We start from the raw sequence: 57,671 nt of genomic DNA on the forward strand, positions 1-57,671 counted from the left end.
CGCGGGGACCGCACTCCCCGGATCGGCGAATCGAGTGAGACGATCCAGGCATCGCCATCGGCCGCCGCGCAGTTGCCGGAGCTTCACACGGTAGCGACCGGCCATCACGAGGCCGGGCTGGTTGCGGATTCGTCGGCGGGCGCGTCCTGGACCAAGACGAAGCGGAAGCTCGGAATGCAGGTGCCCTCGGACACCGCGCCGCCGGGGTAGATCAGCGTGTACCGGCCTCCATGATTCATGATGGTGTGGGGCTGGTAGTCGTGTGGTTGCCAGGTGCGCCGGCCGTCGTCGCCGGTCACGTACGACCCGTGCTCGAAGTCCGCGACGACGGTGGCGGTCTCGGGCACGTGGCATCCCCGATCCCATAGCTCCCGACTGATCTCCCGCCGCACCCTCATTCCGGCGCGCAGTTCCGCGGCCGTGATGGGCCGTTCTCCTTGCCGGGCGAACATCAGCACCCGCTTGTAGTAGGTGCCGCCGACGTAGTCGTGCTGTCCCATCAGCTCTTCCCTCTCGTGGTGATCTTGCGGAGGCGAATGCCGTCGTATTGGTCCGAGCCGTGGCCGCGCCACCGTTGGCCGTGGAGGTCGCGGACCTCGACGTACCGCATTCGCCACCGGCCGTTCGCCGACCACCGCCAGCTACCGGTCCACAGCGCGGTGACGGCGCCGAGGATCTCGCCGGGCCAGGTGGTGAAGCTGCCCAGCGGTGGCGGGCCGGAGGCGTTCAAGGACAGGTAGCCGGCGATGGTGTCGCGGACGAGTAGGTCGACGACCTGGTCGTCGTAGGCGCACCGGTAGCAGGACGTCCAGCCGGCGGCGGTGCGGGCGATGCCGTTGGTGAAGGCGTGGTCGGTGAGGGTCGCGGGGTGCCCGCAGTCCAGCGGAACGGTTACAGCAGATCCGAAGTGGCGAGCGCGGGCCGGGCGGCCCGTTCCGCGAGGGGGGTTGTTGAGGGTCATGGTCGCCTTCTGGTGACGTGGGCGAGCAGCCGTAGGAGGAGCTGGTGGTGGTGCCGCCTGCTAGAGGAGGCCCAGGTCGTCCGAGGTGTCGAAGGCATCGGGGAGGCGGCAGTCGTGGTCTTGGGCGGCGGTCTCATCGCTCGTCGACCTCGCGCGGCAGCAGCGCCGCGGCCTTCCGGGCGGATATGGATCAACCCGCCCGGCTCGTTGGGGCCCACGGTGATGATCTCGATCAGGGACTGGGCGAATGAGGCATGCAAGCGCAGGAGCGCGAACAGAGCGCCTGGCTCGGTGTCCTCGGTGAGTTGCTGACCGGTCTCGTCCTGGCGTCGGTCGACGACCCGCAGGTACTGGTGTTCGAGGAACTGTCCGGTCGCGCGCAGGGAATCCCGCGTGGTGAAGCTCATGAGGACCGGGTATGCGTAGCTCGGCGTCGAGCTCAAGACGTGCCTCCAAGGAACGGTGAAGAAGAGGCCCCCGCCGTGTCGGCGAGGCCCTGGAGGTGCTCGGGGGATCGGAGTTAGGCGAGGCCAGCGAGGCGGGCCGCGATATTGAAGGTCTCAACGGCCTTGCGGGAGACGAGGGCGTGCTGGTTGTCCTCGCTGAGGGCGTTGAGGACCGCGACAACGATCCCGGCCTCGTCGGCGCGGAACTTCTTGCCGTCGATCGTGTTCTCCCGGCCGCCGTCGGCGATGCGTCGCCACCGGGCGATCCGGCCCTCCGGGGTGGCGGGCGGGTCGAAGTGGAACTGGGCTTCGATCGCCTCCTGCTCGGCCTGGTTGATCTCGCGGATCGTGTACGCCGAGCTCGGCCAGCCGGTGTCGAACGTGCTCGTGGGCAAGCCCGGATAGGCGGATGCGGCGCGGCGCAGCTCGGCGTCCTCGTCCTGGGTGATGAGCCGCGGCTGGTGATCTGCGCACAAGCCGTACCTGAGGTCAGACGGGCTGAAAGCCGATGTGGGGCGGTCGGCGCGGGGTTCGATGACCCAGGTGGTGATGTTGTCGCACCAGGAGCGGTAGCAGGACCCGAACGTGCTGGTCTGAATGCCGACGATGATCGTCGGCTCAGGAGAGGTGATGGTGAAGGAGATCTTCGGCGGTCCCTTCGGCTCAGGGTGCGGCGGAGCAGTCTGCTGGTCGGGCTGGACGCCGTCGTGGCGGGGCCCGAGCCTCCAATGGCCCAGCTGGGCGTAACGGACGAAGTCTTCGACGATCTCCAAGACGTCCTCGCTGTCCGGGCTGAGTTCGGGACGCTCCGGGTCATAGGGCAGGACCCACTCCAGGAACGCCATGCCGGACGAGCCCTCGTCATTCCACGCCTTGAGGTTGTTGTCGCCCTCTGCCAGGGTCACCCGCCAGTAGCGGCCGTCGGGAAGCACCCAATTCCACTGGGTGAGAACGTCAGAGGGGGAGTATTGCTCGACGTGAATTCCGTCGACAATCATGAGGAAAAGAGTCCTTCAGAAGGGTGAGGGGTCAGGCGGAGAGCGTGTCGGAGTCGCGGGCGTTGATCTTTTCGGTGATCCACCATCGGACGGAATCGGGGTCCATCCACCGGTAGTGGGAACCGTCGGCGCGCAACTCCTCGAAATATTCGGCGAAGGTTGCGCAGCCGATGACGTGAGCGACCCGGATGAGGGAAGTGGCGAAGTCGGGGGAGCGGCCGAGTTGCTGGTCGAGTCGCTCCAGACCGCGGTTAATGCGGCGCAGCGTCTTCACCATCGGCTCGGCTCGGCCAAGTTCCACCTGATACGGACGGAAAGAGATCGTGTCACCATAGGCGCTGCCCTCTAGCGGCTCCACGATGTAGGAACTGATGTGCAGGTCGGCATAGTCGGCGTACGGCTCGTTGAACCCGAACAAGGGGCTCAGGAGTCGGACACGATCCTCCGGATCGCGATAGACGACCGTGCCAACCAGCTGGGTGGTTCCGCCATGCGGGTTCTGCGTGGCGACCTGCATGACGAGCTCGGGGTCGGTCCTGGGCTCTCTCATCGCTGACCAGCCACCTTGCGGGCCGCGACGTGATCGACCTTGAAGCTGTAGCCCGACGGGTGGGGGAGGAACTCGCCGAGCGGCGCTGCGGCCAGGGTCTTGCTGAACCGCTGCACGTCAGCTTGTCCGGCGGCATGGTTGTCGTGCAGACAGTGCGCCGCGGCCACGCATACGGCTCGCAGCGTGCGGGACACGACTTTCCGTTTCTTGATCCGCCCGTCGGGCAGGGGCCGGGGCAGCTCAAAATTCGGCATTATTCCTCCAGTGCGAAAACGGCATCAGCCAGTTCATGGGCGAGGTGCGCCGCTTCCCGGTCCGAGGCCCGCAAAGCGACCATGGCCGCAGCGGAATCCGGGCTGTGATGATCGTTAAGCGCTTCCCGCTCGCTTTTCCAGACCCGGTAGCGTTCGTGCAGTTCCTCCAGTGCTGTGTACGCACCGCACGCGCATCCCACCCAGAGATTCGATCGAGTCACATTGGCATGCGTATCTGCTCATTTGCTCCTCATGATGACGCGTTTGCTGGTGGGGCTAAGAAGTGACCATCGGTAGTTGCTTTTCCGTGATTACTCCTTGAAGATCTGAGATTGATTCGTTCTCGGAAGCTGTGCGGTGGGCGAGAAAGGAAGGTGCCCTATGGGAAGCGCCGGGTATGCGGAGAAGGTCGGCGAGGGTGCGTTAGCCGGTGGCCGACGTGAGGCGGATGTGATGCTGGGCGGCGATCACGTCGTGGACCGCCGTCCAGGCCGCGTCGATGGCATCGCGCTCGGTGCAGGGGGTGTCGTCCATCCAGCGGCGCAGCGCCTTGGCCGCGTAGAGCTCGCCGAACAGGCCCTGCGAAGCCATCGATGCCTCGGCCGCCGTCAGCCGTTCGGAGACGGCCATCGGCGCGTGGACGTCGGTCCAGTCGCGGATCATGAGGAGGGTGGCCCACCGGAATCCCGGGACGGGAATCGGGGCCGCGGTCACATCCTCAAGGTGGGGATTGGCGACGAGCGAGGCGAACCGCTTGTCGTAGTGCGGTCCGCACAGGAACCGGGTCCAGTGGTATGACCGGCCATCGATGTCACCACCGGGCGTGGTCCCGGTGACCCTCCAGGTGGCGCGGTGGTCGCAATGGCCCCAGGGGTCGGGGCGTTGGGGCTGTCGCATCCACTCCTGGCAGGCTTCGACCGGATACGGCTGCGGCGCCAAGCGGACCGCCGAGCGGGACACGGTGAAAGTCACGGTCACGGCTTAACTTCTCCAAGGGCGAGGGGAGCTGGATGCCGGTGCAGCGGCTGAACTCGGAGGTCAGGCCGCGAACAACTGGGTCTGGTCGACCAGCTCAGACCAGGCACCGGCGAATGCTTTGCGGCGCTTGTCGCTGATTCCGGCCGGTCCCAGCGCATAGAGCTGCTGGACAGTCGGGTAGAGCTCGGTCGAAGGAACCCTGAGGTGCGCCCAGGCGACACCGGACGGGTCGTGCACCAGCGAGATCTTTTCGCTCCTCGCGATGCCCTTGAGTCGGCCGAGGAGCTGGTCGCGGCCACCCTCGAACAGGGTCTGGACGCTGCGGTAGGCGTGCCCCTTCTTGGTGGGGATGGCCTTGTTCGGGTTGGCGGGATCCTTCTTGGCGAAATAAATGCGCCTGACGTCGTAGACCGCCCAAGGGCTGGTGCGGATGCGGTGCTCGCTGAGCGCGAGGGCCTCGGTGAGCTGATGGTCGATCGCGAACTGCAGCGCGCTCTCCTTGGCGAAGAGCCGGCCGCGGGGATTGAGGGCCAGGGACCGTCGCTCCATCTCCAAAGCGAGCGCGGCGCCTTCGGGCTGCTGCCGCCACCTGCTCGCCAGATGTTCGCCATCAGACCGCGCGAACGGGCAGTAAACGCAGCATGATCGGGGCCAGATGACGCCGAAGACCTCGTGCAGATAGCCGATCGTGTCCTGCCTCGTCCACGCCCACTCGGCCAGCGGAAAACGAGCCGAGCGATGATCGGTCAGATAACTGGAATCGCGGAGAATCCTCCGGCCTTCCTCGGATGAGAAACCGAGTACATGGACATGCGCTTCATCACCGAGGTGATCTTTTTTCCACCAGTCCTGCGGCTCACCCTTCGCTTTCTGAGTGCAGTCACGCTTTCCATGAGCGAACTGCGGGACACTGCCGATATCAAGCTGATAGTCCGTCAGCGTCCATGGCCCGGACATATGCATCCGCTTTGGATTCGTCGAGTCATTGAGAACCACATACCGATGGTGCGCTTCCTGCCCGCCTCGCGCCAATTGCACATAGCGCACCGAATGCTCACGCATCAGCGGAAGGACGAACTGCTCCATGTGGTCGGCGGTGGATTGAAATTCGGCGCCGACCTGCGCGGTCAAGACCACCAGATCTTCAAGGTCGAAGAAACGGGTCTCGGGCTCAAGAAGCCAACGGGTCAAAATCCCGACAGAATCAACGCCCATTCCCAGAGAAAGGACAACCTTTCCCACGAAAGAACTCCCAGTCCTATGTCGCAGTGCACGTGGTAAAGCAAAGGCCGCAGCCCAGAGCAAACCTGGCTGCGGCCTTCGACCGGTGGGGATCAGAGCGGAGGGGCCGCCGGCTGTCCGGCACCGGCAGGGGTCGGCGTCGGCCACGGCTCGACCGGTGTACTTGGAACGTTCCAGGGAGTGGCCGTCTCATCCATCGCAGGGACCGGCGACGGGGCTGAAGGGGTCCTCTGAATGCGGTTGATCACAGCGGATCCCTTGCGCAGAGTCGGGCCGATCGCGCTGACATCGACCTCGAAGACCGTTCGCTTCTCGCCGGACTTGGTCTCATAGGAACGCTGCTTGAGGCGCCCCTTCACGATGACCTCGTCACCCCTTCTGAGCGTTTCCGCTACGTGCTCGCCATAAGGCCCCCACGTGGAGCAGGTCAGGAAGAGCCTCGCCCCGTCCGTCCACTGACCGTCCCGGCCGACGTACCGAGACGTGGAGGCGACACGGACCTTTGAGACCGCCTTGCCTGTCGTAATGAAATTCAGGTCCGGGTCGTCGACGAGATTGCCAACAAGTGTCACTTCGGTTTCATTCATGAAAGAGGCTCCTTCTTCGGGGCTGGATGATTTACGTGAATATCGAATGATTGAGCGAAGGGGGCCGGGATGGCTGCGCACCGGCCTTCCGGTGGAAAATGGATATGGAGTAATGAAAAACGTCTCGACCGCAGGTATGGACGGGATATAGAGCGGCGCAGGCAGCAGCAGCGTGAGCGAAAGACACGTGGTGAAGACGGAGGCCCGGCTGTGCTTCTCTTTGATCCGGCGGGGCGAGTAAACGGTGAGATCTAGACGGCAGCCAGGTGCAGTGCCTTGAGTGCCTTGGACTCCATGTCGTGGGCGGCGTCGCCGTCCTGGACGACCTGAGCGGCGCTGGTGACCGCGTGCATCACGCCGCCGGCCGACATGGCGGCGCCCATCATGAAGTGGTCGAGGATGAGCTCGCGCTGCTCTTCGGTGAACCGGAGGTTCTGGGAGACGGTGGTGATCGTCTCCTCCGGCCGGGTGACGGGCACGCCCGCCTTGGCCTCCATCGAGGTGATGACCTCCTGGACGAACTCCGGACGCAGGAACTCCCGGACGGCGTCGCGGGTCTTGCTGGTGATCAGGTCCAGGGTGCGGGCGAGGGTCTGCTCGCTCCAGTTGACCAGGCCCTCATCGATCCGGCCGCCCAGGTGCACGGTCCGCTGCCGGTGGCTGGTGATCGTCTGCCCGTTGGCGCAGACCTTGAAGATGATCCTCGGTTCGATCACCGCCGCGCCGGCGCCGGTCTCTGAGTTGCGGATGACGAATCCGCCCCAGACGATCGGGTCGTCCACGCCGCGCATTCCGGTGAACGGGCTGCGGTAGTCGTAGGTCAGCGCGGGAGACTCGACCTGGACCGCGGGGGAGAAGATCCGGATGTACATGCGCTGCTCGGTCAGATCGCAGCCCTGGATCTCCACGGGCACGCCCGCGTCCTTGATCCCCTGCATCGCGGCGGTCAGCACGTCCAGGTGGTCGATCCGCTTGTAGGTGTCGGACAGCAGCGCCCGTGCGACTCCTGGTCGGCCGGCCTCGCCGGTGAAGGCCCGCACCAGGTAGTTGGTGTCCTGGGCGCGGTCGAGCCAGCCGTTGACGTTGGTGTCCCACAGATCGACGGCGTCCCTGCGGCACTTGCGCAGATAGGCGGTGGCAATGCCGAGCTTGGCCGAGACATCGGAGTCGCACGCCTTGGTCGGCAGGTAACGGCCGTTGGGATCGGTGACGCCGTTTCCGGAGATCAGCGGCTCGGCCCCGGAGATGAGCAGGTGTCCGTCTTGAGCGCGCAGGGAACGCGGCGACATGACCACGTCGACCTTGCGTGCCTGTTGAGCGGTCAGCAGAGCGTGCAGGCGATGAAGATCAGTGTCTCGGCTGGTCAACTCCAGCGGAGACGGTGAGGCGGTGATGGGCATGGCCGGTCCCTCTCGATCCGGGGGAGAACGGAGGGCCCGCCCTCCCGGCGGAGAAGAGAGGGCGCGACGGCCGCCCGCGGCCTGCCACCCGGTGGCCCGGCCCGCCAAGATGTTTTCGCGTCAGCGAAAAGATCTCTGGTCGGGCCGGAGCGAGCGAAGCGAGAGCCGGGTTGCGGGTCCGCCAGGACGGCGCGATACCCGACTCCGCCGCGGGAGGGCGCGGCCCGACCCGGACGGCGCGCGCCGACCACGCTTGGCATGTGCCCGCAGCCCCTGGCGGCTCCCCGATGTGCCCGTTTGTGGCCATTACGTCCTTTGGGGACCTCTGGCGTGACCGGGCATGCCGCAACCAGCAGCTGGAGGGGATGGAGGGCCGATGACCGAGGTGCCGGAGACCGCGCCCAGCATGCTGGCCGGTTCTGGGGCAGCTGAGGATTGCTCTACCCATGATCACTTTCGGTGAGGAAACTTCACTGAAAAGGGTCTTTACTTATTCGGTCAGATGACAAATGATCTCCATCAAGGTTGCTTGTCGGACGACATGTAGCGCCGTTCAAGGCGTCGTGCGCCACCTGTTCGTGCTGATGAAAAGGGGTTTGTGGGGTGTAGTGCTGGTCTTTGACTTGGACTTCCTCGACGCTTGGCAGGCGGTAGGCCTGGCAAGCGTGTCATGCAGCAAACGTTTCCCTTTTCCTTCGATGGAGGTAGGGATCGCCGCAGGTCACAGCCTTGTCAATGCCTGTGAAGGCGGCTCCAGTGTCCTACTCGGTCCTTCCGCGTCTGACCACTGACGTACCCGCTGCATCCCACACTCTGCAACGTCAGATTCATTCATTACCGCGCCACTCCTTCTCTTCGCCATGCCTTCAAAAGAAGGGATAACGCTTTATAGGTCGTCAAGGCTAGGCGTGGAGAGGCCATTTCGTCATGCCTTCTTTTTTGAGAGGACAATGTTCGTGGGAAGACGTTCTGTGACATGGGCCGCCGTTTCGGCGCTCCTGCTCACCGGCCTGGTATCGCCGGGCACGGCCGAAGCGCAGGCACGCCCGTCGAGTGAGCCGTACCAGTTCCAGCGCCTGTACCCGGAGATCGGATCGCCCAAGGCCAACACCCCGGAACTGGGGCCGTCCAAGCGGCAGGGTGCCCGGTTGGTGTCGCCGAGCACGGTCGGCAATCCCGACCGGACTCGCATCCCGACCTACGCGCCGCTGAAGACCACCGGTCCGTCGGCGCGGGCGGCTGTCGCTGCGTCGGTGCCGGTGGGTATCGGTCCGGTGCGAAATGGCACGTTCCTGTCGTTCAATCTGGCCGACTACCTGCAGTTGAAGGTCAATGTCGGTTCGGGGAACGCGATGGTGCGCACCGCCGACCTGTCGCTGCCGGGCATCGGCGGCAACCTGGCGGTCGGCGCGGCCTACAACAGCCTGCTGCACGCCGCCGACGCGCCCACCGGGATCATCTCGGCGGGATGGCGGACCCGCTTGGGCCAGGATGTGCGGCTGTACAAGAACAGCGACGACTCCCTCACCTTCACCGGCCCCGACGGCACTTCCGGGGTGTTCACCAAATCCGGATCCGGCTACAGCACGCCCAAGGAGTTCAAGGGCGACCTGGTCACCCAGTCCGGCGGCGGCTGGAAGTACACCGACCACGGCTCAGCACGCAAGCACTTCTTCGACGGCTCGGGCCTGCCGTCCAAGGTCGAGGACCGCAACGGCAACGTCACCGACTTCACCTACACCTCCGGTAACATCTCCAAGATCACCTACAAGCCCAAGGGCGAGACGACCGGACGGTCGATCTCGGTGGTGTTCTACAACGGCCGTCTGGCCCGGTACGAGCAGAACGGCACCGACGGCGCCAAGCGCACCGTGGTCTACAGCTACGACACCTCCAACCGGCTCAGCCAGATCCAGTGGGCCGCCGGTGAAGTCGCCAGGTTCGACTACGACGGCTCGGGCAACCTGAACTCGGTCACCAACGGCAAGGGCGCGGTCACCCAGATCGCCTACGACTCGGGCCACCGCGCCCTGTCGGTGACCCAGGTCGGCTCCAGCGCCAGCCAGGTCACCCGCCTGGCCTACCCGTCCGACACCCAGACCAAGGTCGCCGATCCCAACACCGACCAGTCCAAGGCGGTCGCCGACGTCCCGCACACCACCTACACCCTCAACGCCAACCACCGCGTCACCAAGACCGTCGACCCCGCGGGCAAGACCCGGGCCAAGTCCTACACCCCTTTCAGTGACGTCGAGACCTACCAGAACGCCAACCAGGGCATGACCAGCAACGCCTTCGGTGCCAACGGTGGTGAGTCGCTGACCAAGTCCACCTCGCCCAGTGGGGCGTCGTCGTCGGCGACCTATGGGAACTCGCCCACCAGCCAGAACCCCACCGCCGCCTACCAGGCATCGGCCGGTAGCGACACCCAGGGCAACTCCTCGGCTTACACCTACGACGGAGTGGGCAACCTGTCGTCGGCCAAGGACGCGCTGGCGGCCGAGGCCAAGGTGACCTACAACAGCGACGGCACCGTCAAGGACTCCACCGACCCGGGCAACGGGTCCAACTCCGCCACCTACGGCTACGACGACAACCACCAGCCCGCCTCGGTCACCCCGCCGACCGGCAACACGCTGAAGAAGAAGACCTTCACCTACGACGCCTACGGCCAACTCGCCACCGCCACCGACGGCAACGGCAAGAAGACCAGCTACACCTACGACGGCAACGGCCGCGTGCTGACCATCGCCTACTCCGACGGCACCCCGCAGGTGACCTTCACCTACGACAAGGCCGGCAACGTGCTGACCCGCACCGGAGCCACCGGCACCACCACCTGGGCCTACACCCAGCGCAACCTGATGGCCGGACGCCACTCCGCCTCCGGCGGAGGCGAGATCACCTGGCAGTACGACGCGGCCGGGAACCTGGTCAACCAGCTCAACGATTCGGGGACGCTGCACTACGTGCACTCCACCCGCAATCTGCTGGCCAGCATGACCGACTACTTCGGCACCAAGTGGGAGTTCGACTACGACGACGACGGCAACCGCACCCACACCTACTTCAACAAGACCTCCGACACCGCCTGGGCGATGCACACCAAGAACACCTACGACGACTCGGGTCGCCTCACCCGCATCGTCACCTCCCGTGCGAGCGACGACTCCAAGGCCGTCTCCGATGTGTCCTACTGCTACTCCAAGCGCGGCGGCGCCACCTCCTGCGACACCGCCAAGGCCAGCGACACCGGCCTGCGCCAATGGAGCAAGAACAACCTCACCGGCACCATCAGCGACTACACCTACGACAAGGGCAACCGCCTGACCAAGGCCACCAACGTCACCGGCAAGACCTACGACTACGACTACGACGCGCGCGGCAACCGCACCACCGTCAAAACCGACGGCACCCAGACACAGTCCCTGACCTTCAACTCCGCCAACCAGGCCACCACCACCGGCGAGAACCACGACGCCGCCGGCAACCTGACCGCCACCACCGGCGCGGGCGGACTGAAGGGCACCTACAACGCCGCGAGCCAGACCACCCAGTTCACCAAGGGCACCACCACCATCGGCTTCACCTACGCCGGTCCCGACCAGAGCGAGATGGTGACCGCCAAGGGTCTGTCGGTGGTCTACGGGCGCTCGGGCAGCACCAGCGCCGGCATCGTGTCCTACACCAACATCAGCACCACCGTGTGGATGATCCACGACAGCACCGGCACCCCGATCGGCTACGCCTACAGCGGTAAGTCCTTCGCCTACGGCACCGACGGCCTGGGCTCGGTCACCTCCATTCTCAACACGGCCGGAAACCAGGCCGCCGCCTACACCTACGGCCCCTACGGCGAGACCACCGCCGACAACGGCCCGCAGTCCGCGGTCAACCTCATCCGCTACACCGGCGGCCTCCACGACCCCAACACCGGCCTGCTCAAACTCGGTCGCCGCTTCTACGACACCGGCCGCGCCCGCTTCACCCAGCAGGACTCCATCAACATCATCGGCGACCCCGGCAACGGCAACCGCTACGCCTACGCCGGCGACAACCCCAGCAACAACACCGACCCCACCGGAGCGCTGTTCACCCAGATGTGGGACGTCTACAGCTCCTACCAGGACGGTCAGACTCTCGGCGGTGCTGTCGGTGACCTCATGGACGGTGATACCTCGGTCTCTCAGGACACTCAGGCATCCGTCGCCGGAATGGCCACCAGCGTCGGCGTGGCCGGGGGCTGCATGACGTTGGCCATCGCCGCGACCGGCGGCCTCGGGGCGGTCGGCGTTACCGGCTGCGAAGTCGTCGGCGAATTGGCCGGGTCGAAGGTTGAGGACGCCATGAGCTGACTCAGTGCTGAAACCGTGACTCTGCTTCCACCGTTCCAAGCGTGAGTCGGGTCGGGTGGCGGCACGTGCCGCCACCCGACCACGACATGCAAAGCCAATGATCGGGTGTGAACGGAACAAGTCAGGGAATCCCCTGGGTGCCGTACCGTATCCCCTCTAAGAAGGTAGGCATCATGGCCGTTGGTGCTGGAGAAGTGCTCGCTGTGGTACTGATTGTTCTCTTCGTACTCGCCAATGTTGGACTCATTGTATTCTTCCTGCGTAAAGGAAGACGTCGAAGCGGCGGATGAACAACGGATTGATGACTCTGGCAATCACCTCTACGCGCTACGGAGAGCTGATGACGATTCATAAGTTCATTTATGGTATTGCCGCTACTCTTTTCGTTGTCGGCTTCATCCTCATCAGGTATTCGCGCACCAGCGATGTGGACATGCCGGCATGGGTCTGGGTGGTCTGGATTTGTCTCTTCATTCCCCTCCTGGCACTGGATCTACGGACCAGACGTTCACGACGAACGCGAGGTGAGTAGCGGTGTGGCAGGCGCCGTCGGTATCGGCGTCGGCCTCTACGTCGGCGCATGGTTCAGCGACCAAAAGGATGAATACATGGACTACTGCGGATATGAATAGATGAACGCAAGACTCATCGCGCTCATCTCGGTCACAGTGCTGGTCTTCACCGTGACGCTCTCCCAGAGTCGAAACCACATTGGATGAACACCCGGCGTGATCGTCGGCCTCCTTGTCGGAGGACTGGCGGGCGGAGTCCTGTACCTGCTCTGGGGAAAAGCGATCCGCAAGAAATAACCCTACAGCGGCTGGGAAGACGAACACTGCAGAGAAGAACTGTGCTCCACGGAGTGTGGCCATCAGGGTAAAGGCTCGCACCTCCAACGCTGTGCGCCCTCTCAGACTCCTGGGAGGGCGCACAACGGTGGCGGCCACCGAGGGCTTCGACCGCCGCCGCACTCCCACCGCGATTAGGGCCCCACCTTGAGCAGACGCCCACCGCCGTGCGTTCACCCAGCGGCGTCATGGTCCGCCGCCTGGAGCGGCTGCCCCCGCTTCCGCCCGCTCCGCTGGCTCCTGACTACCCCGTCCATCCCGGCGCGGCCCGGACAGTGAGCGCGCCGGATGCTGGGCCGACCATCAGGCATGACGGGAGGCGAGCACCAGCAGGACGGCGAGACGTTGAGGACTGGACGCTGACCGTCGTGGCCGCAGACTTGGAGAAGGCAGGATGGACCATCCGCCACACCATCCCTGTGCGGGGCCAGGAGGCCGAGAGGGTTGATGACCAGTGAGCAGTGAGATCACCGCCAAGGGCATGCCGGATCTCCGGCTCCGGATGCTCGCCGACCTTGACCACCCCCGTGGCTATGTAGGTGATCCCCGACAGCGTTTGTTGGTCAGCTGTGAGAGCGGTGGCTGACCGGTCGATGCTGTGTTGGTGAGTTTTGACAGCGCTCGCTCGGTTGCAGTGCGACTATCGAGGTGCTACCGAGCGTGAGGGAGCGCTGGTGCCCGAGAAGTCGAAGGTCGAGCTGTATGCGACGATCCGACGCAGGGCCCGAGAGGGCTTGTCCAAGCGGGCGCTGCAGCGCGAGTTCGGGGTTAGGTTCCGCACCGTGCAGGCCGCGCTGGAGTCGACGTTCCCCAAGCCGCGCAAGCCCCGCAGCAATGCCAGGGCCGCCAGCGCGTCGGAGCCGTCCAGGCAGTACGTCGCGCTGGGGTGCGGCCCGGTGTACAGGGGGCCAGCCGGAATACGCCGGGAAGGGATCATCGCGCAGGTCAGAATGGTGGAGCGGAGCCCGGGGTTTCGGCTGTGGACAGCCGCGTCGAGCACGGGCCGCAACATAGCGTCCGTGCGGCTCAGTCGATGAGCTGCGCAGACGCCACCGGGAACACTGGACAGAGCCACGCTTCTGTTCGCTCAGGGCCGCCCCGCGGTGCGTTTCTGGCGTACTCCGGCCGTCCCCCTACAGCGCGCACTCCCTGCGCGCCGGGGGGCGCCACCGTCGCCTACGCCGCCGACTGCCTGGACAAACTCGGCGACCGGCTGGACGGCGCCCAGCGCGCCCTGATCCGCGACGTCGCCACCCAACTGCCCGGCCTGGCCGCCGAACTTCCACTGGTCTACCGGCACGGCGACTACTTGCCGCGCAACTGGTTGTGGGACGCCGACGCCCAGACCCTCGCGGTGATCGACTTCGAGATGGCCGACCACGGCCTGGCCGTCCAGGACATGGTGTGGCTCCAGGGCGCGGTGTGGCCGACCCGCCCCGACCTGCGAGCCGCCTTGTTGTGCTGTGGGTCAGGTGGCGGGCAGGTAGAGGGTGCGGTGGTCGCGGCGGGCCCTGCGGGCGGCGGGGATGCGGTGTGGCTGGGGAAACGCGTGGTGGCGGTGGCCCAGGTGAGGAAGGCGCACTCGTCGAGTTCGTCGCGTTGGAGGGTGATCTGTGATGGGTCGGTGATGGTGCCGCCGTCGAATAGGAAGTTCATCATGGGGCGGAACCGGTCGCCGGTGGGAGGGGCCCAGTCCACTACCAGCAGGGTGCGGAGGGTGAGGTTCAAGCCGATCTCTTCGGCTGCTTCGCGGGCGGCGCACTGGTGCGGTGGTTCGCCGTCTTCGGCGATGCCGCCGGGGAAGGCCCAGTAGGGGCGGTAGTTGGGTTTGACCAGGAGGATCTGGTCGTGGGGGTTGGTGACCAGCACGCTGGCCGAGACGTGCACGGCCGGCATTTGGGCGTACCACTGTGCGGGCGGCACGAAGTGGTCGGAGGTCACGGGTGCACATTACTGGGTTTGGTGGCCGGTCGGGGGAGGTCGTGGTGGCGTTGCAGGAACGCGGCGACATGGGGGCGGTGTGGTGGGGGCGCAGCGCATCGGCGAGCAGCGCCAAGCGGCCGGTGACCCGCCGGGACCGCAGAACGACGGCCAGGATGATGGCCTGGTCGCCCAGATGGACGGCGTGGTCGAGGTTTCCGGCGCGGGCGTGGGCGGTGGCCAGCAGGGCGGTGTGCAGGGCGCGGGTGCGGTTGTTGGCGGCGGGGGTGTGCAGTGCCTGGTCGCCGTGGGTGAGCGCCAGGTCCGGGCGGTCCAGGTCCAGCAAGGAGCGCATGCCGGTCCCGGCCAGATGGGCGCCGGTGAAGTAGGACGCCCACGGAGGGCAGGCGGCGCCGGTGCTGTCGGCGCGTTCCAGGGCGGTGCGGGCGCGGCCGTAGCAGGAGTTGAAGGCGTTGAGGTCCCCGATCATGGCGCGGGCGTTGGCCTCGGTGGCCAACAGCCGGGCGGCGACCAGGGGGTGGGGTCGGCGGCCTGCGGTGTCGATGGCGGCGCGCGCGAGCCGGACGGCCTCACCCGGCAGTTCCAGGTAGATCGCCTGGGTGGCGAGGTTGGCCAGGATGTGGGCGCCCAGGGAGCGGTCCCCGGCGGCTTTGGCCAGCCGCAGCGCCTGGATCCAGGCGCGTTGCGCCGCTCCTTGCTGGCCGGTGTCGCAGGCGGCGAACGCCACCTGCGCGGTCAGGTCGGCAGCGGTGTGGAACAGGTCGCGTCCGACGTCGGTGGTGTAGGTTCCGCGGAGCAATGGCGCTACCTCGGTGGACAGGAACAGCGCCAGGTAGGTGCGGCTGTAGCCGCCCCCGTAGCGGCGGTCCAGGGCACCGAACTCCTTGCCGCGGGCGCGGATCGCCTCGACGTGGGCGCTTTCGACGCGTGCTCCGCCCCGCTGGTCCAGGGTGGCGTCGTCGGGGTCGAACGCATAGCGCCATCCCGCCTCGGCGACTGCGGTGCGCACGAATGGTTCCCGCCGGTGGCCGTCGGGGCGCTGCAGGCTCTTCCACAGGCGGGTCGCCGTCCTGATCGCCGTCGGTACGGACGCGGGGAACAGCAGTGCGCTGTCGCTGGGAGCGAGCTGGTCAAAGCCCAGTTCGTCCAGGTGCACCGGGCGGTGGAACCGGGCGCTGAAGATGTCGGCGAGCAGTTCTGGTGTGGGCTGCTCGGGGCAGCGGCCGCGCAGCCACCAGTAGACGCTGGAGCTGTCGTAGCGCAGGTTCATGCCGTCGCCCGGCCTGGTTCACCAGGCGGGCCAGCGCGGCGTGGCGGCGACCGAACTCGGCCTCGCTGATCAGGGCTTCGAGGCTGGTGTTGGTGACCGGATGGGGCACGCTCACCGTCCTTCATGCGCGGTCGGTTTTTCGGGCGGGGCCTGTGCCTTCACCGTAGCCGCGCCGGTCCGGGCGCGCTGAGAACGCGCAAGATCGCGCAAGGCCGCAGCGCTGCGCGCAATCACGCACACGGGTGCGCACCTTCCCCGGCGGCGTGGGCTCGCACAGTGTGAGGGCGACGGCCATGCCCCAGGCCAAGGACGCCAGCGCTCCAGGAATCGGGTACTGAGCGCCGTCAACGGTCGCCGCTTGTCGCCTGCTGTAGGAGGCTTTGGATGCTCGGTTCCCTCTTTCTCCGCCGCCAGGGCCGACAGGCCCCCGGTCCCCCGGCCGGGTCGCCGGGACAGACCGCCGAGCGGCACCAGAGCCCTTCTGAGCCTTCCGTCCCCGGCGGCGCGCGCCCCGTCCAGGCGCTGGAGGCGTTGCGGCTGGCGCTGGGACGGCACTCGTCGCGCCGCGCTTGCCCGCGATCAGCTCGCGCTCGTCGTCCAGCACCGTCCAGTGCTCGACAAGCTCACCCATTCCCACCGGAACCCGACCCATGAAGCCGAATACTCACCGAACACACCAGCCACCGACAGGGAAATCACGCAATCAAGTCTCGTTTGCGGCTGGTGAAACGATCGTTACCGGCACCCGGACTTCCCCCGGCCGTGACCCGCCCGCGACGGCCCGCTGCGCTGCACCTGGTGGAGAACATCGCCGGACGGTTCATCACCGAGTTGCAAGGCGGTTACCTCGCCGACCAGCCCGCTGCGGTCGGCCTGGTGTTCAGGGGCGGCTCAGTTCAGGGTTCGCGCAGCGCCCCAGTCGTTGGTGTCGGTCAACTCGGTGAGGAGTTCGGCGAGGCTGTGGGGGTAGACGACCTCATCGGTGTGGTGCAGCTCAGCCGTTGTCCACCAGCGATAGCCAACGATGTTGTCGGGTTGGGTGGCATCGCCGGTGTCGAAGGACATGCTTGTCAGGCGGACCCGGTAGTAGTGCTCGACTTGGCGCACCGGCTGGTCGGCCACCAGGTGGCCGCTGCTGCGTGTGGCGATCAGCTCGCCGATCTGGAACGCACCGGGCCTGAGACCGAGTTCCTCGGCGAGTTCGCGGCGTAGGGCGGTGTGGTGGTCTTCGCCTTCTTCCAGGGATCCGCCGGGGGTGGCCCAGAAGCCGTCTGCCTCGTCGATGTGGACCAGCAGGATGCGGTCGTGGTGGTCCAGGAGCAGGGCGCGGGCGGCATGGCGCAAGGGCAAGGGTCTCACTGATGCAGTGTGTCAGCCGAATGGCGGTCAGGTGCGTTCGACGAGGTAGTCGCCGATACACAGGGCGTCCAGGTCGGTGGCTTGGAAGGTGGCCAGGGCGTGAGCGGGGGTCTCCACGATGGGTTCACGGTCGTTGAAGGAGGTGTTGAGGACGACGGGGACGCCGGTGAGCCGACGGAAGTGGTTGATCAGGGCGGCGAAGTGCGGGGAGTGGGCGGGGTCGACGGTTTGGACGCGGGCGGTGCCGTCGATGTGGACGACGCCGGTGATGCGGTTGGTCTTGTCGGCGCGTACGGGCGGGGCCAGCAGCATGAACGGGGAGGGGACCGGTAGGTCGAACCAGCGGGCGGCGTGATCGGCCAGGACGGCGGGGGCGAAGGGCCGGAATGGCTCGCGGTGCTTGATGCGGGTGTTGAGGGCGTCGGCGCCGGTGCGGGTGCGGGGGTCGGCCAGGATGCTGCGCTGGCCCAGCGCGCGGGGGCCGAGTTCGCTGCCGCCCTGGAACCAGCCGATCAGGCGGCCGTCGGCGATGAGTTGGGCGGCGGTGGCGGCGATGTCGTTCTCGCGGCGCCAGCGGAACGGGGAGCGGCGGCGCTCGACCAGGCCGGAGCGGGGGTCGCGGCGCAGGGCTTGTGTGATCTGGGTGTCGGTGTAGGTGCGGCCGAAGCTGTCGATGGTCAGGGGGCGGCGGGGCAGTTCGCCGGTGAGCTGGTGCCAGCCGTACAGCGCGCATCCCAGGGCTTGGCCGCGGTCGGAGGCGGGCGGTGGGGCGAATCGGCCGGCCGCTGCGCCCAGTGGTACGACGTGCTGAACTTCGTGGAGGTCGCCGCCATGGAGGAGCACGTGCCGTCGCAGCAGGAGTTCGAGGATGATCCTCGCCTGCGAAGACCAGGCGGGCCGGACGGACCCGTACCGGCAGATCGCGGCCATGCTGCATCTGATAGCCGTTCGTTCTTCGAGTTGACGGCCCGATCAAAACCGGGCCTGTCTTCTTCGCCAGGCGGTTCCGCCTGGCGAAGAAGTCGCAAGGTGTCAGAGGTGGCCGAAGAGGGGCACTGGTGCGACGGGGACGCTGGTGATGACTAGCGCGGGGGATAGAGCCGTCTTGGCCAGCGTTCATTACGGTCAGTCATGCTCGCGGCCGGATGCGTGATACGCCCGGTCGCCCTCACCCCGGAGGTTGCCATGCGTACCCATCACGCCGTCATCGCCGCCGCCATGTTGTCTGCGCTCTCCGGCGCGCTGGTCGCGGCGCCGGCCGAAGCCGGTACCCGCGTCACCGCTGCGTCCCCGGTAGCCAGCGCGCTGCGCTACCCTCAGCCGCCTTGCGTGGCCTATCTGCCGCCCAATACGTCCTACAGGGCTTACACCGCCAATTACCTGACGGACGGCATCGGCCGCCCCTTGCAGGTTGTCGCGCCGAACTTGCTCAGGCGCAACGCCAGCCGCTCGGCGTGCGAGCAGACCGTCGGCGCGATGGGCCCGGCCGGATACCAGGGCGGACATATGCTGGCCGCTACCCTGCGCGGGGTCAGCGAGAGGTACAACCTGACGCCCATGCAGGGCAATCAAATCAATTTGGGCATCATGAAGAAGATCGAGAACGGAGCCAAACGCTGCTTGCGCATCGCGGCGGTGAAGAATTACACGGTCAGATTGACCTACCCCGCGGGCGCCAGCGTAGTGCCCGAGCGGATCGCGGTGTCGATGACGCCCAAGGCTAAGGCCCCAGCGGTCCCCTTCACGATCAGTTTCCCGAACCGAGTCCTGGCGCCCCAGGCCTACAGCGCCCTCCGCAACAAGATCGCCAACAGGTTCACCGCCAGCGGCTGCTGACACCAGCCTGGCCGCGTCCCCGGAGCCCGCGTTCCAGCGGCCCGTCCCCGAAGCCCGGGGACGGGCCGCTGGAACGCCGACGGGGTCGTCAGGCCGACGAGCTTCCGTCACCTCCCCGAACGAGGGTGATCGACGGTGGCGTGCCAGGTGCTGGTGTGCGGTGCCGGTCCAGCAGCCGCGCGCACGCCTGCACCAGTGCGTCCGGGGCCGGGTCGGCGGGGTCGACCTCGGTGACCAGCAGCACGTCGTCGGGCAGGGCCGGCAGTTCGGCGAGGGTCATGCCCGGTCCGGTGCCCACAGTGGTCGGCGGGCATGGGCGGTGAGGCCCGACTGTGACCGGACGGCAATCACCACGATGCCACCGGCTCTCCAGGCGCCCGGGGGAGCCGGCCCGGTGGGGACGTTGTGTTTGAGCTGTAAGTTCACGCCGGGTCCGGTCCCGGCCATCGGCCGTTGCTACCGGCGGGTCACCGATACATCTGGTGGCTCATCAATCACAAGGAGGCCACGGGTGAAGAAGGTTCTGGTGACAGGGGCGGCGGCGGTCATGGCGGCTGCGGGTGTGGGCTTGGTCGCCGCACCCGCCGAGGCGGCCAGCGCCATCCAGATCTACCGGGTGTACTTCGACTCGCCGGGCAAGGACACTCGCTCCAACGCCTCGCTGAACGGCGAGTGGGTGCAGCTGTACAACACCTCCCGGACGTCCCGGCAACTGAAGGGCTACAAGCTGCGGGACAAGACCGGCTACACCTACACCTTCGGCAGCTTCGTGCTGAAGGGCCGCGCCACGGTGAAGGTCCGCACCGGCAAGGGCCGCAACACCACGGCCAACCGGTACTGGGGCCGCGGCTCGTATGTGTGGAACAACACCGGCGACACCGCCACCTTGAAGTACCCCAACGGCCGGGCCGCCGACTCCTGCTCCTGGGGCAGCAGGGGCGACTCCAAGTACTGCTGACCTGGTGTAGCGGCACACCGCCGCGGACAGGGCCCGCGACGCCTTCCCAGAAGGCGTCGCGGGCCCTGTCCGCTCCCGGTTGCTGTGCAATGCGGGGTAAGGCAGGAGCTGGACGCGGGCCAGAGCAGGGTGGGCCGGTGATGGTCCGCAAGGGATGCACGCGGCGCAGTCGATGAGCAGGCCGGGACCGACAGCGGCCGCAGGATGGTCTGGCCGTCGACTTCCCGGTCGCCGGGATGCAGGGGCACGACGGGCGCGAGTACGGCGGGCGCCGGAGGCGCCAACGGGATTTCGTCACGAATTTCGTCACGGGCTCGTGCGTCTTCCGGCGAGGCCTCCAGCCCGGGCGGGCAGGGCTCGGGCGGAGGGGGCTCGGCGGTCGTCCCGGCGAGCACCTGGGCCGCCACCGGCGCCGGGTTCGGTGGCGCGGTGACCGTCGCCGGCACCGGCTCGACGGCCGCGGACGCGGCGTCCTGCGACTCGGCGGGTTCGGGCTCGGCGGGTTCGGCGGCCGCGGCACGGTTTTCGTCACTTGCCCGTGGGGCGGCGGGGCGGTCGGGGGTGGCGGGAAGGCGGGCGAGCTGGCCCAGGACATGCAGCTGGTGCTGGGCCCACAGGTACAGCTCCTGGACATGGTCGGGCGGCGGGTCGCCGGTGTGGCCGTCGTCGATGGCCAGCGCCATCTGCGCGGCGGTCGCGGCCAGCTGCGCGGCGAAGTCGCGCGCCTCGCTCCAGGCCGCGGTGCGGCCGCCGGGCTGGGCGCGCAGATGGGCCTGGACCCGGACCTCGGTGACCGACGCCGGAGCCTGCTCACCCCGCGGCGGCACCGGTGTCAACGCCCCCGGCATCTCCACTATGTCCCAGACCGGCGAGACCGGCGAGGCCGTTCGGGGCAGCGGCGCGTCCGCCGACACCGGGAGCGGGGCCGGGGCGGGAGGCGGAGGTGTTGCCGGGCCGCCGGGGTTCTTGCGGGCCCGGTAGGCCTTGGCCTGGCAGGCCCGTGAGCAGTAGGCGCGCGGCCGGCCCCGCTGCTTGGCGGCGAACTCGGTTCCGCAGACCACGCAGACGGACACGATGGCCCTCCCCTTGTTTTCGTCACGCGCTGGTTGTGATGAAAAGGACGCTATCCCGGCCGCGTGACGAAAGCCAACGGTTCCGTGACGAAAAACCGGGCGGGGGTCGCGGCCCGCGCACCGCTCCGGCTGCCGGGCGCCGGCGGCCTGGTGCGGCCGGGCGGCGGTCGGCTGCAGCCGGTGGGGATCGGGGTGGATGATGCCGATTATGGCGCGGCGAGGACGATCCCCCTCCGGTGGCCCGGAGCCCGACGGCCCCCTGCAGGAGACGGCGCCGGCCGAGGTGCTGTCGGCCGGGGAGCGGTCGGTGGGGGTGGGCGGGCAGGCCGAGGTGAGCGGGCAGGTCGCCACCGGCGACCACGCCGTCCAGGCCCAGCAAAACGCCCACTACGCCGGCCCCCGTACGTTCGTTCAGACCGGCCCGGGCAGCACCGTCAACCTCACCCCCGCTCCCGCAGCGCCGGGCCAAGGGGTTGTACAGGAGGCGGGGCCGGTGCCGGTGCACCTGCCGCCGCAGGCGGGCGAGCTGTTCGTCGGCCGTCAAGACGAACTGGAACGGTTGGACACTACGTTCGGTGTCGGCGACGGCGCGCGCGCCTCCGACCCGCAGGCCGGTGAAGGTGAGGGCCCGATGGCGGCGGTGGTGCACCAGCGGCCGGTCGCGGGCCGGGTGGGGGCGGTGCACGGGCTGGGCGGGATCGGCAAGTCGGCACTGGCCGCGCACTGGGCCGCCACCCGGCACCGGCCCGGCGAGGTGGTGTGGTGGGTCACCGCCGACAGCCCGACCGCCATCCAGGAAGGGGTGGCGGGGCTGGGGGCGGCGCTGCTGGGCACCGGCGCGGCCAGCCAGCCGCTGGAGGTGTTGTTCGAGCACGCGGTCGGCTGGCTGTGCAGCCAGCAGGGCTGGCTGCTGGTGCTGGACAACGTCGAGCGGCCCGGCGACGTGGAACCGGTCCTTGGGCGGCTGCGCGCCGCAGTCGGCGGGCGGGTGCTGATCACCACCCGGCTGCGCACCGGCTGGTCCCGCATCACCCATCAGATCATCGCTCTGAATGTGCTCCCGCTGCCGCAGGTCGTCCAACTGCTGGAGCGCACCGTCACCACCGAACGCCCCGGCCTCAACCTGGACGGCGCCGAGGAGCTGTGCCGCGAGCTGGGATGCCTGCCGCTGGCCGTGGAACAGGCCGCCGGGTTCCTGACCGAGAACGGCACCGGCCCCCGCGCCTACTTGCAGCGGCTCGCCGCCTACCCCGCTGCCACCTACGCCCGCACCGCTCCTGGGTGCGACGACACCGATCGCACCGTGGCCCGGGTGTGGCACTCCACCTTGGACCACCTGACCGCCGACACGCCCTTGGCCGGCACCGTGCTACGAGTGCTGGCCTGGTGGGCACCCGAAGCCATCCCCCGCACCCTGCTGAACGGCCTGGCCGAACTCGACCAACATGTGATCGAGCAGGGCGGGGCGGTGGCGGTACAGGACGCGGTGGCGCGGCTGGCCGCCTACAACATGATCACCCTGTCGCGCGACGGCCAAGCAATCAGCGTGCACCGACTAGTCCAGGCTGTTGCCCGCACCCCCGCCCCCGACAGCGTCAACGACATCCACCGCTGCCCCGCCGACATCACCGTCGCCCGCCACCACGCTACCGCCCTCCTCAACCACACCCGTCCGAAAAATCCTGAAGATCCGGGCGGGTGGCCTACTTGGCGGGCGCTGCTTCCCCACATCGACGCTCTGACCGACCATGCACCCGTCGGCACCGACGACGCCGCCACCGCCCGGTTGTGCGCCCAGACAGGTTTGTTCCTCCGCAACCAAGGATTTCTGCTCCGCAGCATTAGCTACCTGGAACGTGCCCGAACCACCTTCGAGCGGGTGCTGGACAAGCATCACCCCGACACGCTGTCCTCCCGCAACAAGCTAGCTGTTCTCTACCGCGCTGCCGGTGACCTGGAGCGGGCCATTCAGCTGTCTGAGCAGACGCTGGCCGACCGGCAACGGGTGCTGGGCGACCACCACCCCGATACCTTGACCTCCCGCAACAACCTGGCTCGCGCCTACCACCACGCCGGGGCCAGAGAGCAGGCGATCACGTTGTTGGAGCAGAACCTGACCAGTTGCCGGCGGGTGCTGAGCGAGGATCACCCCGACACCCTGCGATCCCGCGCCAACCTGGAGGCAGCGTTGCGTGCGCGTGACGGTGAGGGTTCGTCTGCTGGTTCGTAAGGTTGGTGTTCGCTGGATGGCCTGGTGGTCTACTCAAATACGCGTTCTATGACGGTCGTGGTATTGGGGGCGCTGGCGCGGAAGTAATGGGCAATGGCGCCGACGGCCAGGACGGCTCGGATGATGCCGGAGATGGTGAGCGGTCCGCGCTGCCAGGTCCACAGCGCCTGGGGCTGGCGGCCGCGCCCCTGCAACCACGTCGTCAACGGCTCGCGCGCGGCCGCGGGGGATTTGGCGGGTGCTGATGTACAGCAGCGCCGTCTCGATCGCCGCATCGCGGGGCCGCTCGACGCGTCCTGGGTGGCGGGGTGGGGTCTTGGCGGTGCGGCTTCCTGCTGGTCGGGTACCTGTTGCATGATGGGAATGGCCCCGCCCGAGGGCGGGGCCGGGCGATGGTTCGCTACTTGGTCGTTCTGAGTTTTGGTTGCTAGGCCGGGGTCTCAGGCGATCAGGTAGCGGAACCCTTCGACGAACAGCGTGCCGATCGAGCCGCCGGCGGCGGCGGCGATGATCGCGCCGGGCAGCGTAGACACGTTCGTCCAGCCACGCCAGTTCATCTTGGGCTTCTCCATGCTTGTCACCTCCTCTCGTCGGCAGTGGTGACTTGGGCGGGGAGCAGGAAGATGTCCGCGGTTCCGACAGGCTCCTGCCGGAGGCCGTTGAGGATGGTCTCGGCCTGCGGGACGGGGACGGACGGCTTCGGCGTGGAGGCCTCGCTGCTGCTCGCCTTGGCCGTGTGCTGGGAACCCTGGCTCTTGGGGGCGGGGTCCTTGGGGTGGTGCTTGCGGACGTTCAGGTCGAACGGGGGGCAGAACCCGTAGAGGGTGCGTTCGCCGTACCCGGTGCGGGTCTCGCCGGTCTCATAGGTCTGAGTGCCGGTCATGTTGATGAGCCCGGTGTCGGTCAGCTCCTTGACGCCCCGCTCCAGGGTCGATTTGGAGATGCCGTAGTAGCTGGCGAATGCGGTGGTCTGGGGCAGGGCGAACTGCGCCTTGCGCAGGCTCATGCCGATCAACATCACCGCCTTGCCGACGATGGTGAGCCTGTGGTGGTAGCCGTCTTCCCAGTACTGGAACGGCAGCTGGAAGTAGATCTCGTCCAGCGCGCTGTACCCGGCGGCGGTAGGCCGGGTGTACGGGCGCTTGGTCCCGTCCTCCCGCAGCTTGGTGACCCGCGTCAGACGTCCGTCCTGCGACCGCGTGATGAGGTTCAGCCGCTCCAGCTTCTGCCACAGACGCGAGACCGGAGCGCTGGCCGATCCGTCGGTCGCGAAGGACACGCCGGTGGCGCGCGCCCAGGTCTCAGACCGCTCGGTCACGCCGAAGTCGCCGCCGGTGGTGACGGCATGGACCAGCAGCAGCAGGTCCAGCGCCGACTCGTTGCGCATCAGGCCGGTCAGCGGCCCGGGCTTCGAAGTCGACCGCGGCCCGTCCTCCACCGCGTCCTGCACGAGCGAACGCCGCAGCGGCACCGTGCGGTTGCGTCGCTGCGAACGATCCAAAAGCCACTTGATAGTGTCGTCCTGCGTCATCGGCCGCTGGCTTCGGCCAACCGCGCTGGGGGGCATCTCTGGCGTCACGGACATCAGTGTGCTGCCTCGCCGAGCTTGCCGCCCGCGCCCTGCGGCCGCAGCCTGTGCATCCCCGGCGGATGCTTAGGACAACTTCGGACGACTAAGGACCCCCGTCGGACGCCCGATGCCGCGCCCTGAACGGTGTCTATGCAGCTAGCGTCCACCCTGACGTTTTTGATCATTGCGGCCTCAGATTCTGATCATTGACGCCTGATATCGCGATCATTGCTTTTGTGGGGCGGTGACCTCTCGCGGTTGCTGCTGTGCCCGCCCGCGTGGCACCGGCTTGGAGCCCGCGCGGGCCCGTTCCGGCCGGACCGTCGGCTCCGGCGGCGGCCCGCGCTCGCTGATCGTGCGGCCGGTGAGCTCTGGTCACCTCGGTGGGCTGCGGCTAGGTCTGCCGGAAGTAGGCGTCGGCCTTCTCTCTGATCCGGGCCAGGCGCTTGGAGACCGGGCTGTGGTTGGCGTAGCCCAGCAGCTCGGCGATCTCGGTCAGTTTGGTGACGCCGCTGTGCAGCAGGACCACCACCTGCCGTTCGCGTGGGTCCAGCAGGGCCAGGAAGTCGCCGTACACCAGGCCGTCCAAGACCTCGGTCTCGGGACCTTGCACCGGGATGGTGTCAGTCAGCTCGACGAACCGCACCGCGACCTTGGAGCGCTTGCTGTACAGCTTGCGTTCGAAGTCCTCGCGCGCGAACGACCAGTGCTCGGAGAAGTCGTCCTGCACGCGGTGCTCCCGCACCGCCTCCAAGATGCCGCGCAGCCGGCCGTCGGCGTCGGCGTGCTCCACGGTCGCCCGCACCACCTCGGCCGCTTCGGCCTGGCCCTGCCACAGCTCGCTGCCCACCCGCGGGCTGACCGCCACCGCGCCCTCCAGGACCGAGCCGTCCTCCAACGGGACCGGCTCCTGGCCCACGGCCTCGTCCACGCGCGGGAACCCGCCGAGGATGTCCTGGATGGCGGCGGTCACCGGCGGGACCCAGTAGTCCAGGTTGTGGGCCAGCAGCCGGATCGGGTCGCTGCCGGAGAACGCCCGCAACGGCGAACCGGAGACCAGGTACCGCCACACCGTGGCCGCCCACGCCCGTGACAACCGGTGCTCGAAGTCCGTCGGCAGAAACCGGTCGACCGGCGCGGTGTGCGCCACGTAGGGCCATTGGCCGCAGCGCAGCGGCGGCAGCCCGTAGCGCTGGACCGTCGAGTGGGACAGCAGGTGGAACAGCGGGGAGTACTCGTAGTAGCGGCTGTCGGTCCGGGGCACGAACACCACGTTCACATCGCCGCGATCGGCGATCTGGCCGATGACCGGTGGCAGGTCGTCCTCGGCGAAGAACCGGCGCCGCAGCTGCGCCGCCTCCCACAGCAGATTCCACTGCGCAACGGTCACACTTAGCTGCACCTCTGCCTCATCCCGATACCGAGATAGCGGCAACGTGACGTACTCCGGCGCGGCAGGCGCCTGCGGACGGATCACGCGGCGATACAGCATGCCCGCCGACAGGTTGGTGGCGCGCGGGTAGAGCTCGGCTGTGACGGTGTCGGGGTCGGCGTAGAAATCCTTGCGCTGGAGGACTTCGATCTCCGCGTCGGTGAGCTCGCGTTCGTCGGTCATCGGCCCGGAACCTTGGACGGTGGTGTCTGCCATATCTACATCACGGCACAAGAGGCCGCTGTCGTTCCGCCACGCCAGAATTCACCCACATCACTCGACGGACCAGGTAATGGTGCAGGAACGCCACAGGCATCCCGCCCCAGACGAGGATCACGCCGAGGAGCCAGCCAGGGGCTCCTGCCGCCGGTCAACGGCAGCAGCCCCTCGGGCCACCTGAAGCGGCGAGGTACTACTTCTTGGAGTCGACCTTCAGGTGGAGCGTGTTCACCAGCACAAACGCCACGATCGTCGTCACTATGACCGCTCTCGGCCGGCAGGCTCACCACCGCAGCTTCCTGATCGTCACCCGCCGAACGCCGCTGAAGCTTCAACTACGTCCCGGCCCGCAGCGGGGTCGGCGGCTCGGCTGGTGGTCTGGTCGTGGTCGCGCAGCATCCGCATCACGGTGGCCGGTGAGGGGTGGCGGCCCTTCTTTTTGCCGGTGGTGATGACCAGGCGGGCGGCGATGTCGCGCAGGCTCATGCCCTGGTCACGCAGGTGCAGGGCCATGCCGAGCATGGCGGGGTCGGCGACGGTGGCGCCGCCGATGGTCTTGCCGCGGGCGCGGGCCGATTCCTGACCTTCCAGGGTGCGGTCGCGGATGTACTCGCGCTCCATCCCCGACAGCGCGGCCAGCACGGTGAACACCACCCCGCCCGGGTCGTGCGATCCCTGCAGTTCGCCGGTGAGGAACTCCAGGGCGATGCCGTCGGCGCGCAACTGCTCGGCCAGCGCGGCCAGCTCGATGCCGCGGCCCAGCCGCTTGTGCTCGTGCACCACCAGCATCACCGCCACCCCGGCCGCGCGCATCTCCCGCGCCAGCGCGATCGCCTTGTCCAGTTCGGGGCGGACGGTGGCGCGGGTGGAGATCTTCTCGGCGAACACCCGCCCCACCCCGGCGGCGGCCAATGAGTCGAGCTGGGTGTCCAGGGACTGGCGGAGCGTGGAGGCGCGCGCGTACCCGATCCGCACCCGCCCGGCCGGCTCGGCCCCGGTAGCGGCCGGGCGCGGCAGCTCGGTCCACACCGACCCGGGCTTGCGCACCGCCGGGGTCGGCACGTGCAGCCTTTTCGCCAGCGCGGGCACCAGGCGGAAGCGCGCGGTGTGGTAGTTGACCGCGACCACGCCCTTGGCGGTGCGGCACGGCGACCCGGCCGGTGCCGCGCACGTCGACATCGGGCAGTCCTGGGCCTCCACGGCCCGGAAGTCGTCCTTGCTCACCCCACCACTGTTTCATAGGTGTGTTTCACGAGTCCAGATGTTTGAAACGACCTATGAAACAGTTTCTGGTGGAGAACGCCCTAGATCGCGGCCGGAGGCCGGACTGTTTCATAGGTGGTCACCTATGAAACAATCCGCCCATGTGGGCGGCGAGCGGCACCACAAGGGCGATGCGCCGGATCCGAACCACCAGGACGCCGTAATCTAGATGTCCGCGTGACTCATTCGCCCTTTTCGGCCGCCTTGCGCCAGTACGCCAAGTTGGTGCGGGTGGTCAGGATGCGGGGGTGGTCGGGACCCAGCACGCGCAGCTGATCGGTCAGCAGTTCTTCGAAGGCGGCCGCAGCACCTGTGAGATCCCCGGCCTGGCCCCGACATGCGGCCAGGTTGTTGCGGGTGGTCAGGGTGTCAGGATGGTCGGGACCTAGCACGCGTAACTGGTCGGTCAGCAGTTCTTCGAAGGCGGCTGCGGTCCCGGCGGGATTCCCGGCCCAGCCCCGCCACACGGCCAGGTTATTGCGGGTGTTCAAGGTCTGGGGATGGTCGGGGCCCAACACGCGCAGCCGATCGACCAGGAGTTCTTCGAAGGCGGCTGCGGCGCCAGCGGGATCCCCGGCCTCGCCCCGCCACATGGCCAGGTTGCTGCGGGTGTTCAGGGTGTTGGGGTGGTTAGGGCCCAGCACACGCAGGACCTCGGCAAGGAGTTCTTCAAAGGCGGCCGTGGCCCCCGCGGCGTCCCCAGCTTCGCCCCGCCACATGGCCAGGTTGTTGCGGATGTTCAGGGTGTCAGGATGGTCGGGACCTAGCACGCGCAGGGTCTCGGTCAAGTGTTCTTCGAAGGCGGCTGCGGCTCCCGCGGCGTCCCCAGCCTGGCCCCGCCACATGGCCAGGTTGCTGCGGGTGTTCAGGGTGTTGGGGTGGTTAGGGCCCAGCACACGCAGGACCTCGGCAAGGAGTTCTTCGAAGGCGGCTGCGGCTCCCGCGGCGTTCCCGGCCTCGCCCCGCCACGAGGCCAGGTTGTTGCGGGTGGTCAGAGTATCGGGGTGGTCGGGACCCAGCACCCGTAGCTGGTCGGTCAGCAGTTCTTGGAATGCGGCTGCGGCACCGGCGGGATCCCCGGCACGGCCCCGACACGAAGCCAGGTTGTTGCGGGTGGCCAGGGTCTGGGGGTGGTCGGGGCCAAGTTGTTGCTGGCAGGTGGCGTGCAGGCTGGTGTAGGCGGTGATGGCCGCAATGGGCTGCCCGCTCTCGCCCAAGCTGGTGGCGGCGCGGAACAGCACGAGGTGGGCGCGGTCCTCGGCGGTGAACAGAGTGGTGCCGGCGGTCTGCTGCAGGGCGGTGGTGTTGGCGCGCAGGATCTGGCCGAGTTCGTCGCGTTCGATCGGGGGCCAGGTCTCCAGCAGGGCGTCGGCGGCGCTCTGGCCGAGCTCGGCGAACAGGGCTGAGCCGTGGTCGGGCTTGGATTGGAGGTTCTCGCGGGTGGCGCGCTGGATGAGCTGGTGGATGCGGACCTGGCGGTGGGCGGCGTCACGGTCATAGTTGATCAAGCTGTAGCGGTGCAGCAGCCGCAGCCCCTGGTCGATGACCTGATCGGCTAGGTCATCTGATTCGAGCAGATAGGAGGCGATGTAGTCGCGAGCAGTGGTGCTGGTGAACACCGCGGTGGGGATGCCGTTGGGGTCCAGGACGCTGGCCAGCTGGATCAGTGGCCGGACCAGCCCTTGTGGGCGGTCTTGGTCAGCGCGGTCGATGGAGATCTCCCACACCGCCGAGACGATCCGCTGGTCCTCGGCCAGGTCGCCCGCTTCGGGGACGGTGTCGGCCAGCAGCTTGCCGGCCAGCAACCGGCGGTAGTGGGCGCAGTCGATGTCCTGCTGGACCATGTAGGCCGCAGCTTGGGCCAGCGCCAACGGCAGATGCCCCAACTCTCTGATCAACGCGGCACGCTGGTCGGGGTCGGCGGCTAGATCGCCCAGCCGGTCCCGCAGATAGGCATCGGCCTCCTGGTCGGTGAACAGGTCGACCTCCACAACGCGGGGGCGCAGACCGGGCGGGGCCAGGTCGCGACGGCGAGTGGTCACCACGGTGGTGCCCGCAGGGAAGGCCGGTGGCCACAGCCCCCGCAGGTCGCCGTGGGCCTGGACATCGTCCAGCACCAGCAGCCAGCGCTGATCGGTGGTGGCGGCCCAGTCCAAGAACGCCCGGGCGGCGTGGTCGGCGTCGTCGCGGTCGGCCAGGCCCAGGCGGACGGCGGCGTTGGCGTAGGCGTCCACCACCCCGGCCCGGCTGGCCGCGATCACCCACACCACCACCTGCACGCCCCGGTCGCGGGCGGTGCGGGCGTAGGCGGCGGCCAGCTGGGTCTTGCCGATCCCACCCGTCCCGGTCAGCACCTGGCACACCACCACCGTCCCCGAGCCTTGCGCCTGCCGGTCCAACCGGTCGGCAACCGCGCGGCGCTGGAAACTGTCGGCCTCGGGAGGGATCTGCCCCACCTGCACCAGCGGCGCAGGCTGCCACGCGGGGGCGGGCGGGTGCGGCACGGGCGGGCGGCCGCCGACGTCAAGTTCGGCGCGCGCCTTGGTCCAGGTGTCGCGCCACCAGACCGGCGGCGGGATGAGGGTGCCGGGATTCTTCTGCTGGGCCAGGGGCCGCAGGCACTCCTCCACCAGCCAGTGCACGGTGTCCAGGCTGGCCGGAACCCGCCGGCCGCGACGCCACTCGCTGAAGGAGCTCTTGTTAAACCGCACCGCCGGGCGGCGCCGGGCCGCCCGGACCTGTATGGCCTCCCCGGTCGGCGCCCCCGCCGCCTGGTGCAGCTCCCGCAGCCGCTGGGCGAAGACCTCGACCGCACTCACCGGATCTGTCACCGCACCCTCCCCACCATGGACTCCCCGAAGTGACGCCCGGGTCTGGGCTGCCAGCGGCCGTGAACCGGAGGCGATCGGATCTGATCGCCAACCCTTCACAAAACCCGACCAAGCCAGGTCACCACGGTCCTACACCCGACGGGCCCGCGCCAGAAAACCCTTCAAACAGGCGCAATCAAGTCACCGCCCCAGCTCTCAGAGGGCCCGGGACCACCCGACGAAGGAGATCGCCCATGCCCGCCCCGTCACTTCGCACCCGGCTCAGCCGCATCGCACTGACCGCGTTCGTGCGCGGCACCGCCACCGCCGCCGGCGCCGCCCTGGTCAGCCTGACCACCTGGTGGATCACTCACCACTAACCCCCCCACGACCCAGGTGGCCCACCCCGCCAGGCGTGGGCCACCTTCCACCTCCACAGCGACGGCAACCGCAACCCTGATCTATCGTCCTCCCACCACCCCGACCGTCCAGCGTCCCGACCAGCTCCACGCGCCAAGCACCAGCGCGCCTTCAACAAACGGTCAGCCCGAGCAGACGACGCCCCCACGTTGTTGAAGGAGTTGTTGAAGGCATCCACCAGACATGCAGCGACCAAGGACGTTGACCTGCAAGAAACGATGGTTTTTTGACGAGTCATCGCATCAGGCAGGCGGTGATCATCCCTGTGTTCTGGCCACGCCGTTGCCGGGCCCCGGCGTCCCGGGGCCCGGCTGGCAGGTTCAGTTGCGCGGCTTGCGGGACGACAGCCAGCCGGTGATGGCTGCCGCAGCCAGCGTTGAGAACACCGGCAGGATCAGCTGTGCCTGCTCACGAGGAACCCAGAAGGCGACGGTGATAACGACGCCGACCACGAGGACCCCGACAAGGAACGCGGTCCCAAGGCGCTTCACGCGCTTCGAGAGGGGATGATGGCGGTGGGGGGACGGTCTTCCAAACAAGGATGATCCCTCTCTGTTGTCGGCGCCGGCCTCCCGCATGGGCGACCAAACCGTCAGGAGGCCGGCGCTGCACGATCCGCCTCGAAGCACCTCCGAGGCGGGCTTGACAACAGCCTCTCCCAACCCCCAGACCACTTGTCGAGCAGGGAATTCCTCGGGGCACCACAGGTCATGGTGTGACCTGCGTGGTTGTGGTCAGCCGGTCTGTGTTTTCCCGTGTTGATGCGTGCCCAGAGTGGTTCTCGCTAGTATCGGCGTGCTTACCAGGACAGATGTGAGGGATTCTTAGCCGGATGCCCAAGCTGTTGCGAATACCGGACACCACCGCCCTGCCTGCGGGGCCAACCCGTGACTTCGTCGAGCTTCTGTTCGACTATCACCAGATAGCGCGTCATCCCACGTTGGAAGCTATCTGCGAGCAGATCAACGAGATCCCCGAGGAGGAGCGGCTGGGAACCGCGAGCCGGGAGACGGTTCGTCGGATGTTCCACGGACATGTGCCCCGCCACTGGCAGACCGTCGAGGTGGTCTTCGACGCCCTCTGCCAGCTCGCAGGCGTCGACCCGGACCGGAAGGTGAGGTACTGGGACCATCGGGATGACGAGCGCGTAGAGGCCGACCGGCGCAGCCAGATGCAGGAAGTTTGGAGCGCGGCCCTCTACGGCCGCCCAGTCGACAAGCCTCTGTTCCGTGGCATCAACTTCGACTACGAGGAACCCGAACCGGAACCGGTGGGCAGTAGCAGCCGTTTTCCTGCCATCGACCCTTGGGCCACAGGCGGCAACAGCCGCGGGGGCAGTTACAACGACGACCCACCGTTCTGAACGGCCTCACCGCAGCCTTCGTAGGACCGCCCGCAACAGCCTGGCAGCAGAGCTGCGCAGCTTACGGGGGGAACAGCGTCTCGGCACGGGTTCTGCAACATCCCCGCTTGCGCCAACAGAGCGTTGTTGAACGCAAGACTCCGTGACGCAAAACCGATCGTTAACGGGCGCTCGCCTAGGTGAGCGATGCGTGGCCCCCAGGCGCTGCGACGGCGCCGAAACCCAGCGGGGCACGCTCGGGCGGACGCGTGTAGGTGGCTGCTACCGGTCGTCTCTAGGAGCGGGGGCGGACTGGTTGACGACCACGATGCGCGGACGGCGGAACGCTCCACGGAACGCCGCGACCGACAGCAAGCTCCAGGCGACCACCGCCACCCCGGCCGCGGTCGCGCGGGAGGCCTGCGGGACGGTGCCGGCCCACACCATCGCCACCGTCAGCGCGCCGGTCAACGTCCAGCCCACCCGCGCGCCCCACGACCCCAGCATCGACCACACCAGCAGCACCACCTGCGCTGCCAGCCACGCCCCGGCCAGCGCGTCGGCCGACATCGCCAGCCCAGCCGAGTGCCCGGTCAGGTAGTGCTCGACGGGCCGGTAGATGGTCTGCGGAACGCCCACGGTCACCAGGCCCTCCACCGCGCCCTTGCCGAGTTCGGCCACGCCGCCCAGCAGAGCCACCACCAGCGCGACGACAAACGTGACCGCCGACAGCACCACCGACAGCGTCACGACCGCGACCACCGAGATCTCCCACCAGGCCCGGCCGCCGTCCGCGTACAACTCGACCAGCCCTGCGAACCCGTCCTCGCCGTACACCTGGCGGTGCTGGCGCACCGACTCGCGCACCTGCCCGCCCCACGGCCCCTCGCGCGTCCGCCCACGCCCACCGGCGGTCACGGTCACGGTCCTGACGTGCACGATCCTCGGCGGCTTCCGCCTCGAACCGGCGCCGCCGCTCGGCGCCCTCTGACGTCTCCGGCCGCTCCTGCGCGCTGCCAGCCTCTTCGCTGCCGTCAGCGTCTTCGGCGTCGTGGTCGCGGTGGGCGAACAGGTGGCGGGGGCGTAGTGGGGTGACCGGCTCGTCGGCCGGGGGTTCGTCTCGCTCGTCCATGCCCGCACCGTAAACGCCGACCATGACAGATCCCCAGCCGCAATGCGCCCCTCAACCCCTTGATGACCAGCACAGATAACCCGCTCCACCGCCGGTTGAGGCGCCTTAGAAAAAGCCCTGGCCGCTGGTGGCCGCCCTGTCCTCCCAGCGCGTCCCGAGATCATGGGATTCCGGGACGGCCGGACGGCGCAGCGGGGGCGCTCCAGGGCAGGGCCAGGCCGTCGTCGTCGCGGCGCGGCACCACGTGCAGGTGCAGGTGGGACACGGTCTGCGTCGCGGCCGCGCCCCGGGAGGTGATGACGTTCACCGCCGGGTACTCGGCGGCCAGGACGGCGGCCCGCGCCATCACCGCCGCCGAGACCGCCGGGTCAGCGGCGACGTCGGGCACGTGAACGCGCGGCAGCACCAACACGTGCCCGGCCGTCACCGGCCCCAGCGGCACGATCGCCAGCACCTGGCCCCAGTCGGCGACGATCGCCGCCGGGGCCTCCCCGGCGGCGATCGCGCAGAACACGCAGAACATCGACGACTACTCAGTCGTCGGCGCCGTCCCCGCCGCCCGTCCGGCCGGCGTAGGCGGCCAGCAGGGCGTGCCCGTGCTCGCGCATCCACCGCTCGTGGCCGACGTCGGGGGCGGGCCAGACCCGCCGCCAACGCGGCGCGCCGTCGGCGATGACGACCTGGTCCAAGTACTCGACCGGTTCGCCAGCGCCGTCGGGCATGCCATGTTCCAGGACCACCAAGGGTCCGTAGGCGGCGGTCAGCACCGTGTAGATGTCCTCGACTGAGTTGGCGATGCTGGCGCCCTGGCCGACGTCGGTGACGATGACCAGCCGGGAGCCCGGTGGCCGGTCCTGCGAGGCGTCCCACACCCGCAGGTGCGCCATCCCGCCACCGGCCAGCGCCGGGGACCGGTAGCGCCAGGCCGGGTCGTCGGTCACGAGCGGCCCGGGGGGGCGGTAGCGCCGGAAACACCACGTCCGTCATCGAGTCTTCCTCTCTTGGCCGACGCGCTCGGCGTCGGCGCGCTTCTCGGCGACGATCGCCGCCGGGGAGGCCTCGGCGGCGATCACGCAGAACACGCAGGTCATCGGCCGCTACTACTTCTTCTTGGAGAAGTCGCGGCTGATGCCCTTCGTGTTGGTGCCGGTGACGATGGTGACACCGTCACCTCCACGCGTTTCGGTGAAACGCCTGCAGAACGCGAACGCCTATGGCGAACGTCCATCGCCGCGCTGCTGCGCGCGCAGCTCGGCCAGCCAGCCTGGCACGATCCCCTAGCGCTCCCGCCACGCCGCCAGCCGGCACCGCGGCGAGCAGTACTGCGCGTCCGAGCGCTTGCGCGCCCCCACCAGCCACGACCTGTCGGACACTGCGCCACCGGCCGCAGCACCCGCATCTCAACACCGGTCAACCCCCACGCCGCCCCGGCCTCCACCAGCCGCGCCAACGCCGCGTCGTACTCCGCCCGGGCCCGCCACCTCTTCCCGAACATGCCTATAAGGCGCACTCGTCGAGTTCGTCGAGTTCGTCGCGCTGGAGGGTGATCTCGATGCGCGATCAGGCGTGGGGGAAGATCGTTTTCTGTAGTTCGCTCGCTGCGGTCGTGGATCGTGTGCCGATGAGGTCGGCGATGTCACTGACCTGGGAGAGGAGCAGTGGCACGCGGAGACGGGCGGGGATCGCGGTGATCGCGTCTGCGGCGACTTTCGCCGCCTCATGTGGATGGTTCTGGCCGGTCAGGTAGCGGGCGCGGTCCAGGAAGATCAGTGGCCGGTCCATCACGTCGGTGGTGGGGTAGCCGGCCAGTGCCTTGTCCTGCTCTCTCCAGGCGTCGCGGTGTCCGGTCCGGGACAGCACTTGCGAGCTGTACATCGTCATCTCGCGTTCGGGGAACCCCCACCAAGGTTCGTTGGCTTGCTCGGAGGCGACGTTGCCGAAGATGACGCGGGCTTTGTCGAGTTCGGTGTGGGCCGCGTGGACGTTGCCGGTCTGAGCGTGCGCTCGCGCGGCCAGGCCGGCGAGCTGCGCGGCCGCTGGGGTGGGCGAATCTTCGCCAAGGGCATGGCGTGCTCGAAGGGCGATGTGGATCACGCGCTGTGGTGTTCGGCTGTAGAAGGCGTCCATCGCCTCGGCCATCGCGACCCAGTACTGCTGGGCGGTGTTGCCGGACAGATCGGCGTAGCGGCTGGCGGTGTACAGCCATTCGCGGGCTTGGCGGTCTTGAGCGAGGTCGGTGTGCAGCGCGCCGGTGAGGCCGCACAGCCGGGAGGCGATCAGGTGGAGGTCGCGCTGGTGGGGGTACCGCTTGGTGAGGGAGGCGATCTCGGCCAGGTCAGGGTCCAGGCGGGCCAGGAGCGCGCCGGGTGGGGTCGTGCCGTAGGCGTGGGCGTGCGTTCCGGTCAGGTCCCACCAGTGTTCAAGGTCGGCGGCCGGGAGTTGGCGGCGCAGGTCGGCGGTCATCAGGGCGCGGGTGTCGGTGAGACTGACGGCCAGGGGCGTCGCCGCGGCTAGGGACAGGAACCTGCGACGATCCACATCTTCCTCCAGGTCGTGAGGAGCGGGAAGTGCCTCTCCCACCAGGGTAACGATGGGTTCGTCTTCCGCCAGTCCGAGTCTTTCGAGCGTCGTGCGGAACCACAGGGCCAGGTAGCGGCGGTAGTAGGCGTCGGGTCGGCCTCGGCCGTTCTCCCAGTTCGACAGCTGGGAGGGGCTCGGGCTCGGGGCACAGGGCCGGTCCTCGTCGGCGGCCAGTCCTTGGATGCCGGTGATGACCTGGGCTTGAGTGTGGCCTGCGGCGAGCCGCCATGCCATCAGCAAGGTGGGGGTCTGGGCCTTGTCGAACACGGTCTGGGTGAGCTGCCAGGGAGTCCAGCCGGCGTCCGCGGCGGTCGCCCGCAGCTCCGCAGCGATCGTGTCTCGCCGGCGCGGTTCCACGGACGCAACGTAACACCGCGGCGGCGATCGGCGGCGGTCGGCAAGGCCCCGGCCGGGTTGTGAATGACTCGCAACCCGGTTGCGAGTCATCGGCGATTCACCGGGTCTGGTGCGGCGGGTTTGTCTGGAGGCCACCAGCGTCCAGGAACGGAGAAACCTGATGGTCGACCGCATGCCCTGGCCGCCCCCGGCGAATGCCTGGTGGGCCCAGGAAGCCCGGCGACTGCATGAGGCGGAACGCGTCGTGGGTGAGGTGGCGTTGCTCAGCAGGCGCCGCCGCGGGGTGACGCTCGAAGATGCCTACCGGGTCCAGCAGTACGGCGTCGCGCTGCGCATGCAGCAGGACGCGCAGGTCGTGGGCCACAAGGTCGGTTTGACCTCGCAGGCCATGCAGCGGCAGGTGGGCATCAGCGAGCCGGACTCGGGGGTTCTGCTGGACACCATGGCCGTGGTCAACGGCGGGACCGTCGCCCTGGACCGGCTGCGCGCGCCCCGTGTCGAGGCGGAGATCGCCTTCATCATCGGCGACCAGGACACCAACGGCGCTCAGGGCGGCGCTCGGGACGGCGGCCGGGGTGGGAGCGTTCCGGGTGTGGCCGGGGTGTGCCTGGCGCTGGAGGTGATCGACAGCAGGTTCGAGCTCGACCAGATCACGCTGGCCGACAGTGTCGCCGACAACGCCGGGTGCGCGCGGTTCGTGCTCGGCGACGTCCGCCCGGCCGCGGGCCTGGACCTGCGAGGTGAGGAGATCACGCTGACGGTGGCCGGGCGGGCGGTTGAGCGCGGCCGCGGTGAGGCGATCTTGGGGGATCCGTTCCGTTCGCTCGTCTGGCTGACGCGCCGCTTGGCGGATCTGGGGTTGCCGCTGCGGCCGGGGCAGGTTGTGCTCGCTGGCGCGGTCCACGCCAGCGTCCCGCTCCGGCGCGGCCAGACCGTGGCGGCTTGGTCGGCTCACCTGGGGCGGGTGGCGCTCGATGCCGCGTGACGGCGGTGTTCTGCGCGCCGGTCCCTGGCCGGGCTCTCGGACGGCTCCGGCGAGCCGCCGGGTGCGCGCGGCGGTCATCGGTGCCGGGCAGTTGGGGATCGACCTGGCCCGGCGGATCTGCGGTTCCCCGTGGCTGGACTGCGCGCTGGTGGTCGGTGGCCCCAGCAGCGACCGCGGGCTGCGGCTGGCCGCCGCCTTGGGGTGTGCGGTGTCGGCTGCGGGTCTGGAGGCGGTGACCGCGGCGGATGTCGATGTGGTCTTCGACGTCTCGAACGCCTCAGCGCGCCACTGGGCCGACCTGGTGGCCACCGGAGTGGTGCTGCTGGACCTGACCCCTGGCAGCAGCGGGACCATGGTCGCCCCGACGGTGAACGCGGCCTCGGCCGACTCCTGCTGGCATCTGAACCTGGTGTCGTGCGGAGGGCAGGCCGTCCTGCCGGTGCTGGAGACGATCGCCCGCCACGGCGGTCGGGACGCCGTGCAGTACGTGGAGGTGGTCACGACCGCCGCGGCCGCCAGCGTCGGCCGCCACACCCGGCTCAACCTGGATGAGTACATTGCCACCACCCAGGACGCGGTGCGGCAGATCGTCCTGGGCGGCGACGCCGCCCCTGGGGCCGGTCCTGGGGCTGGCCATGAAGCTGGTCACGGGGCTGGTCACGGGGCTGGTCACGGGGTCGTCAAGGTGCTGGCGAACCTCACTCCGGCGCTGCCCGCTCCGGCGTTCCGCGCCGAGGTCGCCGTCATCTGCCCAGGCGTCGAAGAGCGCGCGCTGCGCGCCGAGCTGGCCGCGGCTGCCGCTGCGGTCCGCGCGTTCGCGCCCGGCTACCAGATCGTGGCCTGCCGGGTGGACGGGGACCTGGTCCGGGCGTCGGTGACCGTCACCGCGACGGGCGCCCGCCTGCCCGCCTACGCCGGGAACGTGGAACTCATCAACGCGGCCGCGGTGCTGCTGGCCGAACGGTACGCGACCTTGAGGAAGCCATGACCATGCAAGCACCCTCCACCACCCCCTCCACCAGTCCCTCCTCCCGGCGGGTGGTCATCCACGACCCGACCCTGCGCGATGGCCAGCACGCCGTCGGGCACCGGCTCGGCGCTGCGCAGATGGCCGCCTACGCGCGGGCCGCCGACGCCGCGGGCATCCCGGTGGTCGAGGTCGGTCACGGCAACGGGCTCGGTGCCTCCTCGTTGCAGATCGGCCGGGCGGCGATCCCTGATTCGGTCATGCTCACCACCGTCCGCCAAGCGCTCACGCGTGCGCAGATGGGGGTGTTCATGGCGCCGGGATGGGGCACCGGCGACGACATCCGTCGCGCGGTCGACCACGGCGCCGAGGTGGTCCGTGTCGCCGCTCATTGCACCGAGGCGGCCGTCACCGAACGGCATTTGGGCCTGGTGCGCGAGCTGGGCGCGCAGGCGCAGGCGGTGCTGCTGATGAGCCACATGACCGGCGTCGAGCAGTTGGCCGTCCAGTGCGCGCAAGCGGTCTGCTTCGGTGCGCAGGCGGTCGGGATCATGGACTCGGCCGGGCATTACCTGCCCGCTGACGTCTGCGAGCGGATCGCTGCGATCTGCGCCGCCGTGGACGTCCCGGTGATCTTCCATGGGCACAACAACCTGTCGATGGCGGTTGCGAACTCGGTCGCGGCGGTCCAGGCCGGAGCGGGCGTCATCGACGCGTGCGCGCGGGGGTTCGGCGCGGGCGCGGGCAACACCCAGCTGGAGGCGCTGGTCGCCGTCCTGGAACGCATGGGCCACTGGACCGGCATCGACCTTCGTGCGGCACTGGCCGCCGCCGACGTCGCCGAGCAGCAGTTGATGGACCGGCCTGCGGCGATCGACTCCGTCGCCGTGTTCTCAGGGCTCGCCGGGGTGTTCTCGGGCTTCAAGCGGCCGGTCCTTGCGGCGGCGGACGCCGCCGGCGTCGATCCGCTGGAGGTGTTCGCCGAACTCGGCCGCCGCCAGGCCGTCGCCGGTCAGGAGGACCTGATCGGCGTCGTCGTCGGCGAGCTGAGGCAGCGGTGAACGGCCCGGCGTCGGTGAACGGCCCGGCGTCGGTGATCGGTCCGGCGGCGGTGATCTGCGGGCTGGGCGCCGCGCTGCCCGACCGGCGCGTCCGCAACGAGGAGATCTGCGCGGGCCTGGGGGTGGACGCCGACTGGATCCGCTCCCGGACCGGGATCTGCTCCCGGGCCCGCGCCGCCGCCGAGGTGACCACCGGTGACCTGGCCGTCCAGGCAGGGCGCCGCGCGCTGGCCTCCAGCGGGAACGGCCAGGTGGACGCGGTCGTCCTGGCGACCATCACCCCCGATCACCGGTGCCCCGCCACCGCGCCCGCTGTCGCCGCCCGGCTCGGCCTGCCTGGTGTTCCCGCCTTCGACCTTGCCGCGGCCTGCACCGGCTTTCTCTACGGCCTGCAACTGGCGGCGGGGCTGATCACGCTCGGCGCGGCGGCGCGGGTCCTGGTCATCGCCGCCGACCGGATCTGGTCCCTGACCGATCCCGGCGATCGGGTCACTGCGCCGCTGTTCGGCGACGCCGCGGCCGCGTGCGTGGTCAGGGCCGGACAAGCCGCCGAGCCCGGCGCGCTGGGCCCGGTCGTGCTGGCCGCCGACGGACGCGACGGCTCGGCGATCGTGGCACCGCACGGCGGGTTCTTGACCATGCGCGGGCCGCAGACCTTCCAGCACGCCGTCACCCGCATGTCCCAAGCCGCCCACCAAGCGGTCCAGGCCGCCGGATGGGAGCTGACCGGCGTCGACCGGTTCGTGCCCCATCAGGCCAACGCCCGCATCACCGCAGCGGTCGGCCGCCGGCTCGGCCTGGACGACCAGCGGGTGCTGCACCACATCGAGCACGTCGGCAACACCAGCGCCGCCTCCATCCCCCTCACCCTCTCCCACGCCTGGGCGACCGGACGTCTCCGAGCCGGGCACCGGGTGCTGATGGCGGCCTTTGGAGCCGGTCTGACCTGGGGCGCCGCCACGGTCGTGTGGCCGGACCTCACCCCCGTCGGCGACCATCCCGGCGATGGCCACCCCGGCGATGGCTGCTTCAACGATGACTGCTTCAACGATGACCACTCCCGCGACGACTAGGAGTCTTTGTGATGGGTGCCGTGAGTACTGAGCTGCGCGACATGCTCGCCGTGCTGAAGGTGGAACCGGGCGACTGCGGTCCGGACACCGGCCTGGAGGAGGCGGGCTTGGACTCCCTTGCGCTCGCCGAGCTGAGCCTGCTGCTCGCTGAACGCGGCGTGCAGGTCGGCCAGGACGAACTGGCGGCGACCGCGACCCTGCCCGCGCTCGACCAGCTGATCGCCTCACGCCTGCCGGCCCGGTGACCGAGATGGGCACGCGAGCCGCCGCACAGGGCGTGACCTGGCTCATCACCCCCGGGTCAGAGCCCGGCCGGTATCCGGCCGCGCTCACCTGCGGCCCCGACGTCGCCCTGCTGGACCTGGAGGACTCCGTCCCTGCAGAACTCAAACAGCAGGCGCGCACCGCCGCCTTGGACTTCCTCATCGACACCACGCTCCAGACCACGACCCAGACCACGGTCGAGACCACGGTCGAGATGCCGGTGCTGGGGTTGCGGATCAACGCGCCGGGCACCGTCTGCGGCTTGCGGGATCTGCTGGCCCTCACCGATACCGCTGCCCGGCCCGCGGTGCTGCTGATTCCCAAAGTCGAAGCCGCCCGCGACGTCGATCTGGTCGCCGACGTCCTCGGCACCGACCGGCCCGCCCTCTGGGCGCTCATCGAAAGCCCACAAGCCATCAGCCGGCTCCCCGGCATCCTGTCTGCGCGCGCCCTGGCCGGGGTGGTGTTCGGCGCCGCCGACTACGCCGCCGCCGCACGGTGCCGCCGCACCGACCGCGCTCTGCTCTACCCCCGCGCCGCCCTGGCCGCCGCGGCCGCCGCGGCGGGCCTGCCCGCGGTCGACTCGCCCTACTTCGACCTCGCCGACCCCGGCGGGCTGCGACGCGAAGCCCAGCAGGCGCGCGATCTGGGATTCACCGGCAAGGGCGCCGTCCACCCCAAGCAGCTCCCGAGCATCCAAACAGCCTTCCAGCCCTCCGCCGACGAACTCGACCACGCGCGAGCGGTGGTCCGCGCCGCCGACACCACGGCGGGGATCTCCACCGACAGCAGCGGCCAGATGGTCGGCCCGCCCCTGGTCGCCGCCGCCCGCGCCCTGCTCCAGCAAGCCGAGACCACCCGCACCCCGCCAGGAGCGACCTGATGACCGACGCCCTCCCCACCGGCGCCCTCGCTGCCGCCGCTCTGCCGGTCACCGCTCGGCCTTCCGACTCCCGCAACACCACCGGCCCGGACGAACCGGTGCCGCCCGGCTACCGGGCCGTCGGCGACCACCGGGTCCGCGAGCTGGTCGGCCGCGGCTTGGACGAGTTCGTCATCGGCCAGATCATCGAGCACCGGCCCGCCCGCACCGTGACCGAAACCGACCACCTGCTCACCCTGGCGCTGACCGGCAACCCCGCCCCGGTCCACAGCGACCTGGAGTTTTGCGCCGCGACCGGCCGCGACCGGCCCCTGGTGTGCGGGATGGTCACCCTCGGCATCGTGCTGGGCGCCACCGTCCGCTCCACCAGTGGCCTGACGACCGCCAACCTCGCGCTGGACGCGCTCCGCCTCGAACACCCCGTGCACGTCGGCGACACCCTGCGCGCCGAAACCCAGATCCTCGCCGCGCGCCGCTCCACCAGCCGCCCCGAGCACGGCGTGATCACCTGCCGCGTCAACGGCTACAACCAGCACCACCAGCGCGTCATCACCTTCACCCGCGCGTTCCTGGTGCCCGCCGACGCCGACCCGGTCCGCGCCACCACCGGCTACTGACCCACCCGACCACCCCACCCGGCCACCCTGGCCGACACCAAGAACAGGAAGGAGCCCGGCGTGACCGACAACGACCCGGACACCTTGGACGACGTGGGCGAGGAGGCGGATGAGGAGGTGGAGGTGGTGGCCGCTGATGAAGCCCTGTGGAACCGGTACACCGACCTGGCCACGCGCAGCTACGGCCACCCCATCCCCGACCTCGCCCACCTTCAGCCCTACGCCGACACCCGGGTCGCGCTACGCGGCGGCCAGGTCATCGCAGGCGGCCTCGGCCTGCTGGTCCCGCAGTATTTCGGCGGGCGTCCCGTCCCTGCGGCATGCATGGCCGCCGGATGCGTCGCCCCCGAAGAACGCGGCCGCCACCTCACCACCCGCCTGCTGGCCGACCGGATCCGCCCGCTGCGCGACCAGGGCGCGGTCCTGGCGACGGTGTGGACCACCTCCAGCGGATACGGGCACCGGCTCGGGTGGGCCGCCCCCGCACCGGCGTTCACCTGGACGATCCCCACCGAGGAACTGCGGCGCAGCTTTCCCGACACCGGCTACCAGATCAGCCACGGCACCAGCCCCCAGACGCCATCGCTACAGCAAGAGCTGGCCGCTGGCTGGAACGGGCCCTGGCAGCGTCCGTCCTGGTGGCAGACCTGGCAGGCCGACAAACACCCCCAGTACGCCACCTACCGGTTCCACCTGCCCGGCCACGCCCCCTCCGGGCTGCTGTCGGTGGCGTCCGGCCACGACGACACCGGGCAGCGGCAGGTCGTGGTCCACGACTTCTGGGCCCGCACCGGCGGCGACGCCGCCGCGATGCTCGCCTTCCTCGGCCGCTACAACAGCCGCATCCCCATCGTGCTGTTCCAGCGCACCGGCCTGCCGCCCACGCCCGTGCTCCTAGAGCAACTGCACCGCATCGGGTCGGCGGCCGCCCGGCACTGGCATCCCTGGATGATCCGCATCCTGGACCTGGGGGAGGCGATCCGGCGGCGCGGCTGGCCCCCCTCCCTCAACACCGCCATCCCGATCGAGGTCGCCGACACTCCCACCGCACCACCCGCCCGGTACACGCTTCTGATCGGCGACGGACAAGCCGACCTGGAACCGTCCTCGGCCCCCGGCCGCTGCACCCTGACCCGCCGCCAGTTCGCCGCCTGGTATGCCGGCGGCTACCGCACCACCACCGCCGCGGCCCTCGCCGGCGTGGACGGCGACCAGGCCACCATCGCCGACCTCATCCGCGCCACCAGCGACCGCGAACCCTGGCTGCCCGAACACTTCTGAACGGAGAACCCGCAGGTGCCCCGCCCACGCGCCGCTACGCCATCCCGTGCCGCCACCGCAGGAGATGAGAGGATGAGCGGTCCCGCCGCGGTGACGACGCTCGGCATCCCGTGCAGCACACGCGCCGCACGCGCGCCGGGGCGGGGCTGCCCCGGGACCTCACCGCGACACCGGAGACACACCCCGACGATGCGCGACACCGCCCTGCCCGACGACCTGCCCCACGGCCTGCCCGCCGATCTTCGCCCCTGGGTGGCCCGCCACCTGCCGGGCGTCACCACCGCGACCGACGTGTCCTGGAACCGTGCCAACTCCCGGGTCTGGCGCCTGGACGGCGACACCACCGCCTACCTCAAGCTCAGCCCCTCACCGCGCAGCTACGCCCGCGAGACCACCGCCTACCGGCACGCCGCCGTACTCGGCCCCGGTCAGGCAGCGCGGATGCTGGCCGCCGACCCGGTTCTGCAGGCCGTCCTGACCACCGCGCTGCCCGGACGCATCGTCCGGGACCTGCCCCTTGATCCAGCGGTCGAGACCCGGGTGCACGAGTTCGCCGGGCGGCTTCTGCGCCGCTGGCACAGCCATCTCGAAACCGCCGCGCCGCACGCCCGGCAGGCGCTGAGGAAAGAGCTGGCCGACCAGGCCGCTGAGGCCGCCGACTGCCTGGACGAACTCGGCGATCGGCTGGACGGCGCCCAGCGCGCCCTGGTCCGCGACGTCGCCACCCAACTGCCCGGCCTGGCCGCCGAACTTCCGCTGGTCTACCGGCACGGCGACTACTTGCCGCGCAACTGGTTGTGGGACGCCGACGCCCAGACCCTCGCGGTGATCGACTTCGAGATGGCCGACCACGGCCTGGCCGTCCAGGACATGGTGTGGCTCCACGGCGCGGTGTGGCCGACCCGCCCCGACCTGCGGGCCGCCTTCCTCACCGGCTACGACCGTGAGCCGGCCGCGCAGGAACACCGCGTGCTGCTCCTGCTGACCGCCCGCCTGGCCGTCTCCTACCTGGCCACCGGCCTGGCCAGGAACGACACCGTTCTCATCGACCGCGGCCATCACGCACTCAGCGCCTTGGCTCGTACCGGCGTCTGACCTCACGAAACCCGGGCGCGCCCGTGTTTCTCCGGGCCGCTCTCTACCGCATCTGCCCGCCGAAGGAGGAGGCTAGGTGACGACCGTCCTCATCGTGGTAGCGCACCCCGACGACGCCGAGATCGCGATGGGCATGCGCATGCTCGCGCACGCCCGCGACGGTGACCGCGTCCACGTGCACTGCCTAACCACCGGCGACCACGCTCCCGGCCACGCCTCAGAGCGTGGCCTGGTCCGTCGGAACGAATGTCTCGCGGCCGGCAAGCTGCTCGGCGTCTCGGAATACACCTTCTCCGCCATCCGCGACAGCCGGTTCACCGATCACCGAGGCGAGATCAACGCCGCCCTGGTCAATCTGGTCGACCACACCCGACCCGACATCGTCTACACCCACTATCCCGCCGACCAGCACCTCGACCACACCACCACCGGAACCGAAGCCACCGCCGTCGCCCTGCGTGGAGCCGCGAACCTGCGCTACTTCCGCTCGCCCTACAGCATCGACTTCGAGCCGACCCTGTTCTTCATGGGCACCCCCGACCTCCTACGCGCCAAGACCAAAGCGCTCGACTGCTTCTCCTCCCAACGGCAACTCGACATGAACCTCTACCAGCAACTCGCCGAAGTCACCTACCGGCAGCACCTCCACCACCGCATCACAGCTCAGTTCCCACCCGAAGTCGACTGCGCCGAACTTTTCCTCATCGCCAGGCAAATCGAGTTCACAAAAGCCGGATGAAGCCGCCGCCACCAGCAACGGCTCGCACCGCCCCCGGCTCTTCCTGTCCACCGGGACAGCTTCATCGATGTTGATCCAGGCGAGGCCCACAGGCGTCACGTAGCCAATCCGGTACTGCTCGACGTCGATCAAGGCGTTCGGAGCGGTGATCACACAGTGCTCCTGGGCGGGGAAACATCGCCGCCCGAAGAGTGCACGACGCAGGCCTTCGACAGCGACTCAGAGCGGTCCTTACAAGCCGTTCTCGCGGTGTTGCCGAGCCGAAGACCGGCCGCGGGTCGTCGCGGCCTCGCGGCGGCCGGCGAACAACTCGTCCATGCGGTTGCGCGCGCCGCCCGCGACCGGTTCGGCGGCGCCGGCGAGATAGTCCTGGAGCTGGCGCTGCTCGACGGCGTCGCGTGAGGGGCGCTGCCCCTTCTCAGCGGCGGCGCGGACGCGGTCGGCGTGCGCGCCGACGGTTTCACCGCGCTGGTTCCGGCACGCGGTGCCCGCCCTGGCAAGACAACGCGGGCACCGTACCTCGTTGGGCCGCACGTCGCGCAGCTGGACCGTGGGCCGCTTCTCCCGGACCGGCTTCTTCTGTCCCGGCTTGCCCATAACGACCATCGGCCGCAGCGGCCTTCTGATCCGACAGCGCGGCGAGCTGCTCCAGTTCGGCTCTGGTCTTGAGCACCTGCCGGTAGGCGGCGTCGCGGGCCTCGCGCTCGGCATGGCGGGGTGCCGCGCCTCCCTTCCCCATGGCGATGACCGTAGAGCACGCTGCCCGTCCCCGCCTCCGAACCCTGCCGGCTGTATCTCGCGAACATCCATACAGGGAGCAGAGCCTGGCCGTCTGGCCGGGCCCTGCTCCTTTGAGTGCCCTTCGAGGTCTTTCAATCGCGCCCGGCGCGGCGCTAGGAGCCTGCCGCGAGCGCGTCGCGCTGGCGGATCGCCTCGTCGCGCTGACGGGTGAGTTCGGCGATCGTCTCGGCGGCCTTCTGCATGAAGGCGTCGACTTCGGGGGTGTGGTAGCCCGACAGCAGCCGCGGCACGGTGAAGGTGGTGGCGGCGACGTCGCCGGGGGTGAGCAGGACGGGGGCGGCGGCGTGGGCGGGCTTGGCTTCGTCCTGGGCGCTGCGGTCTTCCACGGCTGCGGTGAGCTGCTCGACCTGGCGGGTGAGGGCGGCGAGCTGGGCCTTGATGGCGGCGGTGTCGTCGGTCATGGGACTGTCCTAACACGCCCGGTCGCCGGCAGGAGGGACTTCGGTGTGGCTGGGGGTTTCGGTGTAGGCCATCTCCGCCAGGTAGAACCCGACGGGGCCGGAGTAGGTGACCTCGCCGAGCGTCCATGCGCTGCCCTCCAGCAGAACGGCGAGATCGTCAGGGGTGACCAGCAGCCGGTTGAACCAGGCCGACTTCCAGGTGCGGTAGCGGACCCGCATGCGGACCTGGCCGGGCAGCCGGCCGCGTTTGCGGTTGGTCTGGTGGTAGGCGCGGTGTTCGGGCAGCGGGTTGCGGGTGGGGTCGTGGCCGATGGCCAGGAGCTGCGCGCCAGGCCGGGCGAGACGGGCGAGGCTGTACAGGACGGCGGGCGCCTCCTCGCGCGAGCCGAGCAGGCCGAGGTTCCCGCCGAGCAGTGCGATGGTGTCGAACCGGCCGATGTCACCGGGGTCCAGGACGGTGCCGAGCCGGGCGTCGAGGCCCTGCGCCTGGGCGACGGCAACGGCACCGGCGGACGGGTCGATCCCGATGACCTCACGGTCGCCGTCCATGGCGAGCATGTGTCGGCCAGCCGCGCATCCGATGTCCAGGACGCGGCCTCGGGCCAGCGCGACGGCGCGACGCTCGGCGGCGGGCCACTCGTCGGGGCTGGTGTAGTAACGGTACATGTCCTCTAAGGACACGCAGCCGTCCTCGCGTTCGATGACCTGCAGGACGCGCCCCGGAGCGGGGCCGAGGTCGTACAGGTCGCGGATGGCTGCGCCGAAACCGTCGTCGGGGGCGGCCTCGCCGTCGATGGTGCGCACGGGACGGGTCACGTCGACCTCCGGAGCTCAGGGCCACGGCGCGGGAGTGAGCCGCGGCTTCATGAGGACACGCCAGCTCTGGAGGGTGAGGACAGAGTGAGCTACCGTCATTCACGGTTCATTCACACCGCCACGGGCGTTCACGGCCGCCCGCACCCGGAGGGAGGCCCGCCAAGGTGACCAATATCCCACCGGCCCAACCGGAACCGTTTGGGCAGATCGTGAAGCGATGGCGGCAAGCGCGCCGGATGACCAGCACCGCGCTGGCCGACGCGATGGGCTTCACCCGCACCTATGTGTCGCACGTCGAGCACGGGCGAGCGCCCGGATCGGCAGCGTTCGCCCGCAAGGCCGACGAGGCCCTGCACGCCGGCGGCGAGATCTGGCAGGCATGGACGACGTCGGCGGGCGGGACCGGCGGCGAGACGGGTGGCCGGGCACCGGTGACGGCGCGCGGCACGGGCGGTCTGATCGTCGAGGACGACCAGGCCGAGCTGCGCTACGACGGCCAGGTGTTCACCGCGACCATGCGCCGCACCATCTACAACGCCGGACCCGACCCGGTGACCCGCTACCTGGTGCGGATCTCGGTCGACCGCCACCCCGGCGACCCGGCCGCCGCGATGCGCCTGTACCGGGCGCACCCGCTGACCTTCGACGACCTGCAGCTCACCGCGCGTTGCAACGGCGAACCGATGAGCTGGCGGCCCAAACATGACCGCGACAGCTTCAAGGAGGTCTGGCTGTGCTTTGACAACGGCGACGGCCGGTTCCCGCTGTACCCGGGGGAGCGGGCGGTGCTGGAGTACTCCTACCGTGTATCGGACCAGCTGTGGGGGCCGTGGTTCCAGCGCGCGGTGCGGCTGCCGACCCACCGCCTGTCGGTGCGGCTGGTGTTCCCCGCCGGCCTGGATCCCAGGGTGTGGGGAACCGAGACCTCCGAGACCGCCGAAGCCGTCCCGCTGCACACGCCCGTCGAACACAGCACCACCGCCAGCCCAGACGGCGAGGTGGCGGTGTTCGAGTGGCGCACCTCCAATCCGCCGCTGAACGCCCGCTACCGGCTGGAGTGGGCGCTGCGCGGCCGCCCCGCCGACGGCGGGCACGGCCCGGACCTGCGAACGCCCAGCGACCGGATGCGCGCTGCCGGGATCGTCCAGCAAGGCGACCCGATCCTGGGCAGGGCCGCAGTGCCCTTCGACCTACCGGCCGAGACCGAACAGGCGCGCCGGCTCGTCGACGAGCTGCTCGCCGCGATGGTCCGGGTCCGCGAGCACCACGTGTTCGGCAAGGGCATGGGCCTGGCCGCCCCGCAGATCGGATCACCGCGGGCGGCCGCCATCGTCCAGCCGCCCGGCGACGACGCCGAACCCGTCGTGCTGCTCAACCCGAACATCATCGCCGAGTCCGCCGAGCACGACGAGCAGTACGAAGGATGCCTCAGCCTTTTCGACGTGCGCGGCATGGTGCCTTCTGCGCTGCGGCTGGAGGTCGAACACACCGCCCTCGACGGCACCCCGACCATCACCGTCTTCACCGACGCCATGGCGCGCCTGGTCCGCCACGAAGTCGACCACCTCGCCGGGCACTTGTACCTGGACCGGATGCGACCCGGCGTGACACCGATCAGCGTCGCCGAATATCGCGGCGCCGGCCACCCCTGGAGCTATCGCGCGCGCTGACCGCTTGCCCGCCAAGGACGGTGCGGCTAAAAACGCCCCGGTCGGTAGGCGGCGAGGACCTCAGCAGTTTCATCGGCGAGGATTTCCCGGCTGGTCAAGCGGGCCAGATGTGGGCCGAGAGTCATGCCGCTGTGGGTGACGACGGTGTACAGCCCCTCTTGCTGCCAGCCGATCAGGGGCCGGTCATCGGTGGGTAGTGGGCGGACGCAGCGTTTGGCCTGGGCGATACGGGCGTTCAGGCCCGGCAGGAGACGGCGTGCTCGGTCGAGCAGTTCGGCGGCCAGCTCGTCGAGGTGGGGTTGCGGAGTGGTCATGTCGATGTCGGTGTCCAGGTCGCTGGCCTCCAGCAGTAGCCGCTGACCGATGGTGGAACGTAGATAGAGGTCGGGGGTGTGCAGCAGCCCGGTCACCATGCCGGGTGCCGACGTGGTGGTGGCGATCAGGCAGGGGGCAGGTGAGCGGGGTTCGGTGGCGTCGGCCAGGGCGAGCTGCAGGCCGATCGTTGCCAGCAGGATAGGAGAGCGCCATCCTGCTGCGCAGATGGTGACGTCGGCGACCAGGTCCTGCCCAGAGGCCAACCGAACGCCGGTCACCTGGCTACCACGGGAGATCAACCGTGCCACCTGTTCTTTCAGTACGGTGGCTCCGGCTCGGCTGGCTCGGTCGAGCAGTGCCTGTACTGCGGGGATGCCGTCCGCATAGCCTTCGCCGGGGTAGTGGGCGATCACCGCTTCTGGAGCAGGACGGCGAGCGGCGGGCTCAAGGTGCTGAAGCTGCGCCTCGGTAATGAGGCGGGCGGGGTAGTTGTGGGCGGCCAGCGCGTTGACCCGGGCGGCCAGTCGTTTCCGCGCCGAGGCGGCGGTGGCCCAGGTGATGTTGCCGACGGGACGGTACCAGGCTGGGTTGCTGAATCCGGCCGCCAGTTCCTGCCAGGTCCGCAGGGCTGCCACGCGCAGCGAGTGGTAGGCGAGGTCGCTTGGGTCGTTGGCGTTGAGCCAGGCCAAGCTGGTGCCGCTGGTGCCAGAACCGGGTGGATGGTCGTCGATCACCGTGATCTGTACAGGCGAGGAGGCGGCAAGGCCGTCGTGGACGAGGCGGTCGGCCAGCGCGGCGCCGATGATCCCCGCGCCGACGATGATGATGCGCATCCGGTCAGGGTTGCAGTTCGCGGCTGATAGCGCTGCGGGTGTAGGCCTCGATGGCTCCTTGGAGTTGCTGGGCGGTTGGGGTGCCGCGGTAGCGGGGATCGGCCAAGCATCGCCTGACCAGGTTCAACGCGCCGAGTGAGGTGTCCAAGCGCTGTTCGGGTGGCAGGGTGAAGACCGGGCCGATCATCTCGGCCGCGCCGTCAAGCTCACCGCTTTGCAGGTGCGCGCGGGTGGCGTCGAGCCGGGCTAGTACTTCGGCGCCGTAGAAGCGTTCCTCCACCGGCAGTTCCTCAAACAGCGCAAGCGCATGGCTGCTCTCGGCGAGCGCGATCTCAGGCTGGCGCAGTTCCAAGTGTGTGGTTCCGGCCAGGTAGTGCTGCTGGGCGGTGTTGAGGCCGAGCAGACCACCAATCTGGTCGGGTGCCGAGACGAGCTCGCGTCGGGTGCGCCAGTTGTCCAGTGCCTCCTCGGCTTCAGCGACGCGGCCGACACGGGCATGGGCACGGGCTTGCAGGAGAGCGAGAAGGACCGGGGCATTGTCGTGAACGGAGAGACGCAGACCATCGGAGGCCAGATCGGCCGACGCCAGATAATCGCCTTCCCAGTAGGCGGTCTTGGCCTGAACGACGCGCGCCCACGCGCGCGCCCCGGGGTGGTCGGCCGCCTCGGCGCAGGACCAGGCCGCGGTGGCATGGTCCATCGCGGCCAGATGGTTGCCCAGATCCCCAGTCATCCAGCCGAGCATCCCGCACGCGAAGGACGCCGCCACATAGAGATCGCGGCTCTGGGTGGGGCTCTGTCGTCCCTGGAGCAGGGTGAAGATGCGGGTCCGGGTCTTGCGCGTGCGCTGGAGCAGAGGGACCGGAGGTAGCCACAGGTAGGCGTGGGCGGTGCCCCGTAGGGTGCGGAATAGCTCTTGGATCAGGTCGTCGGTGACGTTGGTGGAGCGGGTCCAGTCAGCTAGTTCGAGTGACTCCTCGGCTGCTCGTGTCAGGATGCTGTCCGCTTCTCCTCCTAGGAGGTCGCGGGCAGGCGACAGAGTGCTTTGGGTGTTCAGCACCGGTTGCCGGTGCAGCGATGCGCGTACGGCGTGATACTCGTGCCGGTCCTCTTCTGTCATTGCAGCCAAGTCGACCAGATCCACCAGCCGGTCCCAGGTCGTGCCGTAGAGCCGGGCCAGCATCTGCAGATTCGGAACGGTGACGCGCCGCCCGCCGCCCTCGGCAGGCCACTGCTCCATCTCCCAGATGCGGGTCTTGCTCATCGAAGCGCGTTCGTCCAGGCGTCGGGCGTTGATCCTGTCGGCCACCTTTTGCAAGGACAGACCGACCCCCAGCCGCCACGCCTCTCGCGGCCGTTTGCCGCAGGCATTGATCAGGTCTTGCGCGATCTGCTCTGGAACGCTCTGATCATCGAAGCCGAGCGCGATCAAACGCGCGCGCAGTCTTTCGATGTATTCGCGGCTCGCTCGCCGTGGCGGTGCGCTCACCGGCACTCCCGCATATCCGAGGGGACGTCGTCTTCTCCAGTGTGCCCTCTCCCTCAGCATCGCCTGCGGCCAGTTGGAACATAACACGTCTGCGGCCCGGACGTTCGTTGCCCATAACAAGCATTTTTGCAGGTAGAAGTGCTGTGGTTCCCGAACGAAATGTTTGGAGAGCGGGGACGCGCATCAAAGCACCGACCCCGTTAGATCGACCTACCCACATTAGTTCCCTGGTGTCTCCCCCGATCTGACAGGCCCTTTGCGATGTCCCTTCCACCGACTTCCTCCGTGGGTGACCGACCAGTTTCCTCGCCCGACCTGCCCGCGCTTGCTGTGACCGCCGCACTGTGACCGCCGTGTGGTCTGGTGCCCCGCAGCCGGACCGCGCGGTCCCACCAAGCTGGAGTCCCTGCGATGTCCCCGCTTCCCCCGCTTCCCCCGACACCCCCGGACCAGCCGCTGCCGTCCGACGGCCAGGGCTTGGTCGCGCTGTATGACCCTGGCGTCATCGCCTATCCCGAGCAGACCTATGAGCACCTGCTGGCCCGCTACGGCTCGCTGGCGCCGGTGGTGATCGCCCCCGGCGTGCCGGTGTGGTTGGCGTTGGACTTCCAGCGCATCACCAGCATCTGCCGCACTCCGCACCTGTGGACGCGCGACACCCGCGCCTGGCGCCTGTGGGCCGAGGGGCGTATCGGTGACCAGGCCGAGATCCTGGCGATGCTGTCATGGCGCCCGAACCTGCTGTTCGCCGAGGAGGCCGAGCACGGCCGGCTGCGGCGGCCGGTCACCGATGCGCTCAAGGGCTTGGATGTGAAGTGGGTCGCGGCCCGCACGGGCCAGGTGGTGCAGCGCCTGATCGCCGAATTCGCCGCCGACGGGCACGCCGACCTGGTCGGCCAGTACTGCCGCCCGCTGGTGCGCACCATGATGGGCGAGCTTTTCGGACTGACTCCTGACAGCACCCGGCGGCTGACGGACCTGGTAACGCGGATCTGGGACGGAGCCGACGCGCCGACGGCTCTGGGGAATCTGGAGCACCTGCTGAGCGGGGTGATCGCTGACCGGCAGCGGCTGCTGGCCACCGGGCGGCGTCTTCCGGCCGACTTCACCTCGGCGCTGGTGAGCGCGCCCGGCCTGGGCAGCGTGGAGGAGATGATCCAGACGATGGTGGTGACGATCGGCGCGGGCTGCGAGCCGACCGCCAACCTGATCAGCTCCGCGGTCGCGCTGTCGCTGACCGACCCGGCGGTCGCCGCCGCGCTGGCCGACGGGGAGATGCAGCTTCCCGACCTGCTGCACTTCACCCTGCGGCAGCAACCGCCGATCACCCACTACCCGGGGCTGGTGGCCACCCGCGACAACATCTATCCCGGTGTGCGCGCCGGCGACCTGGTGCTGCTGGGGCTGGCGGCGGCCGGTCTGCCAACCCCGGCCTTGCACCCGATGGATCCGCGTGGCCTGCACATCGGCAACCGCAGCGGGGTGGGGTTCGGTGCCGGGGACCACGCCTGCCCGGCCCAGCACATAGCGCTGCTGATCGCCCACATCGCCATCGCCGAGCTGCGTGCGGCGCTACCCGGCCTGAGCTCCCAGCAGCGCCCCCAGGACCTGCGGCACCGGCAGTCGGTCTTCGCCCGCGCCCTGATGGACCTGCCGGTCACCTTCACCGCCCAACACGCCCAGCGCCCGGCCCCCGCCTCTCGCACCTCGGCCCGTCAGCATCCGGCGACCGCGGCGTCCCCGCCCTGGCAAGCCCGGCGCACGACCCCGTCCCGGCCGCCGTCCCGGTTGTTGCGGTTGCCGTTCATGCGCCGGCGGTCCCGGTAGCGGGCGCGGCCGCCGCCGGGACCGCCGGTCCCACTCGCTCCTGCTCTGCCCTGTCCTGTCCTGTCTTCGCCCTGCCTTGAGGAGGTCTCCCTTGGGTTCTGACGATGGCCGTTGGCGCTTCCCGGTCGACGCCGACTTCAGCGAGCTGACCGCTGAGCTGCTGGCGCGCGGCTCGGTGCTGGAGGTCGATCTGCTGGGTGTGCCGGTGTTGGCGGTCACCGGCCACCGCGCCATCGAGCAGGTGCTGCGCGAGGCGACCACCGGCACCGCCATCAGCAAGAACCCGGCGAACTGGCGGGCGTGGACGTCGGGGCGGGTGTCGGCCGACTGGTCGCTGCGCAGCTGGGTCGAGGTCGACAACATGTTCACCGCCGATCCCCCCGAGCTCTACAGGCTGCGGGGGCTGGCGCGGCCGCCGCTGGGCGCGCTGCGCCGCAGTGACCAGTGGCGGCCCGTCATCACCCGCGCCACCAACGCCGCGATCGACGACCTGCTCCAGACCGAGGAGCAGGTCGTCGACCTGCGGGCGACGTTCGCGCGGCGGATCCCGGCCGAGGTGATCAGCGAGCTGTTCGGCGTGCCCGGCCAGGACCGCCAGCATCTGCAGGAGTTGTGCTTGAAGGCGTTCGACGGCACCGTCGCCGACGGCGGCGCGGTCTACCGCGACCTGGCCGCTGTCTTCGGCGAGCTGATCCAGGCCCACGCCCGCCCCAGCAAGCGGATCGGCGCCGACCAGGTCCACGGCAGCTTGGCCAGCGTGCTGGGCGACGCGCACGCCAGCGGCCAGCTCACCCGCCAGCAGGCCGTCGACACCATGATGCTGATGGTCGGCGCGGGCCTGACCACCACCACCGACCTGCTCGGCAACGCCGTGCGCGCGTTGCTGACCCACCCCGACCAGCTCGCCGCGGTCATCGCCGCCAACCCCGCCAACCGCTGGACGGGCGTGGTGGAGGAGGTGCTGCGGTGGGCTCCCGCGATCGCGGCGCTGCCCTTCTACTACACCGCCCGCCCCTTCCGCATCGAGGGCACTCCGATCCCCGCGGGGGAGGCGCTGCTGCTGTGCTACGGCGCCGCCAACCGCGACCCCGACGCCCACGGCCCGCACGCCGACCGGTTCGATGTGGCCCGCCCGCGCGGGCGGCATCTGGCGTTCGGCGGTGGCCCGCACTTTTGCCTGGGTGCGGCGCTGGCCCGCACCACCGCCGAGATCGCGCTACGCCGCCTGTTCACCGACTGCGACCTGCAGCTGGCCGGGTCTCCGACGCCGGTGGCCGGACCGGTCGCGCACGGCTGGGCGCACATGCCCGTCCAGGTGGCCAGACGCCCCGACGCCCCGGCGCGGGCGGCACAGCCATGGGCCGGTGACGCGTCATGACCACCTTGACGACCGCCCCGATGACCGCCTTGTTTGCTCCTTCGCCCCGTCTGCTGGAGCACCAAGTCCAGCAGACGGCCTGCCCCGGCTAGGACGGCCGCCAGCAGCCGTCAGGCATCTGCCCTGATCACCACTGGCTCGATATCTCCCCGACACCTCCCACCACGACACGGATTCCACATGACCACCGGTTCCTCCGCCGAGCCCTCCGGCGGCTCCTCCACCGACTCCTGCCCAGCGACCCGGCCCCCGCGTCCGGACGCTTCCCACCCGGACGTTCCGGCGCTGAACGTGCGCGGCGCGCTCACCCGCATCCTGGCGATCAACGTCCTGGTCTTCACGGCCGGCGACGTGATCGGCTTGGACATGGTGGCGGATCTGCTGCCGCCCGCCAGCGCCTCGGCCGTCACGCTGCTGGGCACCGCCGCCTGGACCGCGGGCCTGCTGGCCCGGCGCCGCATGCCCCACCGCCGCGCAGCATGGATCGCGGTGCTGACGCTGGCGGCCGCAGGCTGCGCCCTGCCGATCTACGCCTCGCTCACCCACACCGACCACATCGCCCGGCCCGTCGCCGCGGTGGCGGTGACGATCGCGTCCACCTGGCTGTGCTGGATCGTGGTCACCGCCACCGGCCGCCCGCTGCCCGGCCTGCTGCCAGCGCGCCTGACGCCCGGCTCCCGTACCTGGCCGACGCCGCACGCCACACCGCAGCGGACCGCGCTGACGGTGGTGATGGTGGTGTGGATCTCGCTGGCGGCGGGCTGGGCCAGCGCCACCCTGTCCTCCGTGCTGAACCTGCCGACCTTCGCCGGCAGCCAAGCCGACGCGCTCGGCATCACCACTCACACCGAGTACCTGGTGCGCCTGGTCCGAGCTGGCCTGCTGGAAGAGCTGCCGATGGTCGCGGTGGTGGTGGTGCTGATGACGGCGGCGCGCCGTTCGGCCTGGCAGATCATCGCGCTGTCGGTGGCGCTGCGCCTGGCGCCCCACATGTATTTCGGCGCTGATGTGATCACTCTGGTGCCGTGGGCGGTGGTCCAGGCGTGGCTTTACTGGCGCACCGGCCTGCTGTGGCCGATCATCATCGGCCACCTGATCTACAACGTGCTCACGCTGGTGGAATTCGGCGTGCTGTCTGGCCGGCTGGTCGGGGCGTTTCTCTGCATCGGCGTCACCGCCGCGATGATGCGACCCGACCTCATCCCCGTCCGCCCCGGCCCCCACAACCTCGTCGCGCCACCGGCCACCGGCCACCGCCGCCGGGTACGGGCGGCGGTGCGACGAGCCCGAGATCGCTCCACACAACCGTCCGCCTCCTCGACGTCCGCCGCCTCGACGCCTTCCACCGCCTCGATGCCCGCGGCCAGCGACGAACCGGCTTCATGACCGGGACACGCAACGCCGCCACGGGCGACAGCGGCGTGGTGGTGCAGACCGGGTCGATCAGCGGCGGCCTGCACCTGCACCCCGCGCCGCTGCACCCCGCGCCGTTGCATCACGTGCCGTCTTCTGCGTCGTTGGGGCGTCCGGCGCCGATGATGGTGCCGCCCACCCCGTCCATGGTGGACCGCAGCGAGCTGGTGGAGCGGCTGCTGCGCGCCGGGCAGGACGCCGCGGCCGCCGACCGCCCGAGCGTGTGGGTGGTGTCGGGCGCGCCGGGGAGCGGCAAGTCGGCGCTGGTTCATCACGTCGCGGCCGCGCTGCGGGTGACGGCGGCCGACCCGGCCGCGATGCCGGTGCTGTGGACGGACCTGACCGACCCCGCCCTCCCGGCCGACCCGGCCCTGTCTGCCGCTTTGGTGCTGGGGTGGTGGCTGCGGGCGCTGGGCGACTACCCGCCGCCGGTCAGCCTGGCCGAGGCCGCCGCGACCTTCCGCACCGCGACCGCGGCGTCCCCGGTCGCGCCGATCGTGGTCATCGACGGCGTCGACACCACCGCGCAGATCGCCCCGCTGCTGCCCGCGCGCGGGCTGGTCCTGGCCACCAGCCGCCGTCGCCGCCTGCCCGGCTACGACCAACTCCCTGTCGACCCGCTGCCCCTGGACGCGGCCGTCACGCTGCTGACCGACCTCATCGGCGACCCCGCCCGCCGCGACCCGGCGGCCGTGCAGACCCTGGCCGCCTGCTGCGCCGGGCTTCCGCTGGTGCTGCGGCTGGCCGCCGCCCACGCCGTCCGCCTGGCTCCCCACCCCCTTTCCCGTGTCGTGGAGCTGCTGTCGGCACCCGCCGACCCCGCCTGCGACCTGCCGCCCCTGGAGCATGCCGTGACCGAAGCCATCCGCACCGCCGCCCGCGAACTCACCGCGCCCGCTCGCCGGGCGCTGCTCGTGCTCGCCCATCTGCCCGGGGCCATGTTCTCCTCGGCGGCCGCCGGGGCCGCGCTGGCCCTGGACGCCGCCCGCACCGACCGGCTCCTGTCGGAGCTCTACCAGGCCGACCTGGTGGATCACGAGGACCTGCAGTGGTGGATGCGCAAGCAGGTGACCGACTACGCCCGCACCGCCGCCGCCCAGGACGAGGTGGACCTGGAGGGCCTGGACCTGCGGGTGGCGGTGGCGCGGGCGATCCGCCACTACCTGCTGCAGGCCGCCCAGCAGGACCTGGTCCTGGCGCCGGGACGGATCCGCACCGCCTCCCTGTACGGCGCGTGCCTGCCCCCGCTGCGCACCGCCCACAACACCGCCCGCGCCACCGCGCCCGCCGACCGGCGCGCGGCGCTGGAGTGGCTGGGCGCCTGGGCGCCGGTGATCGTGGCCGCGCAGCGC

The 57,671-nt window shown here is 69.5% G+C and carries 50 protein-coding genes and 3 pseudogenes (1 of these 53 running past the window's edge); 23 read left to right on the plus strand and 30 right to left on the minus strand.

Annotated elements, in window-relative coordinates:
* Window positions 1-104: 104 nt before the first annotated feature.
* From AH6_RS19305 to AH6_RS19350, 10 genes are all read right to left on the minus strand, one after another.
* Window positions 105-500, minus strand: a complete 396-nt coding sequence (locus AH6_RS19305; protein WP_067481767.1) for a hypothetical protein — start codon at window positions 498-500, stop codon at window positions 105-107.
* The gene (locus tag AH6_RS19310) at window positions 500-961 is read right to left on the minus strand and encodes a hypothetical protein (protein WP_067481769.1); all 462 of its coding nucleotides are present in this window, start codon (window positions 959-961) and stop codon (window positions 500-502) included. Before AH6_RS19310 ends, AH6_RS19305 begins: the two co-directional genes overlap by 1 nt.
* A complete protein-coding gene (locus AH6_RS19315) occupies window positions 958-1,368 on the minus strand; it encodes a hypothetical protein (protein WP_157431571.1) in 411 nt (136 codons plus the stop codon). The genes AH6_RS19310 and AH6_RS19315 overlap by 4 nt, the downstream gene beginning before the upstream one ends.
* Window positions 1,369-1,481: 113 nt before the next feature.
* The gene (locus AH6_RS19320; protein ID WP_157431572.1) at window positions 1,482-2,339 is read right to left on the minus strand and encodes a hypothetical protein; all 858 of its coding nucleotides are present in this window, start codon (window positions 2,337-2,339) and stop codon (window positions 1,482-1,484) included.
* Between the two features lie 97 nt (window positions 2,340-2,436).
* Window positions 2,437-2,955: a hypothetical protein gene (locus tag AH6_RS19325; protein WP_067481775.1), complete on the minus strand. Its 519-nt coding sequence runs from the start codon at window positions 2,953-2,955 to the stop codon at window positions 2,437-2,439.
* Window positions 2,952-3,209 (minus strand): hypothetical protein, encoded by a 258-nt coding sequence (locus AH6_RS19330; RefSeq protein WP_067481777.1) that lies wholly within the window; start codon window positions 3,207-3,209, stop codon window positions 2,952-2,954. Before AH6_RS19330 ends, AH6_RS19325 begins: the two co-directional genes overlap by 4 nt.
* Before the next feature lie 423 nt (window positions 3,210-3,632).
* The gene (locus AH6_RS19335) at window positions 3,633-4,187 is read right to left on the minus strand and encodes a hypothetical protein (protein WP_067481779.1); all 555 of its coding nucleotides are present in this window, start codon (window positions 4,185-4,187) and stop codon (window positions 3,633-3,635) included.
* A gap of 60 nt (window positions 4,188-4,247) precedes the next feature.
* The gene (locus tag AH6_RS19340) at window positions 4,248-5,429 is read right to left on the minus strand and encodes a hypothetical protein (protein ID WP_067481781.1); all 1,182 of its coding nucleotides are present in this window, start codon (window positions 5,427-5,429) and stop codon (window positions 4,248-4,250) included.
* Between the two features lie 92 nt (window positions 5,430-5,521).
* On the minus strand, window positions 5,522-6,016 hold the full coding sequence (ssb, locus tag AH6_RS19345) for a single-stranded DNA-binding protein (protein ID WP_067481783.1): 495 nt from the start codon (window positions 6,014-6,016) through the stop codon (window positions 5,522-5,524).
* Window positions 6,017-6,267: 251 nt separating this feature from the next.
* A complete protein-coding gene (locus AH6_RS19350; RefSeq protein ID WP_245679379.1) occupies window positions 6,268-7,305 on the minus strand; it encodes a DUF932 domain-containing protein in 1,038 nt (345 codons plus the stop codon).
* A 1,067-nt stretch (window positions 7,306-8,372) separates the two neighbouring features.
* Between AH6_RS19350 and AH6_RS19355 the strand changes: the two genes are divergently transcribed.
* The 3 genes and pseudogenes from AH6_RS19355 to AH6_RS47115 all read left to right on the plus strand — a co-directional run.
* Window positions 8,373-11,771 carry an RHS repeat-associated core domain-containing protein gene (locus AH6_RS19355; protein ID WP_157431573.1) on the plus strand — a complete coding sequence of 1,133 codons (3,399 nt, stop codon included), beginning with the start codon at window positions 8,373-8,375 and terminating at the stop codon, window positions 11,769-11,771.
* Between the two features lie 1,522 nt (window positions 11,772-13,293).
* On the plus strand, window positions 13,294-13,656 hold the full coding sequence (locus AH6_RS44725; RefSeq protein ID WP_067481789.1) for a hypothetical protein: 363 nt from the start codon (window positions 13,294-13,296) through the stop codon (window positions 13,654-13,656).
* Window positions 13,653-14,051, plus strand: a pseudogene (locus tag AH6_RS47115) (aminoglycoside phosphotransferase family protein); the annotation flags it as partial. The gene AH6_RS44725 and the pseudogene AH6_RS47115, both read left to right, overlap by 4 nt.
* A 182-nt stretch (window positions 14,052-14,233) precedes the next feature.
* On the opposite strand, the pseudogene AH6_RS47120 reads toward AH6_RS47115, so the two are convergent.
* The 4 genes and pseudogenes from AH6_RS47120 to AH6_RS19380 form a co-directional block, all read right to left on the minus strand.
* Window positions 14,234-14,515, minus strand: a pseudogene (locus AH6_RS47120) (NUDIX domain-containing protein); the annotation flags it as partial.
* Between the two features lie 127 nt (window positions 14,516-14,642).
* Window positions 14,643-15,830: pseudogene (locus tag AH6_RS47235) on the minus strand (NsdA family TPR-like regulatory protein); the annotation flags it as partial.
* Between the two features lie 891 nt (window positions 15,831-16,721).
* On the minus strand, window positions 16,722-17,189 hold the full coding sequence (locus AH6_RS19375) for an NUDIX hydrolase (protein WP_067481793.1): 468 nt from the start codon (window positions 17,187-17,189) through the stop codon (window positions 16,722-16,724).
* Window positions 17,190-17,216: 27 nt separating this feature from the next.
* On the minus strand, window positions 17,217-18,119 hold the full coding sequence (locus AH6_RS19380) for a carbamoyltransferase C-terminal domain-containing protein (RefSeq protein WP_067481795.1): 903 nt from the start codon (window positions 18,117-18,119) through the stop codon (window positions 17,217-17,219).
* A 255-nt stretch (window positions 18,120-18,374) separates the two neighbouring features.
* Between AH6_RS19380 and AH6_RS19385 the strand changes: the two genes are divergently transcribed.
* Complete coding sequence (locus tag AH6_RS19385; RefSeq protein ID WP_169807882.1) at window positions 18,375-19,025, plus strand: DNA/RNA non-specific endonuclease; 651 nt, start codon at window positions 18,375-18,377, stop codon at window positions 19,023-19,025.
* A gap of 88 nt (window positions 19,026-19,113) precedes the next feature.
* Here AH6_RS19385 and AH6_RS19390 read toward each other — a convergent pair whose 3' ends face one another.
* Window positions 19,114-19,305 carry a hypothetical protein gene (locus AH6_RS19390; protein ID WP_067481799.1) on the minus strand — a complete coding sequence of 64 codons (192 nt, stop codon included), beginning with the start codon at window positions 19,303-19,305 and terminating at the stop codon, window positions 19,114-19,116.
* 231 nt (window positions 19,306-19,536) lie between these two features.
* Here AH6_RS19390 and AH6_RS19395 point away from each other — a divergent pair, with 231 nt between their 5' ends.
* Together AH6_RS19395 and AH6_RS19405 are read left to right on the plus strand one after the other, a co-directional pair.
* On the plus strand, window positions 19,537-19,983 hold the full coding sequence (locus AH6_RS19395; RefSeq protein ID WP_245679380.1) for a lamin tail domain-containing protein: 447 nt from the start codon (window positions 19,537-19,539) through the stop codon (window positions 19,981-19,983).
* Window positions 19,984-21,264: 1,281 nt separating this feature from the next.
* Window positions 21,265-23,286, plus strand: coding sequence for a tetratricopeptide repeat protein (locus AH6_RS19405; RefSeq protein ID WP_157431575.1), 2,022 nt, complete (start codon window positions 21,265-21,267; stop codon window positions 23,284-23,286).
* Between the two features lie 440 nt (window positions 23,287-23,726).
* Here AH6_RS19405 and AH6_RS46680 read toward each other — a convergent pair whose 3' ends face one another.
* From AH6_RS46680 to AH6_RS19425, 5 genes are all read right to left on the minus strand, one after another.
* Window positions 23,727-23,858, minus strand: coding sequence for a hypothetical protein (locus AH6_RS46680; RefSeq protein ID WP_281180260.1), 132 nt, complete (start codon window positions 23,856-23,858; stop codon window positions 23,727-23,729).
* Between the two features lie 5 nt (window positions 23,859-23,863).
* Window positions 23,864-24,817 (minus strand): hypothetical protein, encoded by a 954-nt coding sequence (locus AH6_RS19410; protein WP_157431576.1) that lies wholly within the window; start codon window positions 24,815-24,817, stop codon window positions 23,864-23,866.
* 433 nt (window positions 24,818-25,250) lie between these two features.
* Window positions 25,251-26,471 (minus strand): helix-turn-helix domain-containing protein, encoded by a 1,221-nt coding sequence (locus AH6_RS19415; protein ID WP_067481807.1) that lies wholly within the window; start codon window positions 26,469-26,471, stop codon window positions 25,251-25,253.
* Window positions 26,472-26,813: 342 nt separating this feature from the next.
* Window positions 26,814-27,731 carry a recombinase family protein gene (locus tag AH6_RS19420; protein ID WP_245679381.1) on the minus strand — a complete coding sequence of 306 codons (918 nt, stop codon included), beginning with the start codon at window positions 27,729-27,731 and terminating at the stop codon, window positions 26,814-26,816.
* Window positions 27,732-27,952: 221 nt separating this feature from the next.
* Window positions 27,953-30,601, minus strand: coding sequence for a tetratricopeptide repeat protein (locus tag AH6_RS19425; protein ID WP_218005884.1), 2,649 nt, complete (start codon window positions 30,599-30,601; stop codon window positions 27,953-27,955).
* A gap of 233 nt (window positions 30,602-30,834) precedes the next feature.
* Here AH6_RS19425 and AH6_RS46685 point away from each other — a divergent pair, with 233 nt between their 5' ends.
* A complete protein-coding gene (locus AH6_RS46685) occupies window positions 30,835-30,960 on the plus strand; it encodes a hypothetical protein (protein ID WP_281180261.1) in 126 nt (41 codons plus the stop codon).
* Window positions 30,961-31,320: 360 nt separating this feature from the next.
* Here AH6_RS46685 and AH6_RS46690 read toward each other — a convergent pair whose 3' ends face one another.
* Window positions 31,321-31,452 carry a hypothetical protein gene (locus AH6_RS46690; protein WP_281180262.1) on the minus strand — a complete coding sequence of 44 codons (132 nt, stop codon included), beginning with the start codon at window positions 31,450-31,452 and terminating at the stop codon, window positions 31,321-31,323.
* A gap of 380 nt (window positions 31,453-31,832) precedes the next feature.
* On the opposite strand from AH6_RS46690, the gene AH6_RS19430 reads away from it, so the two are divergent.
* Window positions 31,833-32,363 carry a hypothetical protein gene (locus AH6_RS19430; RefSeq protein WP_067481811.1) on the plus strand — a complete coding sequence of 177 codons (531 nt, stop codon included), beginning with the start codon at window positions 31,833-31,835 and terminating at the stop codon, window positions 32,361-32,363.
* A gap of 261 nt (window positions 32,364-32,624) precedes the next feature.
* Here the strand turns inward: AH6_RS19430 and AH6_RS19435 are convergent, their stop codons facing one another.
* The 4 genes from AH6_RS19435 to AH6_RS19450 all read right to left on the minus strand — a co-directional run bounded on the left by AH6_RS19435 (window position 32,625) and on the right by AH6_RS19450 (window position 36,411).
* Window positions 32,625-33,281 carry a hypothetical protein gene (locus AH6_RS19435; RefSeq protein ID WP_157431578.1) on the minus strand — a complete coding sequence of 219 codons (657 nt, stop codon included), beginning with the start codon at window positions 33,279-33,281 and terminating at the stop codon, window positions 32,625-32,627.
* A gap of 353 nt (window positions 33,282-33,634) precedes the next feature.
* Window positions 33,635-33,997, minus strand: a complete 363-nt coding sequence (locus AH6_RS19440; RefSeq protein ID WP_083983181.1) for an HIT family protein — start codon at window positions 33,995-33,997, stop codon at window positions 33,635-33,637.
* A 10-nt stretch (window positions 33,998-34,007) separates the two neighbouring features.
* Entirely contained in the window at window positions 34,008-34,415 is a 408-nt protein-coding gene (locus AH6_RS19445) for a hypothetical protein (RefSeq protein WP_067481815.1), read from the minus strand.
* Between the two features lie 619 nt (window positions 34,416-35,034).
* The gene (locus AH6_RS19450; protein ID WP_067481817.1) at window positions 35,035-36,411 is read right to left on the minus strand and encodes a helix-turn-helix domain-containing protein; all 1,377 of its coding nucleotides are present in this window, start codon (window positions 36,409-36,411) and stop codon (window positions 35,035-35,037) included.
* Window positions 36,412-36,571: 160 nt separating this feature from the next.
* On the opposite strand from AH6_RS19450, the gene AH6_RS19455 reads away from it, so the two are divergent.
* The 10 genes from AH6_RS19455 (at window position 36,572) to AH6_RS19500 (ending at window position 45,376) form a co-directional block, all read left to right on the plus strand.
* On the plus strand, window positions 36,572-37,396 hold the full coding sequence (locus tag AH6_RS19455; RefSeq protein ID WP_218005885.1) for a 2-keto-4-pentenoate hydratase: 825 nt from the start codon (window positions 36,572-36,574) through the stop codon (window positions 37,394-37,396).
* Window positions 37,386-38,384, plus strand: a complete 999-nt coding sequence (locus AH6_RS19460) for a hypothetical protein (protein WP_083983183.1) — start codon at window positions 37,386-37,388, stop codon at window positions 38,382-38,384. The genes AH6_RS19455 and AH6_RS19460 overlap by 11 nt, the downstream gene beginning before the upstream one ends.
* A complete protein-coding gene (gene dmpG / locus AH6_RS19465) occupies window positions 38,381-39,424 on the plus strand; it encodes a 4-hydroxy-2-oxovalerate aldolase (RefSeq protein ID WP_083983185.1) in 1,044 nt (347 codons plus the stop codon). Before AH6_RS19460 ends, dmpG begins: the two co-directional genes overlap by 4 nt.
* Window positions 39,421-40,497, plus strand: a complete 1,077-nt coding sequence (locus AH6_RS19470; protein WP_067481821.1) for a beta-ketoacyl-ACP synthase 3 — start codon at window positions 39,421-39,423, stop codon at window positions 40,495-40,497. Before dmpG ends, AH6_RS19470 begins: the two co-directional genes overlap by 4 nt.
* A gap of 20 nt (window positions 40,498-40,517) precedes the next feature.
* On the plus strand, window positions 40,518-40,742 hold the full coding sequence (locus AH6_RS19475) for a phosphopantetheine-binding protein (protein WP_067482086.1): 225 nt from the start codon (window positions 40,518-40,520) through the stop codon (window positions 40,740-40,742).
* Between the two features lie 5 nt (window positions 40,743-40,747).
* Entirely contained in the window at window positions 40,748-41,644 is an 897-nt protein-coding gene (locus AH6_RS19480; RefSeq protein ID WP_067482088.1) for an HpcH/HpaI aldolase/citrate lyase family protein, read from the plus strand.
* Window positions 41,644-42,261, plus strand: coding sequence for a MaoC family dehydratase (locus AH6_RS19485; protein ID WP_083983187.1), 618 nt, complete (start codon window positions 41,644-41,646; stop codon window positions 42,259-42,261). Before AH6_RS19480 ends, AH6_RS19485 begins: the two co-directional genes overlap by 1 nt.
* A 60-nt stretch (window positions 42,262-42,321) precedes the next feature.
* Window positions 42,322-43,542: a GNAT family N-acetyltransferase gene (locus AH6_RS19490; RefSeq protein ID WP_218005886.1), complete on the plus strand. Its 1,221-nt coding sequence runs from the start codon at window positions 42,322-42,324 to the stop codon at window positions 43,540-43,542.
* A gap of 189 nt (window positions 43,543-43,731) precedes the next feature.
* Entirely contained in the window at window positions 43,732-44,637 is a 906-nt protein-coding gene (locus AH6_RS19495; protein ID WP_067481823.1) for an aminoglycoside phosphotransferase family protein, read from the plus strand.
* Window positions 44,638-44,713: 76 nt separating this feature from the next.
* Window positions 44,714-45,376 carry a PIG-L deacetylase family protein gene (locus AH6_RS19500; protein WP_067481825.1) on the plus strand — a complete coding sequence of 221 codons (663 nt, stop codon included), beginning with the start codon at window positions 44,714-44,716 and terminating at the stop codon, window positions 45,374-45,376.
* 231 nt (window positions 45,377-45,607) lie between these two features.
* Here AH6_RS19500 and AH6_RS19505 read toward each other — a convergent pair whose 3' ends face one another.
* The 3 genes from AH6_RS19505 to AH6_RS19515 form a co-directional block, all read right to left on the minus strand.
* A complete protein-coding gene (locus AH6_RS19505) occupies window positions 45,608-45,973 on the minus strand; it encodes a zinc finger domain-containing protein (protein WP_067481827.1) in 366 nt (121 codons plus the stop codon).
* A 296-nt stretch (window positions 45,974-46,269) separates the two neighbouring features.
* Window positions 46,270-46,578: a DivIVA domain-containing protein gene (locus AH6_RS19510; RefSeq protein WP_067481829.1), complete on the minus strand. Its 309-nt coding sequence runs from the start codon at window positions 46,576-46,578 to the stop codon at window positions 46,270-46,272.
* Between the two features lie 9 nt (window positions 46,579-46,587).
* Window positions 46,588-47,394 carry a methyltransferase domain-containing protein gene (locus AH6_RS19515; protein WP_083983189.1) on the minus strand — a complete coding sequence of 269 codons (807 nt, stop codon included), beginning with the start codon at window positions 47,392-47,394 and terminating at the stop codon, window positions 46,588-46,590.
* Window positions 47,395-47,603: 209 nt separating this feature from the next.
* Here AH6_RS19515 and AH6_RS19520 point away from each other — a divergent pair, with 209 nt between their 5' ends.
* Window positions 47,604-49,064 carry a peptide deformylase gene (locus AH6_RS19520; RefSeq protein WP_281180264.1) on the plus strand — a complete coding sequence of 487 codons (1,461 nt, stop codon included), beginning with the start codon at window positions 47,604-47,606 and terminating at the stop codon, window positions 49,062-49,064.
* A gap of 26 nt (window positions 49,065-49,090) precedes the next feature.
* Here AH6_RS19520 and AH6_RS19525 read toward each other — a convergent pair whose 3' ends face one another.
* Together AH6_RS19525 and AH6_RS19530 are read right to left on the minus strand one after the other, a co-directional pair.
* On the minus strand, window positions 49,091-50,212 hold the full coding sequence (locus AH6_RS19525) for an NAD(P)/FAD-dependent oxidoreductase (RefSeq protein ID WP_067481833.1): 1,122 nt from the start codon (window positions 50,210-50,212) through the stop codon (window positions 49,091-49,093).
* A gap of 4 nt (window positions 50,213-50,216) precedes the next feature.
* A complete protein-coding gene (locus tag AH6_RS19530; protein WP_157431579.1) occupies window positions 50,217-51,701 on the minus strand; it encodes an NsdA family TPR-like regulatory protein in 1,485 nt (494 codons plus the stop codon).
* A 411-nt stretch (window positions 51,702-52,112) separates the two neighbouring features.
* Here AH6_RS19530 and AH6_RS19535 point away from each other — a divergent pair, with 411 nt between their 5' ends.
* The 4 genes from AH6_RS19535 to AH6_RS19550 form a co-directional block, all read left to right on the plus strand.
* A complete protein-coding gene (locus AH6_RS19535; protein ID WP_067481837.1) occupies window positions 52,113-53,528 on the plus strand; it encodes a cytochrome P450 family protein in 1,416 nt (471 codons plus the stop codon).
* Window positions 53,529-53,619: 91 nt separating this feature from the next.
* The gene (locus AH6_RS19540) at window positions 53,620-54,906 is read left to right on the plus strand and encodes a cytochrome P450 (RefSeq protein ID WP_083983192.1); all 1,287 of its coding nucleotides are present in this window, start codon (window positions 53,620-53,622) and stop codon (window positions 54,904-54,906) included.
* Window positions 54,907-55,086: 180 nt separating this feature from the next.
* Window positions 55,087-56,292, plus strand: coding sequence for a CPBP family intramembrane glutamic endopeptidase (locus AH6_RS19545; RefSeq protein ID WP_067481839.1), 1,206 nt, complete (start codon window positions 55,087-55,089; stop codon window positions 56,290-56,292).
* Window positions 56,289-57,671, plus strand: partial view of a tetratricopeptide repeat protein gene (locus AH6_RS19550; RefSeq protein WP_067481841.1) — the 5' portion only. Its footprint extends 816 nt past the window's final position; the window shows 1,383 of its 2,199 coding nt (coding positions 1-1,383); its start codon is at window positions 56,289-56,291; its stop codon lies off the right edge, out of view. The genes AH6_RS19545 and AH6_RS19550 overlap by 4 nt, the downstream gene beginning before the upstream one ends.

This window comes from Actinomadura hibisca NBRC 15177, from assembly GCF_001552635.1.
In the GTDB taxonomy this organism is placed as follows: Bacteria; Actinomycetota; Actinomycetes; order Streptosporangiales; family Streptosporangiaceae; genus Spirillospora; species Spirillospora hibisca.

Bases quoted from the DNA above. Each gene is read 5' to 3' on its own strand.
- AH6_RS19460 (WP_083983183.1), top strand. From the start codon at position 37,386: ATGCCGCGTGACGGCGGTGTTCTGCGCGCCGGTCCCTGGCCGGGCTCT.
- AH6_RS19510 (WP_067481829.1), bottom strand. From the start codon at position 46,578: ATGACCGACGACACCGCCGCCATCAAGGCCCAGCTCGCCGCCCTCACC.
- AH6_RS19535 (WP_067481837.1), top strand. From the start codon at position 52,113: ATGTCCCCGCTTCCCCCGCTTCCCCCGACACCCCCGGACCAGCCGCTG.
- AH6_RS19505 (WP_067481827.1), bottom strand. From the start codon at position 45,973: ATGGGCAAGCCGGGACAGAAGAAGCCGGTCCGGGAGAAGCGGCCCACG.
- AH6_RS19325 (WP_067481775.1), bottom strand. From the start codon at position 2,955: ATGAGAGAGCCCAGGACCGACCCCGAGCTCGTCATGCAGGTCGCCACG.
- AH6_RS46685 (WP_281180261.1), top strand. From the start codon at position 30,835: ATGCCCGCCCCGTCACTTCGCACCCGGCTCAGCCGCATCGCACTGACC.
- AH6_RS19350 (WP_245679379.1), bottom strand. From the start codon at position 7,305: ATGTCGCCGCGTTCCCTGCGCGCTCAAGACGGACACCTGCTCATCTCC.
- AH6_RS19390 (WP_067481799.1), bottom strand. From the start codon at position 19,305: ATGACCCTCGCCGAACTGCCGGCCCTGCCCGACGACGTGCTGCTGGTC.
- AH6_RS19545 (WP_067481839.1), top strand. From the start codon at position 55,087: ATGACCACCGGTTCCTCCGCCGAGCCCTCCGGCGGCTCCTCCACCGAC.
- AH6_RS19480 (WP_067482088.1), top strand. From the start codon at position 40,748: ATGGGCACGCGAGCCGCCGCACAGGGCGTGACCTGGCTCATCACCCCC.
- AH6_RS19405 (WP_157431575.1), top strand. From the start codon at position 21,265: ATGGCGCGGCGAGGACGATCCCCCTCCGGTGGCCCGGAGCCCGACGGC.
- AH6_RS19310 (WP_067481769.1), bottom strand. From the start codon at position 961: ATGACCCTCAACAACCCCCCTCGCGGAACGGGCCGCCCGGCCCGCGCT.
- AH6_RS19495 (WP_067481823.1), top strand. From the start codon at position 43,732: ATGCGCGACACCGCCCTGCCCGACGACCTGCCCCACGGCCTGCCCGCC.
- AH6_RS19430 (WP_067481811.1), top strand. From the start codon at position 31,833: ATGCCCAAGCTGTTGCGAATACCGGACACCACCGCCCTGCCTGCGGGG.
- AH6_RS19380 (WP_067481795.1), bottom strand. From the start codon at position 18,119: ATGGCCGCGATCTGCCGGTACGGGTCCGTCCGGCCCGCCTGGTCTTCG.
- AH6_RS19315 (WP_157431571.1), bottom strand. From the start codon at position 1,368: ATGAGCTTCACCACGCGGGATTCCCTGCGCGCGACCGGACAGTTCCTC.
- AH6_RS46680 (WP_281180260.1), bottom strand. From the start codon at position 23,858: ATGGAGAAGCCCAAGATGAACTGGCGTGGCTGGACGAACGTGTCTACG.
- AH6_RS19455 (WP_218005885.1), top strand. From the start codon at position 36,572: ATGGTCGACCGCATGCCCTGGCCGCCCCCGGCGAATGCCTGGTGGGCC.
- AH6_RS19385 (WP_169807882.1), top strand. From the start codon at position 18,375: ATGCGTACCCATCACGCCGTCATCGCCGCCGCCATGTTGTCTGCGCTC.
- AH6_RS19305 (WP_067481767.1), bottom strand. From the start codon at position 500: ATGGGACAGCACGACTACGTCGGCGGCACCTACTACAAGCGGGTGCTG.
- AH6_RS19440 (WP_083983181.1), bottom strand. From the start codon at position 33,997: ATGTTCTGCGTGTTCTGCGCGATCGCCGCCGGGGAGGCCCCGGCGGCG.
- AH6_RS19485 (WP_083983187.1), top strand. From the start codon at position 41,644: ATGACCGACGCCCTCCCCACCGGCGCCCTCGCTGCCGCCGCTCTGCCG.
- dmpG (WP_083983185.1), top strand. From the start codon at position 38,381: ATGACCATGCAAGCACCCTCCACCACCCCCTCCACCAGTCCCTCCTCC.
- ssb (WP_067481783.1), bottom strand. From the start codon at position 6,016: ATGAATGAAACCGAAGTGACACTTGTTGGCAATCTCGTCGACGACCCG.
- AH6_RS19415 (WP_067481807.1), bottom strand. From the start codon at position 26,471: ATGACCGACGAACGCGAGCTCACCGACGCGGAGATCGAAGTCCTCCAG.
- AH6_RS19330 (WP_067481777.1), bottom strand. From the start codon at position 3,209: ATGCCGAATTTTGAGCTGCCCCGGCCCCTGCCCGACGGGCGGATCAAG.
- AH6_RS19410 (WP_157431576.1), bottom strand. From the start codon at position 24,817: ATGACGCAGGACGACACTATCAAGTGGCTTTTGGATCGTTCGCAGCGA.
- AH6_RS19525 (WP_067481833.1), bottom strand. From the start codon at position 50,212: ATGCGCATCATCATCGTCGGCGCGGGGATCATCGGCGCCGCGCTGGCC.